General features: G+C 39.1%; 42 protein-coding genes, 1 tRNA gene and 1 riboswitch (2 of these 44 running past the window's edge). Of the genes, 16 read left to right on the plus strand and 27 right to left on the minus strand.

From position 1 onward, the window contains the following. The 4 genes from FDK13_RS15145 to FDK13_RS15160 all read right to left on the minus strand — a co-directional run. A protein-coding gene (locus FDK13_RS15145; RefSeq protein ID WP_137340842.1) for a hypothetical protein crosses the window boundary here: on the minus strand, positions 1 to 170 show its start. It extends 187 nt beyond the left edge of the window; the window shows 170 of its 357 coding nt (coding positions 1–170); it begins with the start codon at positions 168 to 170; its stop codon lies off the left edge, out of view. 90 nt (positions 171 to 260) lie between these two features. After that, positions 261 to 1,664 carry a GH1 family beta-glucosidase gene (locus FDK13_RS15150; RefSeq protein ID WP_374756100.1) on the minus strand — a complete coding sequence of 468 codons (1,404 nt, stop codon included), beginning with the start codon at positions 1,662 to 1,664 and terminating at the stop codon, positions 261 to 263. A 227-nt stretch (positions 1,665 to 1,891) separates the two neighbouring features. Continuing rightward, the gene (locus tag FDK13_RS15155) at positions 1,892 to 3,925 is read right to left on the minus strand and encodes a T9SS type A sorting domain-containing protein (protein ID WP_137340843.1); all 2,034 of its coding nucleotides are present in this window, start codon (positions 3,923 to 3,925) and stop codon (positions 1,892 to 1,894) included. A 1,173-nt stretch (positions 3,926 to 5,098) separates the two neighbouring features. Further along, the gene (locus FDK13_RS15160) at positions 5,099 to 5,668 is read right to left on the minus strand and encodes an RNA polymerase sigma factor (RefSeq protein ID WP_137340844.1); all 570 of its coding nucleotides are present in this window, start codon (positions 5,666 to 5,668) and stop codon (positions 5,099 to 5,101) included. A gap of 377 nt (positions 5,669 to 6,045) precedes the next feature. Here FDK13_RS15160 and FDK13_RS15165 point away from each other — a divergent pair, with 377 nt between their 5' ends. Continuing rightward, positions 6,046 to 6,975 (plus strand): serine hydrolase, encoded by a 930-nt coding sequence (locus FDK13_RS15165; RefSeq protein ID WP_137340845.1) that lies wholly within the window; start codon positions 6,046 to 6,048, stop codon positions 6,973 to 6,975. A gap of 56 nt (positions 6,976 to 7,031) precedes the next feature. Here FDK13_RS15165 and FDK13_RS15170 read toward each other — a convergent pair whose 3' ends face one another. Genes FDK13_RS15170 through FDK13_RS15190 form a run of 5 tightly spaced genes read right to left on the minus strand, consistent with a single transcriptional unit; the run spans position 7,032 to position 15,247 of the window. Next, positions 7,032 to 7,325 carry a hypothetical protein gene (locus tag FDK13_RS15170; protein ID WP_137340846.1) on the minus strand — a complete coding sequence of 98 codons (294 nt, stop codon included), beginning with the start codon at positions 7,323 to 7,325 and terminating at the stop codon, positions 7,032 to 7,034. A gap of 25 nt (positions 7,326 to 7,350) precedes the next feature. Next, positions 7,351 to 9,726 (minus strand): ABC transporter permease, encoded by a 2,376-nt coding sequence (locus tag FDK13_RS15175; protein ID WP_137340847.1) that lies wholly within the window; start codon positions 9,724 to 9,726, stop codon positions 7,351 to 7,353. A 15-nt stretch (positions 9,727 to 9,741) separates the two neighbouring features. Beyond that, entirely contained in the window at positions 9,742 to 12,210 is a 2,469-nt protein-coding gene (locus FDK13_RS15180; RefSeq protein ID WP_137340848.1) for an ABC transporter permease, read from the minus strand. A 60-nt stretch (positions 12,211 to 12,270) separates the two neighbouring features. After that, the gene (locus FDK13_RS15185) at positions 12,271 to 14,691 is read right to left on the minus strand and encodes an ABC transporter permease (protein WP_137340849.1); all 2,421 of its coding nucleotides are present in this window, start codon (positions 14,689 to 14,691) and stop codon (positions 12,271 to 12,273) included. Between the two features lie 7 nt (positions 14,692 to 14,698). After that, positions 14,699 to 15,247, minus strand: a complete 549-nt coding sequence (locus FDK13_RS15190) for a hypothetical protein (protein ID WP_137340850.1) — start codon at positions 15,245 to 15,247, stop codon at positions 14,699 to 14,701. Between the two features lie 354 nt (positions 15,248 to 15,601). Here FDK13_RS15190 and vapB point away from each other — a divergent pair, with 354 nt between their 5' ends. Both vapB and FDK13_RS15200 read left to right on the plus strand, forming a co-directional pair. Next, positions 15,602 to 15,808 (plus strand): type II toxin-antitoxin system VapB family antitoxin, encoded by a 207-nt coding sequence (gene vapB / locus FDK13_RS15195; protein WP_137340851.1) that lies wholly within the window; start codon positions 15,602 to 15,604, stop codon positions 15,806 to 15,808. Then, complete coding sequence (locus FDK13_RS15200) at positions 15,808 to 16,191, plus strand: type II toxin-antitoxin system VapC family toxin (protein ID WP_137340852.1); 384 nt, start codon at positions 15,808 to 15,810, stop codon at positions 16,189 to 16,191. The genes vapB and FDK13_RS15200 overlap by 1 nt, the downstream gene beginning before the upstream one ends. 3 nt (positions 16,192 to 16,194) lie before the next feature. Here FDK13_RS15200 and FDK13_RS15205 read toward each other — a convergent pair whose 3' ends face one another. The 6 genes from FDK13_RS15205 to FDK13_RS15230 all read right to left on the minus strand — a co-directional run bounded on the left by FDK13_RS15205 (position 16,195) and on the right by FDK13_RS15230 (position 28,445). Next, entirely contained in the window at positions 16,195 to 18,576 is a 2,382-nt protein-coding gene (locus FDK13_RS15205) for an ABC transporter permease (RefSeq protein WP_137340853.1), read from the minus strand. A gap of 70 nt (positions 18,577 to 18,646) precedes the next feature. Next, the gene (locus tag FDK13_RS15210) at positions 18,647 to 21,031 is read right to left on the minus strand and encodes an ABC transporter permease (protein ID WP_137340854.1); all 2,385 of its coding nucleotides are present in this window, start codon (positions 21,029 to 21,031) and stop codon (positions 18,647 to 18,649) included. A 179-nt stretch (positions 21,032 to 21,210) separates the two neighbouring features. Further along, positions 21,211 to 23,616 carry an ABC transporter permease gene (locus FDK13_RS15215; protein WP_137340855.1) on the minus strand — a complete coding sequence of 802 codons (2,406 nt, stop codon included), beginning with the start codon at positions 23,614 to 23,616 and terminating at the stop codon, positions 21,211 to 21,213. Positions 23,617 to 23,779: 163 nt separating this feature from the next. Next, on the minus strand, positions 23,780 to 26,140 hold the full coding sequence (locus FDK13_RS15220; protein ID WP_137340856.1) for an ABC transporter permease: 2,361 nt from the start codon (positions 26,138 to 26,140) through the stop codon (positions 23,780 to 23,782). Positions 26,141 to 26,328: 188 nt separating this feature from the next. Then, entirely contained in the window at positions 26,329 to 27,006 is a 678-nt protein-coding gene (locus FDK13_RS15225; RefSeq protein ID WP_137340857.1) for an ABC transporter ATP-binding protein, read from the minus strand. Between the two features lie 188 nt (positions 27,007 to 27,194). Further along, entirely contained in the window at positions 27,195 to 28,445 is a 1,251-nt protein-coding gene (locus FDK13_RS15230; protein ID WP_137340901.1) for an efflux RND transporter periplasmic adaptor subunit, read from the minus strand. Positions 28,446 to 28,893: 448 nt separating this feature from the next. On the opposite strand from FDK13_RS15230, the gene FDK13_RS15235 reads away from it, so the two are divergent. Together FDK13_RS15235 and FDK13_RS15240 are read left to right on the plus strand one after the other, a co-directional pair. Then, positions 28,894 to 30,258, plus strand: coding sequence for a sigma-54-dependent transcriptional regulator (locus FDK13_RS15235; RefSeq protein WP_137340858.1), 1,365 nt, complete (start codon positions 28,894 to 28,896; stop codon positions 30,256 to 30,258). Between the two features lie 239 nt (positions 30,259 to 30,497). Further along, the gene (locus FDK13_RS15240; RefSeq protein WP_137340859.1) at positions 30,498 to 32,450 is read left to right on the plus strand and encodes a glycoside hydrolase family 127 protein; all 1,953 of its coding nucleotides are present in this window, start codon (positions 30,498 to 30,500) and stop codon (positions 32,448 to 32,450) included. A gap of 270 nt (positions 32,451 to 32,720) precedes the next feature. Here the strand turns inward: FDK13_RS15240 and FDK13_RS15245 are convergent, their stop codons facing one another. From FDK13_RS15245 to thiM, 6 genes are all read right to left on the minus strand, one after another. After that, a complete protein-coding gene (locus FDK13_RS15245) occupies positions 32,721 to 33,626 on the minus strand; it encodes an LEA type 2 family protein (RefSeq protein ID WP_137340860.1) in 906 nt (301 codons plus the stop codon). Between the two features lie 479 nt (positions 33,627 to 34,105). Continuing rightward, a complete protein-coding gene (locus tag FDK13_RS15250; RefSeq protein WP_137340861.1) occupies positions 34,106 to 34,606 on the minus strand; it encodes a pyridoxamine 5'-phosphate oxidase family protein in 501 nt (166 codons plus the stop codon). A 125-nt stretch (positions 34,607 to 34,731) separates the two neighbouring features. Next, positions 34,732 to 35,382: a thiaminase II gene (tenA, locus tag FDK13_RS15255; protein ID WP_137340862.1), complete on the minus strand. Its 651-nt coding sequence runs from the start codon at positions 35,380 to 35,382 to the stop codon at positions 34,732 to 34,734. Positions 35,383 to 35,388: 6 nt separating this feature from the next. Further along, positions 35,389 to 36,219: a bifunctional hydroxymethylpyrimidine kinase/phosphomethylpyrimidine kinase gene (thiD, locus tag FDK13_RS15260; protein WP_137340863.1), complete on the minus strand. Its 831-nt coding sequence runs from the start codon at positions 36,217 to 36,219 to the stop codon at positions 35,389 to 35,391. Further along, complete coding sequence (thiE, locus tag FDK13_RS15265; protein WP_137340864.1) at positions 36,216 to 36,839, minus strand: thiamine phosphate synthase; 624 nt, start codon at positions 36,837 to 36,839, stop codon at positions 36,216 to 36,218. The genes thiD and thiE overlap by 4 nt, the downstream gene beginning before the upstream one ends. A gap of 1,191 nt (positions 36,840 to 38,030) precedes the next feature. Next, positions 38,031 to 38,825: a hydroxyethylthiazole kinase gene (thiM, locus tag FDK13_RS15270; RefSeq protein WP_137340865.1), complete on the minus strand. Its 795-nt coding sequence runs from the start codon at positions 38,823 to 38,825 to the stop codon at positions 38,031 to 38,033. Positions 38,826 to 38,905: 80 nt separating this feature from the next. Then, a riboswitch (TPP riboswitch) is annotated at positions 38,906 to 38,998 on the minus strand. A gap of 107 nt (positions 38,999 to 39,105) precedes the next feature. On the opposite strand from thiM, the gene hxpB reads away from it, so the two are divergent. Together hxpB and FDK13_RS15280 are read left to right on the plus strand one after the other, a co-directional pair. Then, complete coding sequence (hxpB, locus tag FDK13_RS15275; RefSeq protein WP_137340866.1) at positions 39,106 to 39,756, plus strand: hexitol phosphatase HxpB; 651 nt, start codon at positions 39,106 to 39,108, stop codon at positions 39,754 to 39,756. A 76-nt stretch (positions 39,757 to 39,832) separates the two neighbouring features. Continuing rightward, a complete protein-coding gene (locus FDK13_RS15280) occupies positions 39,833 to 41,173 on the plus strand; it encodes a sensor histidine kinase (protein ID WP_229216049.1) in 1,341 nt (446 codons plus the stop codon). Between the two features lie 215 nt (positions 41,174 to 41,388). Here the strand turns inward: FDK13_RS15280 and FDK13_RS15285 are convergent, their stop codons facing one another. Further along, on the minus strand, positions 41,389 to 42,594 hold the full coding sequence (locus tag FDK13_RS15285; protein WP_137340867.1) for a DUF1501 domain-containing protein: 1,206 nt from the start codon (positions 42,592 to 42,594) through the stop codon (positions 41,389 to 41,391). A gap of 22 nt (positions 42,595 to 42,616) precedes the next feature. After that, entirely contained in the window at positions 42,617 to 44,020 is a 1,404-nt protein-coding gene (locus FDK13_RS15290) for a DUF1800 domain-containing protein (RefSeq protein ID WP_137340868.1), read from the minus strand. Positions 44,021 to 44,232: 212 nt separating this feature from the next. Between FDK13_RS15290 and FDK13_RS15295 the strand changes: the two genes are divergently transcribed. Continuing rightward, positions 44,233 to 44,655, plus strand: coding sequence for a hypothetical protein (locus FDK13_RS15295; protein ID WP_137340869.1), 423 nt, complete (start codon positions 44,233 to 44,235; stop codon positions 44,653 to 44,655). A gap of 21 nt (positions 44,656 to 44,676) precedes the next feature. Beyond that, entirely contained in the window at positions 44,677 to 45,117 is a 441-nt protein-coding gene (locus FDK13_RS15300) for a hypothetical protein (RefSeq protein WP_137340870.1), read from the plus strand. A gap of 63 nt (positions 45,118 to 45,180) precedes the next feature. Here the strand turns inward: FDK13_RS15300 and FDK13_RS15305 are convergent, their stop codons facing one another. Beyond that, the gene (locus FDK13_RS15305) at positions 45,181 to 46,875 is read right to left on the minus strand and encodes an amino acid permease (protein ID WP_137340871.1); all 1,695 of its coding nucleotides are present in this window, start codon (positions 46,873 to 46,875) and stop codon (positions 45,181 to 45,183) included. A 249-nt stretch (positions 46,876 to 47,124) separates the two neighbouring features. Between FDK13_RS15305 and FDK13_RS15310 the strand changes: the two genes are divergently transcribed. From FDK13_RS15310 to FDK13_RS15320, 3 genes are all read left to right on the plus strand, one after another. After that, entirely contained in the window at positions 47,125 to 47,910 is a 786-nt protein-coding gene (locus FDK13_RS15310; RefSeq protein WP_137340872.1) for a PI-PLC domain-containing protein, read from the plus strand. A gap of 80 nt (positions 47,911 to 47,990) precedes the next feature. Beyond that, positions 47,991 to 49,295, plus strand: coding sequence for an ethanolamine permease (gene eat / locus FDK13_RS15315; protein WP_137340873.1), 1,305 nt, complete (start codon positions 47,991 to 47,993; stop codon positions 49,293 to 49,295). Positions 49,296 to 49,323: 28 nt separating this feature from the next. Beyond that, positions 49,324 to 49,396, plus strand: a tRNA-Lys gene (locus FDK13_RS15320). Positions 49,397 to 49,876: 480 nt separating this feature from the next. Here the strand turns inward: FDK13_RS15320 and FDK13_RS15325 are convergent. Beyond that, the gene (locus FDK13_RS15325; RefSeq protein WP_137340874.1) at positions 49,877 to 51,352 is read right to left on the minus strand and encodes a hypothetical protein; all 1,476 of its coding nucleotides are present in this window, start codon (positions 51,350 to 51,352) and stop codon (positions 49,877 to 49,879) included. Between the two features lie 492 nt (positions 51,353 to 51,844). Between FDK13_RS15325 and FDK13_RS15330 the strand changes: the two genes are divergently transcribed. Both FDK13_RS15330 and FDK13_RS15335 read left to right on the plus strand, forming a co-directional pair. Further along, on the plus strand, positions 51,845 to 53,116 hold the full coding sequence (locus FDK13_RS15330; protein ID WP_229216050.1) for a glycosyltransferase family protein: 1,272 nt from the start codon (positions 51,845 to 51,847) through the stop codon (positions 53,114 to 53,116). A 45-nt stretch (positions 53,117 to 53,161) separates the two neighbouring features. Continuing rightward, complete coding sequence (locus FDK13_RS15335; protein WP_229216051.1) at positions 53,162 to 55,231, plus strand: T9SS type A sorting domain-containing protein; 2,070 nt, start codon at positions 53,162 to 53,164, stop codon at positions 55,229 to 55,231. A gap of 21 nt (positions 55,232 to 55,252) precedes the next feature. On the opposite strand, the gene FDK13_RS15340 is transcribed toward FDK13_RS15335, so the two are convergent. Both FDK13_RS15340 and FDK13_RS36630 read right to left on the minus strand, forming a co-directional pair. Next, complete coding sequence (locus FDK13_RS15340; RefSeq protein WP_137340875.1) at positions 55,253 to 55,963, minus strand: glycosyltransferase family 2 protein; 711 nt, start codon at positions 55,961 to 55,963, stop codon at positions 55,253 to 55,255. Positions 55,964 to 56,188: 225 nt separating this feature from the next. Next, the gene (locus tag FDK13_RS36630; protein WP_220417370.1) at positions 56,189 to 56,425 is read right to left on the minus strand and encodes a PDDEXK nuclease domain-containing protein; all 237 of its coding nucleotides are present in this window, start codon (positions 56,423 to 56,425) and stop codon (positions 56,189 to 56,191) included. Between the two features lie 66 nt (positions 56,426 to 56,491). On the opposite strand from FDK13_RS36630, the gene FDK13_RS15350 reads away from it, so the two are divergent. Next, complete coding sequence (locus FDK13_RS15350) at positions 56,492 to 57,277, plus strand: universal stress protein (protein ID WP_137340876.1); 786 nt, start codon at positions 56,492 to 56,494, stop codon at positions 57,275 to 57,277. Positions 57,278 to 57,474: 197 nt separating this feature from the next. Further along, positions 57,475 to 57,671 carry the 5' end (the start) of a cation-translocating P-type ATPase gene (locus tag FDK13_RS15355; RefSeq protein WP_137340877.1) on the plus strand. Its footprint extends 2,464 nt past the window's final position, so only the first 197 of its 2,661 coding nucleotides appear in the window; its start codon is at positions 57,475 to 57,477; the stop codon falls past the right edge of the window.

A 57,671-nucleotide genomic window follows, 5' to 3' on the forward strand; every position in this document is an offset into this window, starting at 1 on the left:
TAAAGTAAAGAATCTCCGGAAGGCACCTGAAAATGCCAGGAGCAGCCATCGGCTGCAAGCATATTAACCCATTCAGCATCGCTTTCCACTATTTCGACATCGGATGGAAGCTTGTCGTCAGTACAGGCAATACAAGTTATTAAGGCAAGTAAAAAGAGTAAGATTTTCATGGCAGAAAGGTTTGGAATTTTGTTATAATAACAAGATTCCATTTGAATAAAAAAGGTTGGAACCGCCATAAAATATTGTTCAGGTTCAGCCTATTCCTTCAGAAATTTGGCAAACCATTTTCCGGAATCCTTAATAATCCGCTCCTGATTTTCATAATTGACATAAACCAGCCCAAACCTGGGTCCATATCCTTCTGCCCATTCAAAGTTATCCAGAAGTGACCAGGCCAGGTAACCACCTATTTTCACACCTTCGTTTTTCGCCTTCAATATATTGGCCAGGTACTCCTCAAAAAACTGAATCCGTTTATGATCCTGAACTTCTCCATTTTTCAAAACATCATCAAAAGCCGCCCCATTTTCAGAAATGATAATTTCCCTGATATTAGGATATTGGCTAAATTGTTTCAAAATTTCATACATTCCATCCGGTGCAACTTCCCAGCCCATGGCCGTCAACGGAACATTTCGTTTCCTGGCTGATACTTCTTCAAGCCACAAAACAGGGGCAAAATAGGAATGCTTCACAATCACCCGGAAATAATTCTGAAGTCCGATAAAATCGAAATCAAATGCCAGTTTCTCTTCATCACCTTCCAACATGAATTTCGAAATTCCTTTCAAAAACGGAAAAGCATCAACCGGATAACCCATACCCAAACAAGGTTCCATAAAAAGACGGTTCATAATCGCATCCGCTCTTCTGGCCGCGCGGATATCTCTCACACTTTGCGTAAAAGGCTGCACATGCGAACAGGAAAGTGCCGTACCAATGTAAGCGTCCGGTACCATATCACGAACAATCCGGCCACCTTCCGCCTGGCACAAAGCAAGATGATGTACAACCGGAAGAAAATTAAATAATCCTTTTTTTCCAGGTGCGTGCATACCTGTGGTGTAACCCAGGCCAGCAACGGCCATTGGCTCATTCAGAATGATCCAGTTACGCACTTTTCCGCCAAAAGCATCAGCACAAATCGAAACGTATTCAGAAAACCATTTTATAATTTCCCTGTTTTTCCATCCTCCACGATCTTCCAATGCCTGGGGCAGATCCCAATGATATAAGGTAATCCAGGGTTCAATATCCAGGGCAATACATTTGTCAATGATCCGATTGTAAAAATCGATTCCTTTTTCATTAATCTTTCCTGTACCATCCGGCAAAATCCTGGACCAGGAAAGTGAAAAGCGGAATTCCTTAAAACCAAGTTCAGCGACTAGCTCCAGATCTGCCTCATAATTATTATAGAAATCACAAGCAATTTCTGCGTGGTGACCATCCTTTATTTTACCTTTTTGGCGCGTAAAGGTATCCCAGATCGACGCTCCTCTTCCATGCTCAGCAACAGCTCCCTCGACCTGAAATGCTGCCGTAGCCGTCCCCCATTTGAAAGCAACTCCAAAATCTTTTTTGGAAAGAATACCTGTTTCCGGAATTTCCAGATTGGCAGCTTGTTCCGGCAATATATTATTTTGACTAAAATCCTTCAATGTTTTCTGCTGATTATGTTCTGAACGTTAAGTCAGTACTACAAAATTAAATGGAATAATTGCCAAAAAGGTAACAATATCGTAATCATATGAAAAACTTAATATTGGAAAGAAGAATACAGAACCCGGACTAATCTTTTACACGGGTTAATGAGCTTCCCTCAAACAAAAAATTCCTTCACCCGAATATGCGGATAAAGGAATTTGAAACTAATAACGCTTTTGTACTACCTGATTACCGTAATTTTTTGTTTGGCTATCAGGCCATTGCTTTGTTTAAAGGTTACGATATAACTTCCCGATGACAGATTACTGATGTCTACATCAACACCATCTTTCGGAATGAAATCTTTCACCTTTACACCTCTGATATCATAAATCTGGATGCTGGCAATTTTTTCATTACCATTTCTCAGCTTCATGAAATTCGAACTAGGGTTAGGGTAAAGTAATGCGGACTCATCTGTAACAAAATTTTCACTGACAATTCTGCTATAAGCAAACGTTTCATCTTTATCGATCATTCTCAAACGATACAAATTGTTTCCGTTAGCAGGGGTAGCATGTGTATAGCTGTAAGATTTCGTAACTGTACTTTCACCCTGTGCATCAACTGAGCCTAAAGCCGCCCACTCTTTACCATTAAGGCTATGTTGAACTTCAAAAGATTTGGAGTTGGTCTCAGCTGTCGTTTTCCATGAAAGTGAAGCACTTGTGCCTTCCTTTTTGACGCTAAAATCGGTAAGCGTTACAGGAAGCGGTGTATCCGTCTTTATCTGGAAGCAGCCAAGATCACAATAAACAATACCTGCACTCGATGAAATTTCAAGAACGACAGAAGTTGTATTAGCAGGAGCCTGTTTTGTTAGTGTATATTTTTTCAAACCAACTGTCGTCGACGTTACAGCTTTGTCAATCACCTGAGTCACGGTCGACGCTGTTATTTCATTTACTCCGTTGAAAAACTTAACCTTCAGAGTCTGTATAAAGTTAGTGTTAGAGCCATCATATCCGGCATATATAGTCCAGGTTACTGTATTTCCGGGCGCTATATTTTTTGTCTGTGAGATCACAACCTTATCAGATAATTTAGCCGACTTAATACCACATACTACATAGTCCGTTGAGGTAGCAAATGTACCGGCCCCAGTTTTTGTCCAGCTATTTGTTCCATCTTCAAAACTTGGATTAACAAGTTGATTACCCGTACAAGTTTCACAAACCGGTGGAGTAATTTTAAGACATGCGGCATCCACTTTGAAATAGTTTCCTGTTGCAGAACCCAACACTCGAATGTATGAAGTTCCCGCCGGTGCAGCAGCTGCTGTCAAAGTATATTTTGTCATGCCATTGGGCCCCGTTGCAGGAAGATCCTCAACCGCTTTGTTGAGCGCGACTTCTGCTGCAACTGCTCCGATTTGAACTTTTGCTGCATTCAGGTAAATAAGCTGGAATTTATGGCTCTGTTTTACATGGTATCCGCCCCAGATATTCAACACCGCAGTGCTTCCCGGAATTACATTTACATCCTGCCAGAAACTACCGCCAGAAGTCCCTAACAAACCATTTTTTGTTCCACAAACAGCATATGCGTCATCATCAGTAAAAATCTGGCCAGCATCATTCGAAGAGCTCCATCCTGTTGGAATTTGCTTTCCGCTTACCGTTGTAAAGGTTTCGAAACTTGGATTAACCAAAGTATTACCATCACAGTTACAATCAGCCGGAGGTGGCGTTACCTGCATACAAGCGCCGTCAATTTTAAAATAATCTCCTGTTCCGGAAGCTTCGGCACGGGCAAATGCTGTTCCTGCCGGCGCTGTTGCATTCAAAACATATTGTTTTAATATAGGACCAGTAGAAGGTGCTGTATCAACATCCCAATCTACGGCTACGGATGCCGAATTCGTTGAAATTAATGTATTGCCTGAAGTGTAGAAAGAAATTTTAAATGTCTGGCCATTTTTTACATGGTATCCGCCATATGCAGAGAAGCGAACAGAAGCTCCAGGAGCAACAGCATATTGTTGGTAAATACTACCAGCCCCGTTCAGAACAGTTGCATAGGTTCCACAAACTGCATATTGTGTATTTTTTGTTGAAAAACTACCTGATGTTGTCCAGCTTGTATTGCCATCTTCAAAACTTGCATTCGCCAGAACATTATCCGTACATCCGCAATCAGCAGTGGTAGTTCCGGTAGAAGATGTTTCTGAAAGATCAGGGGTAATTTTTGCGTGTAATTGCTGAATGATGTGCATAAGACTATTATGCACATCACCATAAAGGAGTAATTTTTTTTCATGAGGTTGTATAGTTATTAGCGATAATGATGAGAAATTTACAGGTTAAATAAAGTATTGATAGATAAGTTTTAACGACAAAAAAAATTCTATAAATCAGATGCTCTGATTAATTAGAAATCCAAAATAATATTAAACTTCCTAACGGATTAGCGGATGGTTTAACCAATAATCATTATTGCTTATGATATATCTGGTTAAACTTCTATGGTTATTAATGGAGGTATCGACAGCTGCAAATGTAAAAAAAATTCTATTTAAAAATCAAATCATTTTTATGATTAATTTTATATCACAAACAAATAATAACTATATCTACGACAATAATTAAACTAATTCTACATATAAAAAATAACTAAATCTACCGCTACAAATTACCAAAAACAGTAAAAATCAGCACTTTACAAGATCAACCATCACCGTTGGCCAAGAAAAATAATAGTTTTAGGCACTGAATATAAAATATAACTTTTTCAAGTTTATAACAATTCATCAATATGAGAATACAACCTGTTTTTTCTATGCAGTGATTAAACTTTACTATGCGACGATCCAGGTTTTAATTAACTTTTCCGATCATTTTTATAAATATCTAAACCCTTATCAGTCAAGTCACTTGATTGCTAAACAAAAGCAGATTTGCGCCCGGCTTTTAAAATCAGGTTACAAAGCATATCATGCTCAGAGAGTTATAAGCAGCACAAAAGGAATATCGAACGCTATTAATTATACGTTATCAAACTTACTCTACAATGCGCTACAATTTTATTCTAAATGAAGAATTAAAAGAAAAATATGAAGGATAAAGCATGTATATTACTTAGACTTCAAACCTCAATTTCAGGATCGGGTTTACTTCCTTAATTTAATTCCTTCAAGAAAACTATTATTTAAAACAGAATTGCCTTGAACAATTGAGGCAACAAAACATTTTGCGTGGCGTGTAGTACTTTTTGGATTTATACTCCTGGAAAATCTGGAAGATGTAGTATTAGTTATTTCACTGTAAAATAGTATGTTAAGAAAATTTAATTTTCGCTTTTTAGAAAAATTGTTGGCTTTAAACTAAAATCCATAAAAAAACCAGCGTCTCAGAAAGAGAAACTGGATCAAAACCTCCATTCCTATAATTTATGCAGCTCTCAAAGTAAAACTATGTACATCAAAAATCTCTCTTAATTCATTAAGTGCTTTACGAATTCTTGATTTTACAGTCCCTAAGGGCAAGCTTAACTTTTCAGATACTTCTTCATGCGTATATCCCTGAAAATAAACAAGATCAATCAACACACTCTTTTCTGGTAATAGGCTTGCTACAATGGCACGTATATCAATAGTAGCTGGGATAGGATTAAAAACGACATTATTCCCCAAATCGGATTCAATAACTGTATCCCAGCTTACCGATTTCTCATTTTTAACATCAAGTCTTAAACGATCTATGGCCGTATTTCTCGCAACATTTAGAATCCATGTAAAAAGCGTCCCTTTTTCAACATTATAACTTCCAATATTTTTCCAGATTTTCAAAAAAGAATCCTGCATTACATCCGCCGCTTTATCTTCATCCTTAACTATTTTCATGATAATACCATACAATGCCGAAGCGTAATGGTCGTAAAGATATTCGAAGGCCTCCCTGCTATTACATTTTAAAGAAGATATCAATTCTTGTTCGGTGTATGCAGATTTACTTATCATCTTTTCAGTTATTGATGTAGTTGTTTCGGGTAAGTCTGACAACTTTGTTAGTCTTTCATAAACAGCCCATACAAATTATGTTCCATCTGTTATGTTTCTAAAAGTGTGTATGCTTTCCCTCTATTTTGTGGATTTCGCTTTGGCATTAATTCTGTTTTTAAATAAATATTCCTCAGATTACAGAAAAACTGAGGAAAATTTAAATTACACAAATGGAAACCATTCCACACTTTTTTTAAAATATTTGTATTATCATTTTGCAAACAAACACCAAAACCCTTCCAAACAATTCATTATAAGGTATTTACTTACCGAATATATATATTTAACATACAGATCTGTTTTTGACGAATTTCCCTACACTTCCTTTTTACCATATGAAACATCTTTATTTTATTGCAGTGCTGTCGCTCCTTAATTTTACTGTTTTTTCACAAAATTCAAGCACAATTCATTCGATATCTGATAAAAAACTGACTGGAAAACTTGAAAAAGCACTGGCAGGCTTTAAAGGAAATGCAGGTATTTATGTGCGAAATTTAAAATCGGATAAGTTTGCTTCTATCAATGCGGATACTATTTTCCCAACTGCGAGTATGGTCAAAATACCCATTATGATTGGGGTTTTTGACAAAATCAACAAGGGCCAAATTCAATTTGACCAGCTTCTCACCTACCGTGATTCGTTGAAATATGACGACGGAATTACAGGCTCATTGCGTGACAGCACAAAAATCCCTTTGCCAAAAGTGATTCATTTGATGATATCATTAAGTGATAATACAGGCAGTTTATGGCTTCAGGCTCTGGCTGGTGGCGGTTCAACGATAAATCAATGGCTGGAAATCAATGGCTTTATTAATACCCGTGTCAATTCCAGAACTCCGGGACGAAAACAAAATCAGGCGATGTATGGCTGGGGACAAACATCACCGCGAGAAATGGCTGAATTGATGGCCATGCTGCGACTGGGAAAAGTGATCAGTCCCGATGCGAGTGAAAGAATGTATCGCTATTTGGGTATGCAGTTCTGGGATGGCGAAGCTTTATCCCAAATTCCGCCCTTCATTAAAACAGGTGCAAAAAGCGGTGCCGTAAATCAGGCCAAATCAGAAGTTGTAATGGTTCATGCTCCTCATGGTGATTATGTTTTTTGTATTACAACCAAAAATCAGCAAGACGAGCGCTGGCAAAGAGATAATGAAGGATACAAACTGATTCGCACAGTTTCTGAAATAATCTGGAACCATTTTGAGCCCAAAAGTAACTGGAAACCCGTTTCAGGATATGAAAAATGGTGGTTTTAAAATGAAAAATTCTTACCTGTTACCAGGTAAGAATTTGACAAATTCATTATAAAAGTTCAAGCCGTGGCTCTACTTTTCTGCAATAACCATCTGCTTTCTTTTTTTACAAAAGTGATCGGGACGTACTCGTCGTTGGGAGCGCCAATGTAATAAACCGCCCATTCAGGATCCTGATGCGATAACATTTCACTGATACAATCTGCCCGATGTCCGGTTGGATTTGAACAATTGTCCCAGTAAAAAAGCTCAACTCGATAATGGAGCTGTTCTTTCAGCCCATTGACAGTTACTTCAATTTCGATTTCATGCCTTCCTGGAATTGTTGGAATCGGTATCGCTATATGGCTCATATGATTGATGTTTAGATGTGTCTTTTTAGTCGGTTTTAAGGGATTTTACCGGATTCATGAGGGCGGCTTTGATACTTTGGTAGCTTACGGTAGCGAAAGTTATAATCACCGCCAGAATTCCGGATAAGCCAAAAACCCACCATGTTATCTCAATTCTCTCCGTAAAATCCTGTAACCACTGATTCATCAAATACCAGGCAACCGGCGTTGCCAGTAGAATAGAAATAAATACCAGCTTGATAAAATCCTTCGAAAGAAGCGCTACCACACTTGCAATACTGGCGCCCAGAACTTTTCGAATACCAATTTCCTTAGTTCTGGTTTCCGCAGTAAACGTTACCAGACCGAACAGACCCATGCAGGCAATAAAAATCGCAAAAGCGGTAAAAACCGTAAACATTTTTGACATCCTGATTTCTGTTTTAAATGTATCATTGAAAGCGTCATCAAGAAAATAATACCCGAAGGGTTTATCTGCAGAATATTTTTTATAAATTTTTTCTATGGATTTGATCTTTTCAACGATATTGGATTTGGGATCCATTTTGGCGAACAGAATGCCGGAGCTTTGTTCGTCAGCCAATCTGTTGGTAGTGTCCGAAATTATAAAAAGCCCCATTGGAAGTTTCTCGTTTTTGGTTGAGGCAAAACGAAAATTTTTCAAAATACCAACAACAGTTCTGTTAAATACTTGTTGCCCGAGCGGATTTCCTTTCAAACCTAATTCTGTTATTGCCGTTTCGTTCAGCAACATGCCATGCCCGTTTCTCCATGAACTGCCTTCCGGTTTTACTTTCCAGGCCAATCCCAACGTATTGATGTAATCAGCATCAACTTCGGCATATGATATACTTACATCTTTCTGTGTTGATTTATTCTGAGAAAAAAACATGTTGTAACCTTTGTATAATCCGGTACTTGAAAAAGCAACCTTTTCAACACCAGCCAGTTCTGCTATTTCATTTTTAAATGAGAAGTAATTTTTGCCGATAGAGCCACTTATCGGAATGTTCAGCATCTGATCTTTATTCAGCCCCAGTTTTACATTTTGCATAAAACTTAATTGTTGCCGGACAATAAAACTGCAAACAATCAAAGCGATGGAAACTGTAAATTGGAAAACCATGAAAATCTTTCTTAAAACGGTTCCTTTTTGCTGGCTTCCCAGTCTTCCTTTTAGTACCTCAATTGGAGAGAAACCGGATAAGATCAGTGCCGGATAACTACCGGCAACGAAGGCACTAAAAAGCAAAATCCCAATTAAAACACCTAGAAAAGTGGGGGACAAAAGAAACGAGGCGTCAATTTTCAGATCTAATAAATTATAAAAAGGCTGACGCAGAAGCTCAACAAATGCAAAGGATAAGGCAAATGCAATACAACAAACCAAGACTGACTCAGTATAAAATTGCTTGATCAATCCACTTCTCCCTGCTCCTGCCACTTTCCGAACGCCTACCTCTTTGGCTCTTTGCGTAGATCTGGCAGTGGTAAGGCTCATGTAATTGAACAATGCCAGAAAAAGTATGAGTGAAGCAATGCCTGCAAAAATTTTGATCAGTTTAGTGTTGCCGCCTGAGTCCGTAGAGTTATTACCAAGATGGATAGTAGTAAAACCTTCAAGTGAATAACTTGCTTTCTTATCAAAATCATCCGTTTCAATTCCTGCTGTGAGAATCTTTTTTTCGACTTTTCTTACAGAATTTTCAGAGTCCAGCAACAGATAAGTATTGAAAGCACCGGCGTGTTCCCACATGTTTTTATCTTGTTCACTTAATTGCGGGATTGTAATGACGGAGGCAACAAAATCAAAATTTAAGGTAGAATTTGAAGGCGGGTTTTCCGCAACTGCGATTATTTCAAACAAATGTTTCCCCTCATACAAAAGTGTCTTCCCAACAGGATCTTTTTCTCCAAAATATTTCTTTGCTGTCCTTTCCGAAATAACCATTTTATAGGGTTTATTCAGCATGTCCGCCACACTACCTTCTTTTATTTTAAAGGAAAATACCTTAAAAAATGAAGGATCCGCAAATATGAAATTGGGCTCGCTGAACAAGGCTGAGAAATTCTCAGGGTTTTTGATCACCACAGCTTGATAAGATTCCTGAACACGCACAAAATCCTGAATTTCAGGCATTGATTCTTTTAACTTGGGACCCAATTTAGCATTGAAATTTTTAAACTGCATCTCACGCCCATCCATCTTAATAGCAGCCAGTATGCTGTAAATCCTATCCCCGTTTTTATGAAACTTGTCATAACTATACTCGTGCATCACAAACATGAGTATCAGCATGGATACCGCCATACCCATCGCGAGGCCGACGATATTGATGAAGGAATAATCCTTGTGCTTCCAAATATTCCTGGCGGCGATTTTGAGGTAGTTTCTGAACATTAGAAGTTAGGTTTACTATTCTGAACGGAGTGATTTTACAGGATTGGCCAGGGCTGCTTTGATACTTTGAAAACTGATTGTGACCAAAGAAATGACGATTGCTATAACCGCAGCAAGGGCAAATATCTGCCAGGAGACATCGACACGATAAGCATAATTTTGCAGCCATTTATCGACTGCATACCACGCGAGTGGGGTTGATAAAATGATGGCTATCAAGACAAGTTTGAGAAAATCTCTTGATAATAAACCAACAAGTCCGAAAACGGAAGCGCCCAGCACTTTCCTGATTCCGATCTCTTTGGTACGCTGTTCGGCTGTAAATGCGGCTAAGGCAAATAATCCCAAACAGCCAATAAACAAAGCTAAACCAGTAAAAACGCCTAAAACGGTACTTGTTTTTCCTTCTGAAATGTAAAGCCTGGCGAAAGAAGAATCCAGAAAATCATGCTCCACGGGTACATCAGGAACAGTTGTTTTCCAAAGTGCCTCTACTTTTTGAATGACCGATTTTTCAGTACCAGGCAATAATCTTACCGCCACATTGGAGTCCCACGTTTGATAACTTTTAGACGATTCGTTAAAGATTGCAATCGGTTCAATAGCCAGCTTGACGGATCCGTTATAAAAATTTTTCATCACGCCAACAACCTGAAAACGTTGGTTTCGGTTACCCGGATAACGCATCCATTTCCCAACACCATTTTCCCAGCCCATGGCTTTCACCGCCGCTTCATTCAGAATCACACTGGTTGAATCACTTCCTGTATTGGATAGAAAATTACGTCCGGCAATGATTTCTATACCTAATGTCGGGACAAAATTAACGTCCGTCATAAAAGAACTGAGAAGCAGACTTTTGACAACAGCATGTTTTTGATCACCTTGCTCCGGCTCATAATAATCTCCAAAACTTCCCTGAGAAGGCAAATAGGTAGAGTATGTTGTATTGACAACACCCGGGATCTGCGACAGTTGCTGACGAAAAGTTTCTTTGGCAGAAATGTTTCCCAAATGCCGTGCGTTTTCGATGATCAAAACATTTTCACGTTGTAAACCGGGAGAAATTTTTGTCGCGAAATGTAATTGCTCATAAACCACAAAAGCGCCTAACATCAGCACAATGGATACCGAAAATTGAAATACGACCAAACCATTTCGCAAAAAAACATGACCGCCAGAAGCTGCAATGCCTGACATTTTCGAAATATCAACCGTTTTGGATTTTGAAAAATAGAAAGCAGGATATAAACCGCACACCAGACCTGTTAAAAGTGGCAACAGCACTACAAAAGGTAAGATTTTGAAAGAATAAAGATCTGTCACCTCCAACCTCAATCCCGTAAGTTTATTGAAAAAAGGCAGCGTTATAGAAGTTAAAACAGCAGCCAGAATCATCGCAATCAAACTGAATAATAAAGATTCTGTCAGAAATTGTCCAACCAGAACATTTTTATTTGATCCCAACGCACGGCGAATTCCTACTTCCCTGGTACGCTTGATGGACCTTGCGGTGGATAGATTCATGAAATTTACACAGGCAAGCAAAAGGATCAAACCGCCGACGATGGCAAAAATATTGACCTGCTGTTTGTCTCCCAGCGTTGTCAACCGGGAATAAAAACCTGCCGCATTTAAGTGCAAAGATTTCAGTGTAATTAACTTAACATCAAGTTTGTCGCCATTTTGAAGTTGTTTCAAAAAATCCTGTCCGACCCGTTCGTATGCTGCCGGAGCATATCTTTTGACCATATCCGGAAATTTCGCTTCCAGGCTTGCCAAGGTTTCTTGCGTCGGTTTTTCATGAAATTTTGCCCAGGTATCAACTTGCAGCCAGATCCAGCTCCATGCAAAATTTTCAATAACGCGAAAATCTGCCATGGGCAACAAAAAATCAAACTGAACTGAGGATGTCGAAGGCAGGTTTTTCACAATGCCGGAAATCGTGTAAACGTGTCCATTTACTTCAAGAGCTTGACCAATTGCCGATTTTGTACCAAAATATTTTTCCGCAGTTTGCTCTGTTAAAACCATACTACCAGATTTATCAAGTGCCGACAAACTGCCTTCCTTCATCGGAAAAGCAAATAATTTCAAAAATGAAGTATCCACGGCCATCGCTGCGGTTTCATTATATTGCAGTGGCTCGTCTCCGGAAACACTGCGACGAACGATAGCACTTCCCAGATTAAACGTCCGGGCTGTCATTTCAATTTCCGGATAATCGGCTGCTAATCTTGGGCCAAGCGGTGGAGGCGTATTGGTCGTTTTGCCCTCTTCTCCGCCCATTTTAAAATCCAGCGTTACAGAAAATATACGGTCAGCATCCGGCAGAAATTCATCAAAACTTTTTTCGTAATAAACATAAATCCCGATAAGCCAGCACGCCGCAAGTCCGACGCCCAGGCCGGCAACATTCACAAGTGAAAAAAAAGTCTGCCGGTGAAAATTCCGGAATGCTACTTTAATATGATTGCTTATCATCGTTTTATCTTTAAGAAGTTAGGCAAAGAATCGCAAGAAAATAATCTAAAAACAATGGTTTTACTCCGATTTTAAAGATTTCACCGGATTCATCAACGCTGCTTTTATCGATTGAAAACTAACCGTAGCCAATGCTATGACGATCGCAGAAATCCCTACGGCGACAAAAATCCAGGCACTGATTTCAATCCGGTAAGAATAATTATCCAGCCATTTCTGCATGAAAAACCAGGCAAGCGGAGTAGCTATGATAATGGATAAAATGACCATTTTAACAAAATCCTCCGAAAGTGTATAAACAATACTTGAAATACTGGCTCCCAATACTTTACGAACACCAATTTCCTTAGTACGCTGCTCGATCACCATAAGCGCAACAGCAAATAATCCCAGACATGATAATAAAATGGCGACACCGGATGCCAGGCTGAAAATCTGTGAAAGACGTTCCTCTTCCTTATACCATGAATCCGTATTTTCATCCATGTAGGAACCAATGAAATCGGCCTGCGGAGCTACTTCTTTCCAAACCAGTTTCAGCTTATCCATAGCACCTGCCAAACTTCGGGGTGTCACACGTACAAAAATATAGTTAATTGACTCAGAATGAGAAAGGTGTAAAGTAATCGGTTTTTGATCCGCTTTCAATGAGTATAAATGAAAATCAGGAACAAGGCCAATAATCTGATATTTGACACCTGCGGTATCCGTTTGAAAATATTTCCCGACCGGATCCTTTTCTCCAATCATTTTGGCCATCTGTTCCGTTATAATAACCCGATCCAGAGAATCTGTCGGGTAAGCCCGATCAAATTCGCGGCCGTCCAGTAATTTTATACCCAGGGTTTTTGCGTATTCGTAGTCCACTGAAACCCAGTCCGACGATATTTCTTTTTCCTTATAAGTGAAACCAATAACACTGCGGGATGTACTGTGATCTTTTCCTACCCCAAGATTTACAGCGCTTCCGGAAATACCCAGAATAGTTGGATCATTGTCCAGTTCATTATGCATTCTGCGCAAAACCTGCTGTCCATTCGCTTTATTCCCAACCGGAATACTGATCACCTGATCCTTATTGAAACCAAGTGGCTGCGTCCGAAGAAAAACAACCTGCTGAATGGCAATGATAGTACAGCAAATTAACAAACTTGATAAAGTAAATTGGGTTACAATCAAAGAATTACGGAGAATTCCGGGACGTTTTAAAGTGATTTTTCCCTTTAAAACTTCAACTGCATTAAATTTTGACATTTGCCATGCCGGATAACCACCCGCAATCAAAGTCACAAGTAAAAACAGGCCAAAAATAATAGCCAGAGTATCCGGCTGAAAAACATACGCCAGTGTTAATTTCCCCTTGAAAGTAGCATTGAATTGTGGTAATAAAGCATAAGCCAACAGAAGTCCGGCAAGAAAACCAACAAAACAAATCATGGATGTTTCGCCCCAGATCTGTACAAAAAGCTGGTTTTTAAGTGCTCCAAGTGATTTACGAACACCAACTTCACGAGCCCGCGTGAACGAGCGGGCAACACTTAGATTAATAAAATTGATACAGGCGATCAGCAGAATAAAACAGGCAATACCCATCAACGCATAAATCAATGTTACCGAAGATGCACCTCCGGAAATGTCTTTATCAAAATGTATGTTAGCCAGTTTTTGCAATCTTACAGCAAAAATATCTCCGCGCTCATCCGGTTTTGCTCCACGTTTTATTAAACCCGTAATGTTATCTGCAAAATATTTTTTTGAAAAAGATTTCATTCTTTTTTCAAAAGAAGCCTGGTCTGCATTCGGAGTCAGCTTTAAATAAACGTTGTGAGACATAGCATCCCAGTGATCCTTTTCCCGTTGATAACCTTCATGGTTCTCTATACGGATAAATGCATCGTATTGAATCGTTGAATTATCCGGAAAATCGCCCAGTACCCCTGTTACAATATATTGTTTTTGATTCCCGCCATCAGATCCAAGTTGTATTTGTTTACCAACAGGATCTTCACTTCCAAAAACGGCTTTTGCCATATTCTGGCTGATCACAATATTGCTCAGGTCATTCAGCGCAGTTTCTGCACTGCCTTTCAACATGGGAAAAGAAAATATTTTCAGGAAATCAGGGTCTGTGAGCATTACCTGTTTGTCAAAATACTTGCCTTTGTATTCCACCAGACTACTTCCGTTCATCAACCTCGCAGCTGCTTCAACTTCCGGATATTCTGCTTTCAAGGCTGGCGTCAGCGGCATGGGCATTGAGCTTCCTTTTTCTTCCTTCTCAGGATTATTGGAAAACAAATAGGCCTGAAATATCCGGTCACCATCCTTATGAAACAGGTCAAAGGACAACTGAAAATAAGCCGTCAGAAAAAGGAAAATGCTGATACAAAAAGCTACTGAAAGCCCCACAATGTTTATCGAAGCATAACCTTTACTTTTCCAGAGATTTCTGAATGCAATTTTGAAGTAATTACGTATCATCTATTGGTTATTTATCAGTTGAAAACCCTATTTCCTGTTCCGTTTCTGCTATAATCCGTTGACGCTCTCTTTCCGATTTCCCGTTTGCGTTCAAAGTTCTCTCGTATTCAAAATCTTCGCCCTTTTTGACAAACTGGTAGTGCATATACATTTGCCCTTCTGCATTATATTTTATCTGTTTTGAAAAAGGCTGCTTTTTATCACAGATCTCAATTTGTGTATTTTCAGTTCTTTCCGTTACTCTGTTTTCATGTTTTTTGGAAATTTCCGGCTCGGGTTCTTCGTCAAACAAAGGTGCTATCGGAGATTTTGGAGCGGGAGGAAAAGAAAGATCCAGCGAATCCAACACTTTTTCCTTCAATGCAATTCGCTCAGATTTATCAAAAAAAGACAGATCAAAAGTATGATCATATGTTATCGTTTGTCCGTCAATCGTTCCACTAATATGGATCGACATAGACTTGCCATCATCTTCGATACTTTTACTCACAGAACGCGATTGTCCGAAGGCTATCGAATTAACGGTTGTTAGTAGAATGATAAAATACTTTTTCATAGCTAAATGGGTTGCTTTTTTTGATTTTCCGGGTTAAATAATCCGGTTATTATAATGATTTCGGACTACCTGTTATACCGAAGTGAAATTATTATACCAAGCAGCAAGACACTCATTCAACTAATTCATTATAAGTATTTTATATCAAAAATTAAATAAAAAAAGTGTCCGATTATGGACACTTTCGTTCAGTATTGGACTTTGAAAAATCTTGCCGTGATTCCCAAAAAAAGAGTATCTTAATGTAATTAACATCTAATAAATTTCCAGAGTCTTTATTAACAATAACTTCAATATAGTTATCTTTAAACAAGCAGTTGTTTTTATATTTGTATAACAGACAAAAAAGTAAAAATGAGTACTTTATCAATTCATACGAAACTAGAAACTTTAACCCCTGACTTGAAAGAAGAGGTTAATGATTTTATTGATTTTCTAATCGAGAAATCAAGTAAAGAGAAAAAAAAGAAAATTATTCCTGAGTTTGGAAGTGCAAAAGGCAAAATTAAAATGTCTCCGGATTTCGACGCACCTCTTGATGACTTTAAGGATTATATGTAATGAATTATTTACTGGATACACACACATTTCTATGGTTTATTAATGGCGACAATGAACTTCCTCAGAGTTCAAGAGTGATCATTGAAGATCCCGATAACGTTAAATACATAAGTATAGCGACCTTCTGGGAAATTGCTATTAAAATAAATATCAACAAACTGAAAATAGAAATGCCATTTCGGGAACTGGAATGGCACGTAAGTAAAAATGACTTCCGGCTATTACCTATTACTTTTCTGCATACAAGTCAATTAATAAATTTACCTCTTTTTCACAGAGATCCCTTTGACAGAATTATTATTGCTCAGGCAATTTGTGATAGCCTAACTGTAATTAGCAGGGATAACAATTTTAAGCATTATGAATTACCGACAATCTGGTAGATTCTACTCCGATTTCACCGGATTCATCATAGCAGCTTTGATACTTTGAAAGCTTATTGTAAACACAGCAATTAACACAGTCAATAATCCTATCATCGGGAAAATCCACCAGTGAATTTCTATCCGGTAAGCAAAACCTTCCAGCCATTTGTTCATGACATAATACGCTATCGGTGATGCAATGAGGACTGAGATCAATACCAGAATAACGAAATCTGTCGAGAGCAGTTTCACAATACCGGAAATGGAGGCGCCAAGCACTTTTCTAATTCCGATTTCCTTGATCCTGCGTTCAGCGGTAAACGTTGCAAGTCCAAATAAACCGAGACAGGATATCAAAACGGCAATGATTGTAAATGTATTGAAAAGGGTTGCACTACGCTGCTCATTTTTATAAAGACGGTCAAATGTTTCATCCAGGAATTTATAATCCAGCGGATAATTCGGTACCATTTCAGCCCGGATTTTCTCCACCGATTTAATAGCCAGCGCTGCATTCCCCTTGGTGTATTTCACATAAATACCTCTGCTCCATTCTGAATCAGTGAATAAAACAAGCGGTTCAATTTTCTCCCGCAAACTTTTATAATGAAAATCCTTAACCACACCGATAACTGTCCCCTTTTTGCCTTGAAAATGAAAACGCTGTCCGATAACCGGTTTCGGTATATTTAGTTTTCTGACCGCCGCTTCATTCAAAATCACATTATTTTTATCTGCTATACTATTTTCAGCAAACCATCGACCATCCGACATTTTTAGGCCGAACATAGATTGAAAATTAGATTCTACATTGATCTGCCCAACGGTTGGCTGAAAATCCGCTGGCCGGCCATCCCAATCCAGACTACCGCTATGGCTGCTGCTGATATCAACAATATTAGCGCTCGAAATGGTTACATCTTCAATTCCTGGCTGATTTAAAAGCTGGGCTTTCATCATCTTTGCTTCCACTTTTGGAACCATATTCCATGGAAGCATAAAAGTAAATGTCCTGCCTCGATCATAACCCAGCTTTTTGTCCCGGATGAATTTCATTTGCTGAAAAACAACAAGCGTAGAAATCAAGAAAACAACCGAAACTGTGAATTGCACAATCACCAACCCTTTTCTGAAATTTCCATTATTAGATCCAAAAACATTATTTCCTCTTAATGTCTCAAAAGGTTTGAAGGAAGATAAAAGCAGTGATGGATAAATGCCGGTTAGCAAAATGGCAAAAAATGTTGTTCCAAATAATACATACCACAACGATGAATTAGTCAGCGACAAAACAAATATTTTTCCTGTCAAATCATTAAAAGAAGGCATCAATGCAAAAATTAATATCAATGCCAGACCTAAACTTAAAAGGCAGGTTAATATGGATTCGGTCATAAACTGGCCGAATAAATGTGAATGTGTCGCTCCTAAAAGTTTTTTCATCCCCACTTCTTTAGCTCTCATACTGGCTCTGGCCGTTGTCAGATTTACATAATTGATACAGGCCACAAATAAAATCAACATTGCCAATCCGAAGAAAATGTAAACCGTTTTGTGATCGCCCGTATTTTGTCCGGCTCCCTGCACTGCATTATTAAAATGGAGATCTGCCAATGCTTCCGATTCCAGCACAATGTCTTTTGAAGGATTTCCTTTATCATCCTTTTTTGCATTGGAAATAATGGCAGTTAGCTTTTTATCCAGTTTTTTCAAATCTGCATCAGGCCTTACCACAATGAAAGTTTCATAATTGAAATTCCCCCAGTTATTGTCATTTTTTAAATTACCCGGATTTGACAGATAGGCACTTAGCGGAAGAATATAATCATATTGAAAACTCGAATTAGCCGGATTGTTAGCAAAAACAGCCGAGATTTTATAATCCAAAGAATCAATCCGAACGATTTTCCCGGCAACATCAGTTTTCCCAAACAATTGTTCAGCCCTGGATTCTGTCATCGCTATATTCCTGATTCCTGATTTGAAATCATTAATGGATCCATCCAAAAAATTGTAATCAAAAACTTCAAACCAGTTAGAATCTACATAAGCCACATGATCGGCCAAAATCATTTTATCAGCAACCTTTATCGGCAAATTTGAAGAGGCAATTTTCCGCGTTGCCTTGGTAATTTCCGGAAGCAATTTTATTTCATTGGCAAGCAAAAGCGGCGTGCTTGACCAATGCCAGATTTCCTGTTTGCTAACCTGATAATGCGTCAGAATCCTTTTAATCTGCTCCGACTTTTTATGGAAAGTGTCAAAACTTGACTCATTTTTCACCCACAATAAAATGAAAACCGCAGCCACCATCCCACCCGACAACCCGATAATATTAAGCGAAGTGAAAAGTCTGGAACCGAACAGATTCCTGAGTGCAATTTTGATATGGTTTTTTAACATAACATTAGTAAAGCTTTCATTTGTAATTTACTACTTCAACTATTTATTTAATCCAAAAGCAGGTTATTTCTCACTCACTTTTTAAACTCTTAACAGGATCCATCATAGCCGTTTTCAAACTTTGAATACCAACGGTTAATATGGCAACTGAAATTGCAAGCAGAGCAGAAAGCGCAAAATACCATCCGGAAATTTCAATTCTGTAAGGAAAATCCTCTAACCAGATATTCGCAGCATAATAAGATATCGGCAGCGCAGCAACGATGGCGATTAAAACAAGTTTGACAAAATCGGTTGACAATAAAGTAGCGATACTGGCAACAGAAGCGCCTAAAACTTTTCTGATCCCGATTTCTTTCACTCTTGTTTCTGCATTAAAAGTGGCTAAACCAAACAAACCAATGCACGAAACAAAAATGGATAAAATGGCAGCCAGCGTAATCATTTGTTTCCATTTCGCCTCGGTTTCATATCTTTTCAAATTACTGGCATCCTCAAATTTGTATTCAAAAGGCATGAAGGGTACATGTGCGTGAAAAATCTTTTCAACCGTTTTAATCGTTTCTGGAATATCGGTTGAATTAAGTTTAAGGTAAATTGTCCCCAATCCATAATTCGGATCCTGTGTCAATAAAAGTGGTTTAATCTTTTCTTTCAAAGAAGCAAAATGATAATCCTTAATGACGCCGATGACTTTATATTTCTGATTTTTCCATTCAAAATTAATTTCTTTTCCAACCGGATCCTGCCAGCCTGCTTCTTTCACAAATGCTTCATTCACCATCACGGATTCCATAGGATCGGATGTAAAACTTTGAGAGAAATTCCGGCCCTTCACCACTGGAATCTGCAAGGCGTTCAGGAAATTATCATCTACACCAATGTAGCCAAAATCAATACTTCCCTTTTCAATTTTCGCGCCGGTCCCGTTGTAATTTCCGTTGAAAGCGGCCACAGTTTTGATACCGGTTGTATTTTCCAGTTCCTGTTTTATAGCCGCAAGCGATTCCTTTCTACCACCACCACGTCCAATACTGAAACTCATCAGGTTATTATCATTATAACCTAAATCTTTATTGGTCAGATATTTAAATTGAGAATAAATGACAATAGTACCAATAACAAGGCAAACCGACAAAGCAAACTGAAACACGACCAAACCTTTGGTAAGATAATTCCGCTGTGTCAGTTTTGTTCGGTTGTATAATGTTTGCGCCGGACTGAATCCTGACAAAACCATCGCAGGATAAAATCCTGCAACCAGACCCGTGATCAGAAAAAGTATAAAATAACCTGTAACAAGTTTGAAATCGAGCAGATAGGAAAGCGCAAGTTGCTTGTTTGCCAAGTCATTAAAAACAGGCAAAACCAATTGTGTCAAAACGAAGGCAAAACTGAACGCGATGAAAGACAAAAGAAAGGATTCTCCTAAAAACTGGTACATGAGCTGCTTCCGCTGACTTCCGACTACTTTCCGAATTCCAATTTCTTTTGCTCTTTTGAGCGATCTCGCAACTGTAAGATTTATAAAATTTATGCAGGCGATCAGCAAAATAAAAATCGCAATTCCGGAAAGAATGTAGGTATAAATCGGGCTGCTTCCTTTCCCCAGTCCATTTCTTATTTCCGCGGATTCGCTGTCAAGATGAATATTAAGAAATGGTTGAAGATCGAAGTGAATTTTCTGTTTAAAATCCTTGATCTTGCTGATTTCGACAGCGGATTTTGTTTTAAAAACCTGATCAAGTTTTGGAACAACAGTCAGATAATTGGCCTTTTCATGCAGCAAAACAAAGGTATTCATGTAAAACCCTAACCATTCCTTATCCGTCCAGCCGCGGGCTTCCTCAAATTTAAAAGAAATAACAGATTCAAACTGGATTGAAGAATTCTGAGGACATTTTTTGGCTACACCGGTGACGTTAAACGTTTCAAACTTATCATCGATTTTAAGAGCCATGGTTTTGCCAACAGCATCTTTTGTATCGAAATACTTCTCAGCAACGTCCTCGGAAATCACAATGGAATTGATATCAGACAAAACTGTTTTCGGATTGCCATACAATAATGGCATTGAAAAAACGGTGAAGAAATTATCATCCGCAAAAAGAATATTTTCATTAAGCAGTTCTGCACCTTTTTTTACGACAAAAGAACTGCTCTGCGCTCTTACGATTTCCTTGATCTCGGGAATTTCCTGTTTGAAAGACGGACCGTGAATGGCGTTGGTACTGCCTATCACATGCGTATCTTTCTCATCCGTCATCGCTACCTGTATCCGGTAAAGCTGATCTTTATTTTCTTCAAAACGATCAAAACTTACCTCGTCTTTGGTATAAAGTACAATCAACATGCAGCAGGTCAGCCCCAAAGACAACCCGGCAATATTGATCACCGAAAAAACTTTATTTCTGGTAAGATTCCGAAAAGCGATTTTGAGATAATTGGTTAGCATAGCCGTTGGCTTTTAGCGGTTAGTGATTAGCTTTTAGCCGTGGCTTCGAGCTTCCTTTGAGTTTTAGAATTACTTGCAAGTTTCAATTAATCAGCACAAAACATTTCAATAATCTTAAAAACCTTGTTTTCACAATTTGGTGAACAAACTTTAAACTCCCGGACCCAAAGCTAAACGAGCTATTCGCTCCTCAGCGATTTAACCGGATTTTTCAACGCCGCTTTTATTGATTGAAAACTGACCGTCAGCAATGCTATTCCGACCGCCAGAATTCCAGCCAAACCGAAAACCCAGACAGGAATATCAATCCGGTAAGCATAATCTTCCAACCATTTATTCATGGCAAACCAGGCAAGCGGCGCGGCGATTATAAAGGCGACAAGTACGAGTTTTACAAAATCCCTGGAAAGCAGATTCACAATTTCGGCTACGCTGGCACCCAATACTTTCCGCACACCAATTTCCTTGACACGCTGTTCAACCGAAAATGAAGCCAGGCCGAATAATCCGAGACAGGAGATCAAAATGGCGAGGCCTGCTAAAATGCCAACAATTTCACTCACCGTATTATCCGCCTGGTATAATTCTGCAAAATGATCATCCAGAAACTGATATTCAAAATCTTCTTCCGGTGCAATATTTTTCCAGGTTGAACGGATTTCTCCGATAACATCTTCGGCTCTGGCCGTCTTAATCCGAACGGACATTTCGTTATACCCCCAATCCTTCTGATCAAAAATGCATAATGTTTCAATTTTATGATGCAGGGAATTAAAGTTAAAATCTTTGGAAACACCGACAATCACGCCCGCCGAATCCATTCCTCCAAATCCAAAATTCTTACCTATCAAATAATCCAGTGACTTGCCAGGCGTGTCTTTTAGTAATTCCTTTGCCAAAGTTTCATTCACGATATAGGCTTTCCCGTTATCAGCATTGCCGTCTTTAAAATTCCGGCCAGCCACAAGTTTGATTTTGTATAAGGTCAAGTAATCCGGATCCACCACAATCTGAGAAGATGCCATTTCGCGGACCGGACCGGGTCCATGATATCTTACTCCTGTCTGGTGCATGTTATTCCCCAGTTTCTGCCCGGAACCTGTAACCGATACAACTTGCGCCTTGGATAATAATTCTTCTTTGATCGCCTCGTAATTTTTACCGGATTGGACTCCCAAAGGAATGGTAATGACCTGTTCGCGATCAAATCCAATATTCGCTTTTTGCATATAATTCAATTGGCGAACCGTCAGAACCGTTGCGATCATCAGGAAAATAGCACCTGAGAACTGGCCTACCACCAAAGCATTTCGGAAGGATAATTTCTTATTACCACCTCTCATGACGCCTTTTAAAACCGTAGCTGCACTAAAAGAAGAAAGATAAGCGGCAGGATAAAGTCCTGAAATAATCCCAACCAAAACAGTTCCGACGATTAAACCGACGAGAAGCAAAGGGTTTTTGAAAATCGAAAATTCAAGTTGACGCTGACTTAGATCGTTGACATATGGAAGGAGCAGTAATACGAAAAGAACTGCGAGAATAAGTGAAAAGAAACACAGCATCACCGATTCCCCAAGAAATTGAGCGCCCAACTGAATCCGTCCCGATCCGCTCGCTTTCCGGATACCAATTTCTTTGGCACGTCCGGCTGAACGCGCAGTGGAAAGGTTCATGAAATTGATGCAGGCAATCAGGAGTACGATCAGTGCTACAATCGTAAAAACACGTGTATAGGTTTGGTCAAATTTCTGGTAATTCTGATAGTCGTGGGTGATGTTCGTAGAGTTCGCGTGAACGTCTTTTAAGGACTGCAAAAACAATTGGTAATAGCCAGCGCCATCTCCTTTCATATGACGTTTCAAATACGCCGGAAATTGTTTTTCCAGAGAAGCGATGTTGGCATCTTTGGATAATTCCAGATACGTTACTAACCAGTTTCCTCCCCAGTTGTTGATAAAATCCGGTTTTATCATGGTATTAAATGAAAACAAACCTTCAAATTGAAGATGTGAATTTTTCGGCGTGTTTTTCAGAATTCCGGTGACGTTGAAACGCGTGGTATCGCTTCCATAAACTGTAATAATTTTCCCGATCGGATCCGCTTTTCCAAAGATCTTGGATGCACTTTCTTCCGTCAAGACAACGCTGTTGGGCTTTTGCAATACCTGATTTCTGTCGCCTTCCAATAATTCGTAATCAAATATCTTCAAAAACGTAGAATCAACAAATATTGCTTCGTCCAGTGTAAACTTCTTGTCATCAAAGCGCAGTTTTACTTTATCCATATTTCTGACCCTTGTAAAGTTCAGGATTTCCGGATACTCTGCCGTTAATGTTGGCCCCATTGGAAACATCGATAACGCCACATTTTGTGAAGCAACCATCCCAGGGAATTTCTGGACTTCGTCCAGCCGGTACACATTCTTTTTATGAATGTCGTCAAAGCTTTTTTCGTAAAAAACAAAAAGCATGATCACGATACAAGCCGTCATCCCGGTAGCCAGACCAAGAATGTTAAGCAGAGAATATCCCTTATGCTTCCAAAGGTTTCTCCATGCGATTTTGAGGTAGTTCTTTATCATCTTTGAGGTTTTGGCTTTTAGCGGTTAGGTATTAGCTTTTTCCGATATTTCAAGCTTATGGGATGTTGATACTTATATTTTGAAAGATAAGACTCGCTTACAATTTTTCTGTAATCCTGATTCTAAAAGCTAACTGCTAATAGCTAACTGTTAACCGCTAATTCTATTCGCTTTTTAAACATTCCAGAGGATTCACATTTGCAGCTTTTACCGCCTGCATTCCAACGGTCAGCCAGGCTATTGCTAACGCGGCGACACCTGCGCCGAGGAAATACCAGACTTGCAGGTCTATGTGTAATGCAAAACTTTGCAGCCAGTAGCCGGTGATCAGGTAACTGACGGGCAATGCAATAACAATGGCTGCAATAACCAGTTTTGTAAAATCACTGGAAAGCAGATAAACTATGTTGAAAACACTCGATCCAAGCACTTTACGTATCCCAATTTCTTTCAATCTTCTTTCGGCGGTAAACGCAGCCAGGCCGAATAATCCCAAACAGGAAATCAGAATGGCCAAACCGGCAAAATATTTGGAAAGTGCTGCCACCCTTAGCTCGGCTGCATACTGAGCCTGATATTCCTGATCCAGGAATTTATAGTTCAACGAAAAACCGGGATTGTGTCTCTTGTAAAGCTCCTCCATGGAGGTAATGACAGGTTTTTCTTTACCAGCCGCGATTTTGGCCATAATCAGGTAAGTATTACCTTTCGCCAACCGGAAAAACAGAGGTTTTACATTTTCATGAAGCGATTCAAAATGGAAGTCTTTGGCAATGCCTACAATCTGCATATCGTTGCCCCAAAGTTTGACGGTTTTTCCCACTGGATCCTTCATTCCCATAAATTTTACCGCCGCCTCATTAAAAATAATCTTGGAGCTGTCGGCACTGAAATCTCTGGAAAACAAACGGCCTTCCTTCATTTGGATGCCGAGTGTTTGCATCATTTCATAATTCACGCCGACATTTTCAAACTCTGTCTTGTTGTCTTCTGCTTTACCTTCCCACCATATCCCGGAAGTTCCGGAATTGTGACCGGTCATATCGTGGCCAATGCTGGATGCATTTACAACTCCGGGTGTATTTTTCAATTCAGAAAGAAAGGTTTCCATCTTTGAGTCATCCGATAATTTCCCTTCTCTCATAAAATAGACAATGTTGTCTTTATTGTAGCCAAGGTTTTCAGACTGAACAAATTCAACCTGTTTGTAAACCACAATAACTGAAACGATCAGGATGACAGATATCGTAAACTGAAAAACAACCAAACCTTTCCTAGCCCAGACTTCACCTGTGGAAATATTGAGTTTTCCTTTTAAAACGGAAATCGGATTAAAACCGGACAGATACAGCGCAGGATAACTCCCGGATATTAAACCCGTAAAAACAACGACTCCCAGAAGGGTAAAAATCAATTTAGGATCGTAATGAAATGTCAGATTTTTATTGGTAATTTCATTAAACTGAGGTAAAAACAATAAGACCAATAAAACGGAAAGAAAAAGCGAGAGGAAAGTCATCAGCATGGATTCGCCCAAATATTGATAAATCAAGGTTTCCCGGTATGCACCGATCGCCTTTTTTATACCCACCTCCTTAATTCTGCCGGAAGCTTTGGCAGTGGACAAATTCATAAAATTGATACAGGCGATTATCAAGATAAAAACGGCAATGATTGAAAATAACCTTACATATTCTATTCTGCCGCCAGCAGTTAATCCATTTTCGTATTTTCCATGCAAATAGCCACTTGAATATGGACGAAGAAATAATGTCCGGTGCGTTACTTCACCATTACTTTTGGCCTTGACCAGATTAGCAATTTTCTTATTAAATTGACTGACATCTGTTCCGCTTTTCAGCAACACAAATGTATCAGGACCGGTATTTCCCCAATTGGCGCTACTTTTATACTGATCTTTTATAATTTCAAAAGAAATGACAAAATCAAATTGCTCTGAGGAATTTGATGGAGTTCCTTTATAAATTCCGGATACTACAAATTGTTTTTCGTGCTGGAATTCGATGGATTTTCCGATAACATTTTGCGTGGTATGAAAAAGGTTCTGAGCCAGTTTTTCAGAAATGACAATAGAATTTTTGTCATTCAAAACCTGGCTTGCATTGCCTTGTTCCAACCCATAGGAAAACATGTTAAAGATGTCCTTTCCCGCATACCTGCCCTTACTTCTAAGATCGGTATTGCCAACCGAAAGTGTGCCTTCAAATAACCGGGATCCCATGGTATATTCAACTTCCGGCATCTCACTTTTCAGCGTTTCGGCCAATGGAATGGATGTAGATGTGGCGGTCCAGATACCCTGAGCCTGCACCCGGTTTTCCATTACCTGAAAAAGCTGGCTGTCTTTTTCGTGAAATTTGTCGACACTTAATTCATCATTAACCCAAAGGTATATCAACAATGAACAGGCCAATCCCGCGGAAAGTCCTGTCAAATTGATAAAAAAAGTACTTTTAAACCGCTTGAAGTTGCGATAGATGACAAGGAGATTGTGTCTGAACATTGTTCAAGATTTTTTAAGAGGTGACTTTGACTAATGCCTGAATATTATAAATCATGGCAATATCATGTCCGGCTAATAGATTTAATATGTGTTTAGTATTTCAAAACAGGATTTTGAAATACTAAACACATCATCGTAAGAAAACTTTTGCACGGAATATATCCGAACTCTCGGTACTATATGTATTTCTAAACGTGAATCTTTTCTGTAACCACCTTACCATCAAACAAATTGATGATTCTATGGGCAAAACCTGCGTCATACGGCGAGTGAGTAACCATGATGATTGTCGTTCCGGCACCATTCAACTGACTTAACAAAGCCATCACCTCTTCTCCGTTTTTGGAGTCAAGGTTACCCGTCGGCTCATCCGCAAGAATCGTTTTTGGTGTTGCCACTACCGCACGTGCAATCGCAGTACGCTGCTGCTGTCCTCCGGAAAGCTGTTGCGGAAAGTGATTGCGGCGGTGCATCATGTTCATGCGGGTAAGCGCTGCTTCCACTTTTTCTTTGCGTTCTGCTGGCGGAGTTTTCAGGTATAACAATGGAAGTTCGACGTTTTCATAAACGGTAAGTTCGTCGATCAGGTTAAAGCTTTGGAAAACGAACCCGATATTTCCTTTACGGATCTGAGCACGTTGACGTTCAGACATTTTACCAACTTCGGTACCATAAAACTCATACGAGCCAGCACTCGGATTGTCCAGCAAGCCAAGGATATTCAAAAGGGTGGATTTCCCGCACCCGGATGGTCCCATGATAGCGACAAATTCCCCGTCTTTGATTTCCAGATCAATCCCGTTCAGGGCGGTGGTTTCTACTTCCTCAGTAGAAAAAATTTTCTGCAAGTTGTCAATTTTGATCATATTTCGTTAGCTGTTGGCGGTTAGCGTTTGGCTTTTAGCTTGGTTATGGGTATTTCTTACGTGTTGGCTTGTTACTATTATTTCGTTACTATAGTTGTTCCTTTGTTCTAATTCAATCAGAATTTCCGTTGGCCAGAAAAGTTCAATTATCCACACTAACAGCTAATCTCTAAAAGCCAACAGCTAGCCTAGAATTCCAGTACTTCGTTGTCTCCAAAGTTCTCATACGAACTTGTGATCACTTTTTCACCTGGCTGCAATCCTTCAAGTACTTCGAAATATTCAGGGTTTTTACGTCCCAGTGTGATTTTGCGTTTTGCTGCACGTTTGCCGTCAGCACCTAAAACATACACCCAGTTTCCACCAGTTTCAGAGAAGAATCCGCCAACAGGCAATAATGTTGCTTTTGATGGTTGTCCAAGCTGTAATCTGATCGGGGCAGATTGCCCGCGTTTGATCAGCTCAGGTGCACCGCCTTTGGGAAATTCCATGTCCACTTCAAAACGTCCGCTTAAAACCTCAGGATAAATTTTGATAATTTTCAAAGTATATGCTTTGCCGTTAAAATCCATACTACCCGTCAGGCCGGCAAAAATTCTAGAAATATAATGTTCATCAACACTTACACGCATTTTGAAACCATTCAAATCATCAATTTGCCCGATATTCTGGCCCTGATTAATATTTGACCCAACTTCAACATTCATAGAAGAAAGCATACCTGAAACCGGGGCCTTTACAACCAGGTTATCAAGCGTTTGCCTCCACAAGTCAACGTTTTTCTTGGTATTGGCAAGTGTTCCTTCCAATTGAGAAATCTGCATTTTGGAGTTTTCTTCCTGGTATTTCTGTGATTCAATTTCAATATCACGCTGTTTGGTCAAACGGTCGAATTCACGTTTGGTTTTAAGGAAATCAGCATCAGGAATTACTTTATCCTTATATAGTTTAATGTTACGATCATGCGCATCTTTGGCCTGATCAATTTGAAAATCCAGTTCACTCAGACTTTTCTGCAAAGCAAAACGCTCCACACGCAGACGCTGACGGGTATTTTGAAGATCATTTACCAAACGACTGGCTTCCGTTTCTGATTGAAGGAAACTTAATTTCAGACTCTGGTTTTCAAGTTTCAAAAGTACATCACCCTGTTTTACCATGTTACCGCCTTCGATCAGTTTCTGTGTTACATAACCCCCTTCGATCGCATCCAGCTGAATTGTTTTTAAAGGCTGAACAACCCCGGTAACAACAATAAATTCATCAAAAACACCTGTTTTTACGGTTGAAATAGTAAGTTTATCCTGCTGAACATTCAGCTTGCTTCTCTTATCGGCGAAGAAAAACTGGTAAACCAAAAAGCTAACCAAAAGGACACTTCCGGCAATAATCCCTATTCTCCGGCTGTTCCAAAATTTCTTTGGTTTCACTTTATCCATTGTTGATCCTCCCGCAAAATTAGATCCGTTGCTCCCCGAAACTGGTGTTTTAACTTCCATTATATAGTCAGGCTTATAAATATCGTTTAAAAATCTTGTTTCTTCTTATATCCAATCCTTGTGCCAGGAAAACCAAGCCAACATAACTAATTGAAAATCAATAAAATTACTCATTTTAACATTATCAAACATGTTCAATATCGGACACTTTTGTTCGGCTTCGGACAAGCCAAAATGATGTCGTGGACACATATTTCTGTACGCTAACCTCTTATCAAAACCCGGGATTACAGGAATACTTTTTATAAAACAGCATGGAAGATTGTGTTAAGTATCTTATTAGCTTAAAAATTACGCAAAAATTAACCAATATTGCCTTTTGATTTAATGATCAATTCAATATTTGACTGCAAAACAAAGAATTTAATATTAGCCAAAGCCAAAAAACATGCTCCTTTCCGAAGCCAAAATTCTTATAATCGATGACGATGTTGATGTTTTAAGTGCAGCAAAATTGTTGCTCAAACGCCACGCGAAACTTGTCGACATTGAAAAAAATCCTCAAAAACTACCTTTTTTGGTAACCAACAGCAGTTACGATCTGATCTTGCTCGACATGAATTTCACACGTGATGTGAACAGCGGCAGAGAAGGATTTCACTGGCTTGACAGGATTCTTGATATCAATCCAAACATAAAAGTGATCATGATCACAGCTTACGGAGATATTGAAATGGCGATTCGCGCCATAAAATCCGGCGCTACTGATTTTGTTTTAAAACCTTGGGAAAATGACAAACTCATTGCAACCATCGAGGATGTATTAAATGAGAAAAAAGGTGATAAACTGGCAGCAGGAACTGAGGAAAAAGGTGATGGTAAAAAGGAAAAATCATCGTCTGATGCCATAATCGGGCAAAGTGCCGGGATGCAGCACGTTTTGAAAACGTCGGAAAGAGTGGCAGCGACGGATGCTAATGTTTTGATTTTGGGAGAAAATGGTACCGGAAAAACACAATTGGCAAAACATTTACACCAGCATTCCCAGCGGTCTGACAAGCCGTTTGTGGTTGTAGATTTGGGTGCGTTAAGTGACTCACTCTTTGAAAGCGAACTTTTCGGTCACGTTAAAGGTGCCTTTACAGATGCCAAAGATGACCGCGCCGGACGATTTGAAGAGGCAAAAGGAGGAACCATCTTTCTGGACGAAATCGGCAACCTGACACTTTCCTTACAAGCAAAATTGCTGACCGTTTTACAGGAACGCAAGGTTACCAGAGTTGGCTCCAATAAGTCAATTCCATTGGACGTTCGCTTGATTTGCGCGACTAATATGAATATTGAAAGTATGGTCGCTGATAAAACTTTCCGGCAGGATCTTTTCTACCGTATTAATACCATTGAGCTGGATCTTCCTCCGCTTCGTGAACGCCCGGAAGATATTGCGCCGCTTGCTGAATTTTATCTGAAACAATTTCGCAAAAAATATAATCGCCCGGTTACCGATATCAGCAGCGCATTGATAAAAAAAATGCAGCAATATAACTGGCCGGGAAATATCCGGGAATTGCAGCATGCCATCGAGAGGGCAGTGATCCTGTCCCAGGAAAAAACATTGCAGCCCGATGACCTTTTCCTTAAAACATCCGGTGGACAACCAACAACGGCTACCGGTTTCGATTTGGAGGACATGGAGAAAAACATGATCGTGCAGGCGATGAAACGTTTCAACGGAAATATTACAGACGCTGCCAGAGAACTGGGATTGAGCCGGGCGGCTTTGTACCGGAGAATGGAGAAGTATGGACTTTAATTTTTTTAGTTGAAAGTTGAGAATGGAAAGCGGCCGCCGCTCGATTGAGAGTTGAGCCCTCTCGGTTTCTTTCGAGTGACGACGATTGCTTATACAGGGTTGGGCATTCAATTTTCGGCTGAGTCTTTTATAATTATTAACCTGCTAAAAGCCGACTGCCGAAAGCTGATTGCCCTTTGGCATATTTTTTACGCTTTTTATCGTTATGTTAAACAACTTCTCATTTCAACTCATAACTAATGATAAAGTATTGCAAACTGATTCTTCTTCTATTTTTAACTCAAATAAGTTTTGCACAAAATAATCCGATCACATCAGTTCCGCTTAAAGATGTAAAACTGCATCAGGGATTTTGGCATGAAAAATTGGAAACAGGCCGGACGGTTATGATTCCTCATGTTTTTCAGGAATGTGAAGAAACAGGCCGTATTGACAACTTCGCTGTCGCGGGAGGATTAAAAAAGGGCGTTTTCCATGGTACCAGATTTGACGATTCAGATGTTTTTAAAGTAGTTGAAGGCGCTGCTTATTCTCTCCAAAATCATTATGACCCCAAACTGGATCACTATCTTGATAGTCTGATCGTACTTTTTGCGGCAGCTCAGGAACCTGACGGATATTTGTATACCATCCGTACAATCAACAAAGACACCACCGGATCTTATGACTGGATTGCGGGACCTACCCGTTATTCTTTTGAAAATGGCAGCCATGAACTCTACATTGTGGGGCATCTTTATGAAGCCGCTGTTGCCCATTACCAGGCAACTGGCAAAAAGACTTTATTGGACATCGCTACTAAAAATGCGGATCATCTTGTAAGAACCATTGGCCCTAAACCAGGACAAATGATTGTGGTTCCGGGGCATGAAGAAATTGAAATTGCATTGGTAAAATTTTACCGGACTACCAATAAAAAGGAATATCTGGATCTTGCCCATTTCTTTGTTGACATGCGCGGCCGCTCTGACAAACGTCCGCTTTTCCTTGACGAGCACAGACTTGGCCCTTCGTATTTTCAGGATCAAAAACCGGTTGTAAAACAAACGGAAGCGGTTGGACATGCCGTTCGAGCGCAATATCTGTACGCGGCAATCGCGGATATGCTTACGATCGAAGATGATCCTCAATACAGCCAGGCTATTCACAAACTTTGGGATGATGCCACTACCAAAAAACAATATATAACCGGAGGCGTTGGTGCCCGTGCGGACGGCGAAGCTTTTGATGCAGCTTATGTTCTTCCCAATGATAATGCCTATGCTGAAACCTGCTCAGCCGTAGCAAATCTGATCTGGAACCACAAAATGTTTTTGTACACCGGTGAATCCAAATATATGGATGTATTTGAAAGAACATTATACAACGGATTTCTGGGAGGAATGTCGGTTTCGGGAAATGAATTTTTCTATGTAAATCCAATGGCATCCAACGGTATAAACGATTTCGGGCATGGCTTCGGCGCTACCCGGCATGAGTGGTTTGCCTGTGCTTGCTGCCCGACAAATGTTACAAGGTTTTTACCATCACTGCCGGGTTATGTTTATGCAACGAAAGCTAATGAGTTGTTAGTTAATCTTTTTATGGACAGCGAATCTGAGTTGAAAGTCAACAACAATGCGGTAAAAATTAATCAGAAAACGAATTACCCATGGGATGGGAATATTAAAATTACCGTTTCACCGGCAAAATCAGCCAGCTTTCCGCTTTCGATAAGAATTCCGGGATGGGCTAACGGACAGGCAATTCCAGGAGATTTATATACTTATCAGGACAAGCAGGTAAAACCCATCACACTGACAATCAATGGAAAAACTACACCTGCAACGATTGAAAATGGTTATATCAAATTAAATCGTCAGTGGAAATCCGGTGATGTAGTAACTCTCGCACTCGATATGCCTGTAAGAAAAGTTATTGCAAATGAAAATATAAAAACCGATAAAGGGAAAGTCGCAATTGAACGCGGTCCGGTTCTATATTGTGCAGAAGGAAAAGATAACAACGGAAAAGCACTTTCCATGACCATCGCCCCAAATCAGCTATTTACATCCGAATATCAAAAAGATTTTCTGGGCGGACTTACTGTTTTGAAATCCAATGACGCAAAATCAGCAGTGCTCATTCCTTATTATGCCTGGGCGAATCGGGGCGCTAATGAGATGACGATTTGGTTTGACGAGGGCAAATGATAGAATTTTGAATGAGTGAATGATAGAATAGGTTGATCATAAGAATGCCGCGGCTTTAATTGGATCGCGGCATTTTTTACTTGATATTCTTTTGAAGATCTTTTAATTCCCCTTCCATGATCAAACTCATGTCGCTGTTTTTCATCATATCGTTGTCAGAAACCAGCTTGCATTTGAAATACATTTTGAAATGATAGAATTTTGAATGAGTGAATGATAGAATGGGTTGATCATAAGAATGCCGCGGCTTTAATTGGATCGCGGCATTTTTTACTTGATATTCTTTTGAAGATCTTTTAATTCCCCTTCCATGATCAAACTCATGTCGCTGTTTTTCATCATATCGTTGTCAGAAACCAGCTTGCATTTGAAATACATTTTGAAGGGTAAACTTTTGCCTTTGAAAATTAATACGCCCGTGGTTTTCAGCGCTTTTCCCATACCTACTTCCACTGGAATTTCAAATACCTGGCTGCTTTTTGCTTTTACCTTTGTAACACCTTTTACTGATCCTTTTGCCAATCCTTTTTGTTTACCCAAATCAAAAACATAAGACGGATTTCGGAATTCAACCGAAAATGCGTTCGGATTAATAAGTTTCAACTTAATGGATATTTCGGAATTACTTAATCGAAATTTTTCTATATCAAAATCCTGCATTTCTACTTTTGGCAAGCGGATTAACGGAAGTCTTTTATCCTGATCAATATGTAAAGTATCTTTTCCTAAAAATGGTTTTTTAAGATTTAACGCCGCTTCGAAGCTATAGTCGGCGCTGTCTTCACCGGCCGACGCACTTTTTTTGCTTACTGTTACCAATTTCTTTACATCGATTTTGGTAGGCAACATAACCATTGTCGTATCCCGCGACTTCAATTTTAATGAATCTGCATATTCACTTTCAATGATTTTAACACCGTTCATTTTCACAAGATATCTGAAATTCTTTATATCCACCCCAACAGGCAACGGGTTATCAACCAGCAATTTGAGAGACATATCCATGGTACTGTCTGTGATGTGGGTTATTTTACTGATACTCATTTCAATCCTGGGTTTAAGACCGGACACAGGATTGGCGTTTCTTGATTCATAGAGATAGAAAGCCACCCCGACAGCGACAAGCAAAAACAAGATTACGATAAAGAAAGCCGATATTTTTGAGCGGTCTGTCATGAGTCCAGCATTATTTTGGTTATGAAATATGTATTCCCCCAAAAATCATTCTTCAATTTATTTCTGTACTATTTTTAGTTTTAATGTAATTCGTTGATGATTTTTTACGCCTATTAAAATCCCATTTGAAAAATTATTGTGGATATATCTCTTCATTCGGGTATTCAAAAGTTATGTAGAAATACCTGTATCGTTTGGTATGAACATTTAGCAAAGGCCATAGAATTGAAAATCAGCAATTCATAAGCTACCAGGAATAGTATTTCCCTATCTTTCATAATAAAGCGTTGGATTAATATTTAATTCCCTTATTTACAGCGTTTTTTTTGCAAACTCATCATGTGCCCGAATATTTTCGTTATGCTTGATCAAGATAAATTTTACGGGTTATTTAATAAAAAGATCGCCTGCAGAAGTCTGTTAGAATTAACAAACTTTCGACAGACGATCTGATTTTTATAATAAAAACCAGGCTGTTATTAAGCCAGATTTAACTTTCCATGATCTCCCGGATCACTTTCATGGCCGGTAACCGCCGCTTTCACCATTGAAAAGAAAACGACCATTTTCGAAGAAGGACTATCCCAGTAAGCTGCCTCATCCGTGGTCACTTTCAGCACAACCAAATTTGGATCATCTTTTCCTTCCGGAAACCACGCGTTGGACAATGGACTCCATAATTCTTCTTTTTTCTGTTCATCTTCAACAATCGTTGCGTAACCTGTTACACTCAAATACGTATTATCGCCCGGATGAGAATAAATCAAAGTTACATCTTCCCCACTCCCTGTTTCCTGCCCAATTCCGGTTTGTTTGCTGGTAAAAAACCAGGCATTACCTTCTTTATCCACTTCCAGTGTAGTCATTGGCCGCGACTCAATTTTTCCGTTTTTATAGGTTGTGTACATACAAAAACGAATATCTTCAACAAGTGATTTCAACTTTTTTATTGCTTCGGAACTTTGAAGATTCTTTTCCATAACGATTTAATTTTAAGTCTGTGATGAATATTAATTACAGACCCAATTAAAATAACCGTTCCAAAAGCAACGAGAAACCTACCTTGAAATTAATTCCCGGCAATTCAGAAAACACATTTAGTCATTCAAACCTTCCAGTTTTCGAGCTGATACGCACTATCCCAAAAAACATATTCCAGTTTGGAGGCATTGAGATAAGCTTCGGTCATTTTCCCCCTTACAGTTTCCGAAGCCTGATCAGCCAGATTGTTACAAATGGACAACGCTTTTTCAACGGAAGCGGCAAATTCTTCCCCTGCGTACGCGTCAATCCAGTTTTGATAAGGATTAGGAGAAGCCTGATTTGCATAAATGTAATCGCCAATTTTCTTGTAAATCCAGAAACATGGAAGCAAAGCCGCTACCGAAACTTCGTACGATTCATAAGCGGCGGTCGACAATAAATAATTCGTATAGGCAAAACATCCCGGCGCTTTTCCTCCGTCAAAATCAATGACATATTCTTTGAAATAACTTTCGTGTAAAATCCGCTCAACGATAATCGCATTTTGGGCAAATTGCAGAAAATCGAGTAATTCCTGACTTGTTCCGGCCTTGGTTCCCGCCGTTGCAAGCGCCTTCGCAAACTCTGCCAGATATAAGGAATCCTGATAAATATAGAACTTGAATTTTTCAACCGGCAAGGTTCCGGCCATCATTTCCTGATTAAATGGATGTTCCTGAATTTTGTTGTAAACCGGTAATGCTTCATTCCAGAGATGATCTGTAAATTTCATAGGATGTTAATTATCGTAATTTCTGATTTGCATTGCCTGTGGAGAAAACGAATGATTAAGCGGGCCGGAACCTTTTCCGGTTATAATATCTTTCCCCGCTTCAATAGCCCCGGCTATATAAATTTTAGCCAACCGGATTGATTCCGGCAGCGAATTCCCAAGCGCAACATAGGCAGCAATAGCAGAAGAAAGTGTGCAGCCTGTTCCATGGACGTTTTTACTTTCAATATAATCGCTTTCAAAAATCTGTGGTTTTTCACCTTTTTGGACAAAAACATCGAATAATTTGGGGGCGATCAGATGTCCGCCTTTAAGCAAAACAGCCTGACAACCTTTGTCAATCATCTCCTCAGCCGCCCCGATCATTTCATCAGAATTTTCTATTTCTCTGCCAACCAGAATTCTGGCTTCATCCAGATTTGGTGTTATTAAAGCAGCACGTGGAAATAATTCTTTCCACAAAACATCAATGGTTTCATCCTGAATCAGTTTAGCACCGCTTGTGGAAACCATAACCGGGTCAAAAATGACAAATCCAGGTTGAAAACGATCCAGAATTTCTGCGATAATTACAGCTGTCTCGACTGTATTAATCATGCCTATTTTGACTGAATCGATGATTATATCTTCAAAAACTGCTTCCAATTGTAATTTCAAAAACGCGCCTGGTACGGGATGAATGGCTCGAACACCTGTTGTATTTTGCGCTGTTAAAGCAGTAATAGCAGAAGCACCATATGCGCCGAGTGCGGCAATTGTTTTAAGATCGGCCTGAATTCCTGCCCCTCCCCCGCTATCGGATCCTGCAATGGTGAGTACTGTGGAATAGCGTTTCATATTTTTTCAATTTTGTTGATCAGAAATTTTAAATATCTAGCAGCTTCAAAAGGAGAAATGGCGCTACAAATGGCCGAAATGATCGCAATTCCTTCCGCTCCGTTAGAAATGGCTTCCGCTGTATTTGTTTCGTTTAATCCGCCTATTACTACAAGCGGATGTTTGCTGTTTGCTTTAACCCATTTTAGGCCATCCATTCCCCAGGGTCTTAAAGTATCTGTTTTTGAAGGAGTTGAAAATAATGGACTCACGGCAAGGTAAGTTAAATCCCAATTTTCCGCTTCTAACACATCTTCTTTTGTCTCGGCGGATAGACCGATTATTTTTTCTGGCGGCAATAGGTCTTTAAGCATTTCATATGGCATATCACTTTGTCCAACGTGCACACCATCGGCGTCGCTGGCAAGTGCAATATCAACACGATCATTTATAATAAGTGGGACATTGTAGGGAAGAAGTATATCTTTCATCTTTTTTGCCCGGTCTATAAAAGCGCGGGTTCCTAAGGATTTTTCCCGAAGTTGAACCATCGTCACGCCGCCTTTTACTGCTTCTTCCACAACCCAGAACAGATCTCTGCCGAGACAGGCATTTTCATCGGTTACGAGGTATAGTTGCATAATTTTTATTTTTGTAATTAAGGATTTAGGAAAGTTGGTAGCTATAATTATGCCACCCCTTCGGGGTTTTGGCCGGATATTACGTTTCTCCGCTATAATAATGTCATCCCTTCGGGATTGTGTAATTCGAAAGCCAAAATTGATAAAATCAAACATTGAGTTTGAGATTTTATCAAATCCCGAAGGGATAACATTATTATAGAAAACATATTACCAACAACCATTTCTAACCCCAACGGGGTGACATAATTGATAAAGCGTTCTCTGCTATATCTAAACCTGAAACATTCAACCAATTCAAATCCCGAAGGGATAACATTATTATAGAAAACATATTACCAACAACCATTTCTAACCCCAACGGGGTGACATAATTGATAAAGCATTCTCTGCTATATCTTAACCTGAAACATGCAACCAATTCAAATCCCGAAGGGATGACATTATTATAGAAAACATATTACCAACAACCATTTCTAACCCCAACGGAGTGACATAATTGATAAAGCATTCTCTGCTATATCTTAACCTGAAACATGCAACCAATTCAAATCCCGAAGGGATGACATTATTATAGAAAACATATTACCAACAACCATTTCTAACCCCAACGGAGTGACATAATTGATAAAGCATTCTCTGCTATATCTAAACCTGAAACATTCAACCAATTCAAATCCCGAAGGGATGACATTATTATAGAAAACATATTACCAACAACCTTGTTATAACCCCAACGAGGCGACATAATTGATAAAGCATTCTCTGCTATATCTTAACCTGAAACATTCAACCAATTCAAATCCCGAAGGGATGACATTATTATAGAAAACATATTACCAACAACCATTTCTAACCCCAACGGAGCGACATAATTGATAAAGCATTCTCTGCTATATCTAAACCTGAAACATTTAACCAATTCAAATCCCGAAGGGATGACATTATTATAGAAAACATATTACCAACAACCATTTCTAACCCCAACGGAGCGACATAATTGATAAAGCATTCTCTGCTATATCTAAACCTGAAACATTTAACCAATTCAAATCCCGAAGGGATGACATTATTATAGAAAGGATATTACGAACTACGTTCTATAACCCCAACGGGGTGACATAATTGCGTCCAACCAATTTTCTACTATTAATTTGATAACCAAATTTTTATATTGATTTCCACCAACTACTACAACCTAACAACCGCCAATTCCGCCAACTCTTCCGGCGACAATTCCGATAATAAATCTAAAAATGCAATCTGAAATGATCCTGGCGACTTGGCTTTTTCAAACGCCTTTTCACCACAAACACCCATCATTACAGCGGCAGAAACAGCCGCTTCAAAGCCATCCGACTGAATTGCGAGAAATGCACCGGCAATGGCCGACGCCGAACAACCCATTCCCGTAACTTTGGTCATAAGCGAAACACCATTGTCAACATAAGCCACTTTTTCACCGCTGACAATGACATCCGTAGCGCCACTGACACTAACCACACAGCCATATTTCTGACTTAATAATTTCGCAGCTTGCAGACTATCCGTAGAATTTGCAGTGCTGTCTACCCCTTTTGTCTGAATATTATTTCCTGCCAATGCAAGGATTTCAGAGGCATTCCCACGGATTAAAGTTGGAGACGCTGTATTTAGTAATTCAGTAAGTGTGACATTCCGATAAGCAGTAGCACCTGCGCCAACCGGATCCAGAATAATTGGTTTACCAAATTTCACAGCCGCCGACATCGCCCTCTTCATACCTTCCACCCAGGCAGGCGAAAGTGTTCCGATGTTGATTACCAAAGCTCCTGCAATGGCTACCATATCTTCAACCTCTTCCACAGCATGTGCCATAACGGGTGATGCGCCAATTGCTAAGAGCGCGTTGGCGGTATAATTCATTACGACAAAATTTGTAATGTTATGAACAAGAGGCGATTTTGCTCTTAACTCTGTCAGATTTTCAGCAAGATTAAATTTCATTTTTACCGGGTTTTGAAAGAAAACAAAACGAATCGGCCCTGGACAGCAGTACCCGGAATTGAGATAACAAAAGTTAAAACTTCTGTTTAAACGCTTTTTCCTACGACAGTACAAACTGTTTCAGGTTCAAAGGGTATTTCTCAGTCCAATTTCGGACACCCCTAAAGCCATTCTTATCTGCGAATGTAGTAGTTTTGGTCATTATTAAAAACAGAAAGTATTTTTAACACTGGTTTTTCTTAACCTTGCTATCTCACATCTAAACTCTATTTTTTTACAAATGATTAAAGCGGCAATATTTGACATGGACGGATTGCTTATCGATTCAGAACCGATCTGGACGGAAGCAGCCACGGAAGTGATGCAAAAAGTAAACTTCAAACTAACCCACGACCTGAAACTTCAGACAACCGGCTTGTCTATAAAATTATTTCTTGAATTCTGCTACCGCATACAGCCCTGGAACACACCCAACCGCGCAGAGCTCGAACACGAGATTTTAACGATTGCACACAAAAATATTATTGCCAACGCCAAGCCTATGCCTGGTGCGATTGATCTGATCAAAAACCTTCATGCTGAAAAAATAAAACTGGCTGTTGCTTCTGCTTCTCATATGGAACTCATTGAAGCGGTACTCCGGAGACTTGAAATCATTGATTATTTTGATACCTGGCATTCCGGGGAACTCGAAGAACATACCAAACCACATCCGGCTGTATACATTTCGACAGCTGCAAAACTGGGCGTTCCGGTTCATGAGTGCATTGCTTTTGAAGATTCTTTCACCGGTCTTCGTTCCGCCTATGCCGCCAAAATGATAACAATCTGTGTTCCAACAGCAGAAGTATACAACGATCCGAAATTTGATCTTGCCCATTACAAATTGCACTCACTGGAAGAATTTGACATTCTGGCCGTAGGAGTTTAAGAATAAATGCGATATTAGCCCGGAAGAAAATTTTTCTTCTTATAGAATTCCTTAGCCATAGAAAAATCAGATTAGCATGACCGGTCTTCGCCATTTCAGTATTATGATTGCTGTCCGGATAACGGTCATCATTCTTACAGTTATCCTTTTGTTCCGGTTGGTTGAATTTCATACCAATGAAGGTCTGATTTATATTCTGGGCTCTATTATTGTTTTTGTCCAGGCTTCTTTACTCTATAATTATGTGACGAAGGTCAACAGAAAGCTGATTTATTTCCTGGAATCAGTTCGCTATTCTGACTTTACGATCAATTTCCGGGCGGACAATACCATGGGTACTACGTTCCGCGAACTGAACCAGCAATTCAATGAAGTGTTGGAGGCATTTCGTCAGGCAAGGGCTGAGAAAGAGGCAAGTTTGCAATATCTGAATACCATTGTTCAGCATATCGGAACAGGCTTAATAACTTTTGACGGCACCGGACAGGTTAATATTATTAACAGTGCAGCTTTGCGGATGCTGGGAATTTACCGGCTTCAGCAGCTTAGCGAACTTGAAGACAAACATCCGAGATTGTACGAGTTACTGGCCAATCTGAATTCCGGTGTCAGGGAATTGTACCGCACGCCGGCAGATCAACCGCTTGCCTTACAGGGAGCTTCTATTCAAATGCATGGAAAATGGGTCCGGATCGTGGTTTTACAAAATATTCAGACGGAACTTCAACAGCAGGAAGTGGAATCATGGCAAAACCTTACCCGTGTTTTACGGCATGAAATCATGAATTCGATGACACCAATTGTTTCACTGGTTGGGACGATGCGGCTGATTGTAAATGAAGATATTGAACCAAGCACATCCAATCAGGAGGCTGTAAGTGATTTGAAAGAAGCTTTACAGACGTTGGAAAAACGAAGCAAAGGTATGATGCAGTTTGTAAATGCATACCGCGATTTCACTACGCTGCCAAAACCAAATTTTGCCACGTTAGCCGTACAGGAATTGCTCCATGATGTCATGCAGTTATTGCAGACAGACCTCACTGCCGCGGGTGTTTTATGGCAAATCAACATTAAACCGGAAACACTTTCGCTCAAAGCAGACAGCGCACAGATTCAACAGGTTTTGATCAATCTGATCAAGAATGCTTCTGAATCTTTCACATCACAAAACAGTAGAACGATTTCTATTAATGCATATATTACTGATGGCGTAACCATTATAGAAGTTGAAGACAACGGAGATGGCATTGAACCTGAGGCACTTGACAATATTTTTATTCCATTTTACACAACAAAAAAAACGGGGTCCGGTATTGGCCTAAGCCTTTCCCGCCAGATCTTGCAGCAGCATGGCGGACAATTAAATGTGCGGTCTGAGGTTGGGAAAGGTACTGTTTTTTCGCTGGTAATATAGTTTTTTAGGTTACACGGAGGTTCACAGAGGTAAAAAAAGGGACACAGAGGTTTTGTTTTAGCAATAATTTTTAGCCCTTAACTTTTTTTCTCTCCAACTGATTTTTATTACCCGTCCGACGGTAGAAAAAACCGTCGGACGGGTGGCTCATGAAATAAACTTGGGAACAGTCCACCCATAAAACTCTGTGCCCCCTCTTTTTAACTCCGTGTAACCTAAACAAGTCCTCGCAAGCCGGAAAAACCTTTTCCAAGCACAGCCTGATCATCCGCATTTAACCAATCCTTCAAAAGAGAAGAATATAAATCCCTGAAATCGAGCGAGTAACGCAGATCACCGCCATCCAGATCTGTCAGATTCGGGGCTTCATTATAAACTATGGAACTGCGAGGCGGGCCGCCGATTAGAAACACATTATTAGCAGTTCCATGATCTGTTCCGTTGCTTCCATTTTGTTTTACCCTCCTGCCAAATTCACTGAAAGTCATGATCATTGTCCGATCCAGTTGTCCTTGTTTTTTCAGATCGTCAACAAAAACACTTACAGCATCGGCATATTGTTTTAATAATTTATCTTGTTGATTTCTTTGTCCCACGTGCGTATCAAACCCCGAAAGCGAAACATAATAAACCTGAGTATCCACACCGGAAACGATTAATTCTGTTATGGTTTTCAAACTTTTGCCAAGTTCAGTATCAGGATAATCGCTGTAACTTCCTTTGACCTGACCTTTTTGATATAGATAATCTGCACTGGATTCTGTATCCGCCAGCGTTTTGTACAAATAACTTACCTGATCATGATCATCGTCAGAATGATGGATTGTTTTGGCAAGATTTCCGGCCATGCCATTTTTCGTTTGACGATATAATTTTTGCGGATCCAGCATCGCCAGTCCGTTTGCCTTGTTGCCTTTCATAGCCAGACTAAGCGTATCGTCAATTTCCAGCATATGATGCGGTTTTATTTCACAGCCTGCACAAGTAGAATCCAGGTAACGGCCAAGCCAGCCTGTATTTAAATATTGATCCGCATTACTTGCCGTTTGCCAGATATCCATCGACCGAAAATGGGAGCGATCAGGCTTTGGGTAACCTACATTATTCAAAATCCTGACACGACCGTCATCATAAAGTCTGCGGAGAGGCTCTAATGCCGGATTTAAACCTATCTCATCGTTTAACGTTAATATTTTTTCTTTTTCAATCGCCAGAACAGGACGCTCACGGTAATAAATATCATTACGATATGGAATCACCGTATTCAATCCGTCATTACCACCAGACAACTGGATCACAACCAGAATCTTCCCATTCGGATCGGCTGAAATTCCGGTTTCATGTGCTTTCAAAAAATGCGGGATCATCATTGTTCCGGCTGTGGCCAAAACCGAAGTTCTTATAAAATCACGTCTTTTCATTTTGGATTTAATTTTATGAAAATTAACTGATTTGATATTCTGGCAGGCCCATAATGGCCAATGTCAGTTTTCGGATGTATTGTGTGCGATCCGGAATAATAGTTTCTTTACCGGTAATTAAAGCCATAACCATTGGGTCCGGTTTTACGGCCAATAATTCTTCACACAAAAAATCTGGTAATTTCTGATTATCAATTTTTTCAAACCGTTTCGCCCATTGATCCCAATCCACATTGATTTTGGAATTTTCATCTTTCTTTTTTATCGTTTGATCATTGACATCACCGCTTTCTTTTGCCTTTATTTTTTGCGTCGTTACACCAGCCATTAAATTCGGCAGCTGCATCCGGAATAATAAGCTGGAACTGTCAATCCAGTTACGTCCTCCCGGCCAGCCTGCAACATTTGGAGGATAAAAGAGAATTTGACCTAAAACCTTTTGTATGTATAACACAGGTTCCTTATTGACAAAATCTGCATTCAAAGTGCGCTGAATACCAATCACCAATTCAACAGGCGATTTTATCAACATGTTTTTCAGAGAATCTTCGTAAAACCATTTGGCAGAAAAAATACTATGCATTAGCTGACTAATGTCATAATCGGATTTGTAAAAATCCTCAGCAAGCTCAGCAATTCGTTTTTCGTCAGGAATTTCACTCACGAAATACCGGTAAATCTTGGCAGTTATAAATCTTGCAGTCTGTTTTTGTTCCAAAAGGATTTTGATAATATCATCGCCCTGGAAATTACCGTTTTTGCCAAGAAAATTCTTTGTATCGCTGTCATGGGCTTTTTCCCTGAATTCAAATTTCCCTTTGGCATTGAATCCCCAACCGGTAAATGCCCTCGCTCCTTCTTTTACATCTTTTTCAGTATAATTTCCTCGCCCAAGTGTAAACAATTCCATGACTTCCCGCGCGAAATTTTCATTCGGTTTGTTCTTCCTGTTTTGCTGATTATTGAGAAATTGGAGCATAGCAGGCTCCTTTGAAACCGCCGTTAACATTTCACCAAAATTGCCAAGCGCATTTTTTCTTATCGTGTTGAGATAACTTTGCACAAAAGCCGCATCCTGTACCCGACAAGCAAAGTGGCCGTGCCAGAAAAGCGACATACGCTCACGAAGTGTCGTTTCACCTTTTGCCATTTTGGACATCCAGGCCAGATTGAGTTCCCGGATTTCTTCCCGGTTTTTCTTCATCTTTTCTTTTTTCATGGCATCCGCATCGGGCATCATAGTTCCTTCGCTCATAAGTGGCGGCTCTGTTTCTTTTCTTACCGTTTCAATCGGTGTAAAATTTCCACTTTCATGAAAAAGTTGGTTTAGCGCTTTTTTGATAGAAATATCTCTATCCGGCAAACCTCCAAAACCTGCTCTTCGATACAAATGCAGTACGTCATTACTTATATTTAAATCTTTCATAAGAACGTATTTTATTATTGGACTAACCAATTCGCCGAAGGTTTAACTGATTTTAGGTTTACCTTTAAATAATTAACAATCAAATCAATAAGAAATAGCCACGCTTCGTTTAGAGAATATTATTATATCTTATTAATAAATATTTATATTGATAAGAAGACAGGATTACAACTATTTTTGATATTTATCTGTCCTGATGAAAACGAAGAGATATGAGAAAAATATACTATATTTTTTTGGCAGGAATTCTGCTTGGCGCCTGTCAGAAATCGTCTGTTGATAAAAAAGAAGAAGGACTTATTCGTTACAAGGAAACGGTGCCAATCAATGATGTGCCATCCGCGTCACTTACTTTTTTTGAGGTAACAGATACCCGCTGCCCGGGAATTAATTGTCTTGTTGCGGGTTTCGTTTTTATAGATATATCGCTCGACGGCGCTACTATGGATGGAAAAATCACAAATCACATAAAAATCTGTGCCGGGTGCGAAGTAGGAATGCCAGACACCCTGGATTACAAATTTGCAGGTCAGGAATATCGTTTTATTTTGAAATCTGTATTACCGCTTGTGAGGCCTCAGGGAGAGATTAAGAAAACAGATTATGCGATTTCTCTGGACATTAAGAAGAAGTAAAACGAAATTTCAACAAATGATATGATACAATATTCAATTTACTTTCTGGTTTTGCTTATAGGATTTTCGTCTTGCAAAACGGAAAAAGTTACCTTGCAGGAAGGCACTGTATTATTAAATTATCAGAAACCGCTAACCATTGATGAATCAACAAAAACCGCGGCTACCTTTACAGAAGTTGCAGATTCACGTTGTCCGGAAAATGTCAATTGTATATGGAGCGGCTCTGTAACGGTTGACCTGTTACTGGATATCCAAAGCCAGAAAACGCAAAAGGAGCTTAAACTTTGTCTGTATTGCATGGCTGCAAAAGATGGGAGCAAAATTCTCCCAAGTTCAGATGTCGATCTTGGTGGCGAAAAGTACCGGATTGAACTACAATCCGTAACGCCATCCCCTAATACGGAAATTCAAAAGAAAAAAGAAGACTACGTTATTTCAATAAAAATTGATAAAATATAAAACAAAAAATGGAATACCGGACTGAGCAATCAACTCCGATATTCCATTCTATCATTCTCTCATTCAAGCATTTCCTGCCAGCTTGCTCTTCTTATACCCGTAACTAAAATAAATCACGAGTCCGATCGCGAGCCAGATTACGAAAATCAGCCAGTTGGATGCGCCAAGTTCCGTCATGAGGTAAAGATTGGTAAGAATTCCTGCTACCGGAAGTACTGAAAAATTCAGTTTGAAACTTAATATTGAAAGTATAATCCAGGTAATCCAGAAAATTACAGTCAGGAATTTATGCTCAAAAATTTCGGCTACCGTTAATCCTTTCCATTCAGCAATAATATTTTCTCCATAAAAAGCGAGTCCTGCTACGGCTGCCAGCAAACCAAATCCTACCAAAAACTTGCCATTTAAATAAGGAACTCTAAATTTCGACTGTTTTGAAATCCCCGAATGATCCAGATAAAGCACGCCGCTGCAAACCAGAATAAAAGCGAAAAATGTACCAACACTGGTTAAGTCCACAAAGAAATCCATCTTAAAAAATAACGCGGGAATACCTACGACCAATCCCGTTACAATGGTAGCAAAAGATGGCGTGTGAAATTTAGGGTGAATTTTAGAGAATTTTTTCCATAATAAACCGTCACGGCTCATCGTCATCCAGATTCTCGGCTGTCCAAGTTGATATACCAAAAGTGCACTTGTAATAGCAATAACGGAACTGACAGAAATTAGTCCTGCCATGAAATCCAGACCAATACTTTGGAATACAAAAGCGAGTGGATCGCTGACATTTAATTCCTTATAGTTGACCATACCCGTCAGCACCAGCGTGATCAAAACGTACAAAACCGTACAGATCATCAAACAGTAAATCATGGCTTTCGGCATATCACGCTGCGGATCCTTACATTCTTCTGCGGTTGTAGAAATAGAATCAAAACCAATAAATGCAAAAAACACAGCGGCTACACCACTCAAAACTCCTTTAACCCCGTTAGGCGCAAACGGTGTCCAGTTCTCCGGTTTCACATAAAAAGCTCCGGCAAAAATCACCAGCAATACCACACCGATTTTAAGAACGACCATAATATTACTGGCCGTCCGTGATTCCTTTATTCCAATATAAACCAGACTGGTTACCAGAGCCGTAATAAGTCCGGCAGGCAGATCCAGAATGATATGAAAATCTCCGATTGTGGGTGCTGTTTGATAAGCAAGTGCACCAAGTTTTTCAGCTGCCGACAAAGATCCCATTCCACTGCTTTGCAATTTATGAAATGCGTCAGCAGCCGATCCGGGATCTATTGTGAGATAACCCGGAATAACGATCCCGAAACCTTCGAGCATACTTACAAAATATTTTGACCACGAAATGGCCACCACCATGTTGGAAACTGCATATTCCAAAATTAACGCCCAGCCGATAATCCAGGCGAAAAGCTCACCAAAAGCGACATAGGCGTAAGTATAGGCACTTCCTGAAACCGGAACGGTACTCGCAAATTGTGCATACGACAAGGCTGTAAAAACACAGGCGATGGCTGTAAAAACAAATAAAAGAGATACTGCCGGGCCGCCGTTGTAACTAGCCAGACCGATGGTACTGAAAATCCCGGCACCAACAATGGCGGCAATACCCAATGATACCAAATCCCTGACGCCGAGTATTTTGGTTAACCCACCATTTTCATTCGCATGAGCATCTTTTAAAATCTGTTCAACTGTTTTTTTACGAAATAGTGAAGTATTTTTTTCCATCCGGGTTTGTGAGATTAACCATTTATTTGATACACAAAAGCGAAAATAAGGATATTCCTATATCATCATGTTATAAGGTCAAAATTTGTTGAATTAATCATCCTAATTCCACGGATAATTCTTTGTTTTCAATTTCCTGACAAATTCAATTTTATACAACACTGATAAAACCTTCTGACTATTCGGTAAATGGTAATTTAACTTTATATTTACGATTACTTCTTCCTACGCCCCGTTTAAGCAATTGCTATGAAATGTGCCCTGAGTTCAACACTTATTTTTTCAATCTTTTTACAAAGTGCGTGGGCACAAAACCTGTTGTCATATACCACGGCGCAGGCACATTCGCACAATGACAACCGCCAGCTTAGACCTTTCAATGAAGCCAGCGCACAGCAGTTTGGTTCTGTTGAAACGGATTTGCTGCTAAAAAACGGAATACTTTATTCTGTGAATCATATCGAAGACACCACGCCGGAAAGAACTTTCGAAAATCTTTATCTCGGGCCGATGCTGGCGCAGCTGGAAAAAAACAGCGGACAGATTTATTCCCAAAAAGATATTTCATTTCAGTTTCTGATTGACATAAAAACCAAAGCAGTTGAAACCCTGGATATGCTGGTAAAAGAATTGGAAAAGCATCCGGAAATTATTTCCCCTTCCAGCAATATCAAAATCGTGGTAAGCGGAAATATTCCGGTGCCCGAATTATTCTTCCAGTATCCTGCTTATATTTCTTTTGACGGAAATCCCGACATCGCTTATACGCCTAAACAACTTGAGCGCATCGCTTTAATAAGTCAGCCATTTTCAAAATATACAAGTTGGAACGGCGAAGGCCCTTTGCCAAAAAATGATAAAAAACTGATCGCCAAAGTCGTTCAGAAAACCCATGGGCTGAATAAAAAAATCCGTTTCTGGGATACGCCGGACAATATCAATACCTGGAAAACCATGATGAGCCTTCAGGTTGATTTTCTGGATACAGGAAAAGTGATACAAATGGGCGATTATTTGAGAACTGCGCCCCGTTGATAAAAATAAAATCCTAAAATAATAGGCCGATTAAAGAATCTGTCAGTAATAACAAATACTTAACTTAACCCACTCCTTGCATGTCCACAGATCAGGTTGTTGCACTTAAAAAAGTATTAAAACCCATACATCTTTGGGCAATTGCAGTAGGTCTGGTTATTTCCGGGGAATATTTTGGATGGAATTATGGCTGGGGAGTTTCGGGAACAATCGGCTTTTTAATAGCCACCCTGCTGGTTACGATCATGTACGTAACTTTTATTTTCAGCTTTACAGAACTTACCACATCGATCCCGCAAGCAGGTGGCCCCTTTTCCTATGCACATCGTGCCTTTGGCTGGTGGGGAGGACTGATAGCCGGCTATGCCACATTAATTGAATTTCTTATTACGCCGCCTGCGATTGCCTTTGCGTTGGGAAGTTACACGCATTTTCTATATCCGAATATTACAGTTCTTGAAACCGCTTTTGCCTGTTATGTTATTTTCATAGCCATTAATATGTTCGGGATTAAAGAATCAGCACTTTTTTCGCTCGTCGTTACCTTATTGGCCGTTGGCGAATTGCTTTTGTACGTGGGAATTGTGGCACCACATTTTTCCTATGAAACATTTGTTACCGATCCTATGCCATTTGGCTGGCAAGGAGTATTTGCCGCTCTTCCTTTTGCAATCTGGTTTTATCTGGCCATAGAAGGCGTTGCGATGGTGGCCGAAGAAGTTGAAGATCCTAAAAGAACCATTTCACTAGGTTACATTTATGGCATACTTACCCTGGTAATTCTGGCACTCGCTGTGATGATTTTTACTGGCGGGGTGGCCAATTGGAAATTGTTAAGCACCATAGATTATCCGCTTCCGGCGGCATTGGGAATTGTATTGGGAAGAGACAACAGCTGGACACAATTATTTGCCAGTTTAGGCTTATTCGGATTAATCGCATCTTTTCACGGAACAATTATCGGATATTCCAGACAGATTTTCGCTCTGGCGAGAAGTGGTTACCTGCCTTCTTTTTTAGGCCGGGTGAATTCCAAATTCCAAACACCACATTGGGCACTTCTCACTGGAGGAATAATCGGATGCGTTGCTTTGAGTTTGGGGACAACGGATCAGGTTATTATCATTGCTGCACTTGGGGCCGTGGTTATGTACATCATTAGTATGGCTGCTTTATTTGCATTGCGTAAAAAAGAACCAAATCTGGAACGCCCGTTTGTTGTTCCTGCTTACCCTTACTTTCCAGCTTTGGCTCTCATTTTATCAGCGATTTGCCTGCTCTCAATTGTTTATTATAACCTGGTTCTTAGTCTGTGGTTCTTCGGTGGACTGTTTATTGTAGCAGGAATATTTATTGCTTCGGGAAAACATAAGAGTTTGAATTGATTTATATGTAACTTGGAAAAAATAGCCCGACTCCGTAGCTCAGCTGGTAGAGCAACAGACTCTTAATCTGTGGGTCCTGAGTTCGAACCTCAGCGGGGTCACCCAACGGATTAAATCAGAAAATGGCTGATTTAATCCGCTTTCGCTACCGCGCAACTCATTGATAATCAAATAAATAATAGATACACCTTCATTGATTCCAGGAGTTCGATGTTTATCTCCGTCAAAAACTAGATTTTCGGGAAAGATCGAACTCACAACTTGCCTTTTTCTTTCTAAATCCGCGTTTTCATAGAGTAAATGTACATTTTCAAGATTTGACAGACATTTGACAAGTAAGTCTGTTACCTCTTTATTCGTTACAGACAACGCTTCAATAGATATCCGAGCTGTAGCCATCCAGCGTCCTTCTTTTTTTGCACGACACGTTCTGTGAAAAGTAGTTAACGCCCATCTATCGTTTTTCACTTCCAGTGCTGCCAAAAGAATGCCAACATCATTGTTATCGGGGACAGATAATTCAATGGCTTGGCGTTCTGCTCCATATTTATTTGTGAGAAAAGGTTCGTGAGCTGGCTAAATCAAGGCCTCCTTGCGATGTATTTTTCATAAAATGAATCTGCTTCCCCCAGGTACTGATTTGCTTCTTGCTGCGACCATTTACCACATAGGGCTTCATAGACATTGGGATAAAAGTCATATGGCACTGGTTTAAAAGAAACCTGCGCAAGTTTAGCAGTAACCAGATTTACTGAAACTGCCCTATAAATCCTGGTTATTCCCAAAAACTGACTAGAAATTAGAAATAATATAAAAGCGACACCAGTAATTGAGTTCCTAACTAAACCAAGAATTCGCCTCCAGGAATATTGACAAATAGGATATAATAGATAAAGGCCAACGATTAATAGTAATGGCATCATTCCACGGAATAGAAAATCGTTTACTTTACCTAGTCGATATAATGGAAGAACTAGAATCAAAATCACTACTACGACAAATGAAGATGAATTTATAAGTGGAAAATCATGCGTCCTCAAATAATGAAATGATAGTAAAAAAGCCAATACATTTATTCCAATATTTACCGAATACTCAGACAAGGTGTTATTAAAATCAGCTTTAAACTGCCATAAAAATCCAGAGACAGGCGTATCATTGTGCGACAAGAAGAAAATAAGTATCGGTAAACAAGTCAAAAAGGGTACAAAAACCCGGCAGATTATATTACGCCATTGTAAATTAAAGTTTGAAATTAAAATTTGCCTTATCCCGAGTATTCCAATCAATATTCCACTTGTAAATGCCGGAAAAACTGCCCACCAAAAACTGAGAGAAATTGGTAATACAATCAAGAAAAAATCAATCTTTTTAATGAAAATATAAGTAAACATTCCCCCAATAATCAGGGTGGGGATAACTTGGTTCGGAACCCAAAAAAGATTCTCTAAAATTGACCAATTTTCTATTCCGAAATCATTCTGTTCATATAATTTTATAGAAAAAGCTCGCAGGACAGTACCAAGAACATGGGAAAAATCCCCAAAGCAAAGAGCCAGGATCACAAAGGAAGCTCTTTTATTTAGCACTACATAAATCCACATTATACCAATGGCAAGCCCTAAGGAAGTCCAGATAAAAATAATTGATTCACTAAAAACACCTGTAATTTTAAATAATATTGCCGGAACCGTATAGTAGCCAAAATAATAAGAAACTACTGCTCCATGTTTAGGAACTCTAACAGGCCAATTATGTGAGGCTAAATCATAAAATTTGGCGTTATGCCCCCAATAATCCAAAGTCTGATAACAAAAGCCGGTCACTCCTGAGAATAAAGTCAGTAATCCTGACAGTAGAACAACAATAAGAATATCTTTATTAGTGATTTTGGAACTGTCATTAAAGTCTATGCTTTTTAGTTCAATATAAAATAAAAAAAGCAAGAGTGCTATTCCGATGATCGCGATTGAAGTATTGGTCCAATTGTAAAAAAATAAAATATTAGGTAGCATTAAATAAAATATGCTCCCTGTTCTTAGGCCTTTAATACTCATTATTTAACGGATAACATTAAAGCAGGTTTCCCTGCAATGGAGGGTTTTGGAAGTAATTCAATTATTTACTCACGTAATTCTTCTATATCTGCCGTTCCGATAATCAGTAAATAGATGCAAAAAAAATGGAAACCATTTTTTTCAAATTGGTTCCGGGTTACTATCCACGAAGCATAAGGATCTATCGCATTTTTTCTATTTTATGACTACACGATTGAAAGATGAAAATGAATTTATAGAAATCCTTTCATTTATATAGGTTGACCAAATAACACCAAGTCATGCACTTGCTATTGACAAACGTACAACAGTTAGTTCAAAAACTGCTTGTCAAAAGTTGCCGCTAAATAAATTCTGACTCAATCTAATATCAAAACTATAATTTTATGTAACTTTTGTTATACATTTCATGATTAAAAAAATGAAGTGGTAAGCCTCAATTAAAAATTATCAGTTTTAATCAATCTCAAACCCTGGTAGAAAAATCTTTTTATGAGTGATTCTATGCCAATGCAATATACAATGCTTAGAAAATCCTCTTCAACATTACTGATATTAGTATTGTTCAGTTTTATTTTCATTCTTAAAAATCATCTGAAAGGAGATTTATATCAAGATGAAAATCACTATTTACCAACCGCTGTTCAATTCAGCAGCCAACCTATTCCATCGCTTCATCTCCTTGAAACCTATGAGCAGTTAAATACTCCGATCCCCTTTATTTTAGGCGGCTGGACGATAAAAGTGTTTGGGGAAAACATTCAAAACCTCAGACTACTTACTTTCTGTCTTAGCTTTATTTTGATATTGATATTTATTTGGACAAGTCCTGACACCACCCCCGTAAGATTTTGGCTAAGCCTATGCGGACTATTGATATTCCCAAATTATTACCTTATCAGTGTATTCTATTACACCGATATTTTTGCTATGTTATTTGTACTTCTGGGGCTTGTTTACTATTTGCGTGGCTCGCATTTGTTTGGAGCCATCTTTTTTATCGCAGCAATTTGCTCTCGTCAGTATATGCTTGCATTTCCGGCTGCTATCGTAGCAGATGGCCTTACAAACAGCCTTAGAAAATCTGCCTCAATTTCCGGTTTCATTAAAAATATTTCATCAAACAAAACCTGGGTATATTATACCATTGCAGTTCTTAGTATTGTTCCATGGATAATTTTGTGGAAAGGGTTCGCACCTAAGGCGTTAATGATAGCTCAACATTACGCACAGAACCAATTAACTGATTACAACCCAGGTTACGTCTTATATGCTGCCGCTATTATTGCATGCTATTATGTGATCCCCGAAGCCATTGCAACAAGAAAAATTCACTACTATATCGCTTATCCAAAATTGCATCCAAATTACTTTTTCACGATGGTATTTGGTATTTCTTTACTCGTATATCTATGTCCGGCGCAACAGGCCTATAATGAATACTTTACCTGGCCCTATCTGGGTTATGTTGATCAATTAATGATCAACATTGGACTAGACGGTGCTCCCAAACAAATTATCTTTGGATTATTGATGCTCATCACTTGCATGCGATTTATTTCTCCCCATATTAATTTGGTAAGCTGGCTTTTCATAATTAATACGTTACTGCTTGGAAAAGCTCAACTTTCATGGGACAAGTACTCTTTACCGCTGATTATGACTTTATGGTTTCTATTGATGTTCGACAAATACTGGTTTTTTTACGTACAAAAACCTGTTGAAGGTAAACACATAGACAAAGGGACATTACATTATTCGTAAGTCACATCACTAAATGAAAATTAGTACGAATTGAACACCTCCTTTATGAAATATATGAAATTGGTCCAAGGAATAACTTTAGATAATACTATACTTTATCTCCTAATACTTTTGCTTGGCTCTTCGGGCGAGGCCTTATCTCAACGATATTTCTCGGTAGTTTTCGATCAACTGCCAAAAGATATGCAATTATATGCTCGTGATAATAATAACATGGCAGAAGTACCCATTTCTGGTGTAATCGAATTGCCCGGATGGAATTACTTTTCAGTAGTTACTTATCGAAATAAGGTAAAAGTAGGCTACACACGATCTGTGTTAAATTATCAGGGCGGGTCAGTAGGTCATTTTAGCACTTCTTCAAGAATAAAGGCTGAGATTGCAGATTATGACTTTGAGGTCTATGCTTCAAAGAGTGAAGGTGATTCGATTCTTGTGGTAAGAAAATCCGAAATTGTCGCAGGAGATTTCTTTCTCATAAGTGGACAGTCCAATGCTGCTGCTACTATATTTGGAGACTGGTCAAGTAAGTACTGCAGAACCTTAGGGCGTTATCCTGACGAGAGCTCTGCAATTGGGAGGGGGGATACGCTATGGATACCCTCTGCCTGGTCATGGACATATGTAGGGGCTTGGGGCCTGGAAATACAACGATCCATTCTTGAAAATGAAGGAATTCCAACATGCGTCATCAACGGTTCCTTACCAGGAGCAAAGCTGAGCGATTTTTTGGTCAGGGACGATAACAACCCTGCTTCTCTCACCCTTTATGGCCTTCTTTTACATAAAGTAAGAGTCGCCAAACCGAAAAGAATCAGAGCTTTCTTTTGGGCGCATGGAGAACAGGAAGTATTTGAAAATATAGACGGTTATGCAGAAGAATATGAACAACTTTTTAAGTTTTGGCAGAAAGATTACCCTATGGTAGAAAAATTTGTCGTGGTCCAGTCTAACATTATAGTGTTAGACAATGGTGTTCCAAATCCAGTGAATGGATCTGTACGTGACTTTCTTAGACGAACAAAGTATCTTTTTCCAAAAACAGATCATTTTGCAGCTGTAGCTGTACCCGGTTACGATGGCGTACATTACGACCGCCCTGGTTATGAGGAGCTTGGCCGCCGTTTATTTCGTTTTTTACGACCTGAACTTTATAATTCATCAGATATTGACAATGTTCAATGTCCAGATATTAAACGGGCTTTTTATTCAAATGCTGAAAAAACTGAAATTACATTAACCTTTGATGAAGGACAAATCTTGACCTGGCCAATGGATACAACCATTACCGGCCAAGATGGAAACCCGTTAATTATGAGTTTAAAAAACTTTTTTTACCTGGACAGCGACGAGACAAATCTTAAAGTTACATCGGGAAGAGTAGATAAGAACAGGGTTATACTCAGTCTGAAAGAACCGGTAAATGCATGGAGGATGAGTTACCTCCCGTCTTTTATTCCCAAAAACCTGCCTCTAATCGTTCCATTCTCCTACAAAATTGGTAGATTTAATGGCCCCTATTTAATAAACAAGAGAGGGCTTGGTGCATTTTCATTTCACAATGTCACAATAAATGAAGGTTTAATCCCGATCACTCTTCAGACCATAAAAACAGATTTTAATACTGTCAATTTATCATGGAAGAAAAATGAACTTGCAGCCGGATATATTCTCGAAAAAAAATTAAAGGGTACTGCTGATTTTCTCACCATAAAATATTTTGATCCTTCCCAATTAAGTTATGAAGATAAAGATGTAAGCAATACCTCAGCTTACATTTATAGAATAAAAGCGTTCAATAGCATCTCTGAAACTGCTTACGCAATTTCAGAGATTGACCTTTCTCCAATCTTAGCAGTTGAACCGGGAATAAAAAATAGATTCTTGAAAACATATCCCAACCCGGTTACCGACTTTTTGAAAATTGACTTTTCCGAGAATTTCACGGGCACTCTTCAAGTATTTAATATCCGAGGTCAGGAGTACTACTTGTCAGAAATAAAAGCTACAAAAAGTTTTGAGTTCAATACAAGTTTTTGGCCAAAAGGAAGCTATATAGTTAATCTAAAAAATGATTTAGGGATTGTCGTTTCCAAAACCATCGTTAAACAATAATTAAGTTAAAAAGCTCTTGAATTATTTGCCTATTCCATAGCGAAAAATACAGTAAATCGCCCTAAACCCGTCTTTCCAATTGATTTTCTTACCTTCTTCGTATGTTCTTCCATAATAAGATATTCCAACTTCATAAATTCGGATTTTAGGCACCTTTGAAATCTTAGCGGTTACCTCAGGTTCAAATCCGAATCTTTTTTCGGTAAGATGAAGACTTTTCAGGATGTCTGTCCTGAAAAGTTTATAGCACGTCTCCATGTCAGTTAAATTCAAATTTGAAAAGATATTACTTAAAGTCGTTAAAAATTTGTTTCCGATAGTATGCCAGAAGAACAATACCCTGTGAGCCTTTCCACCCATAAATCTTGAACCATATACGACATCTGCAAATCCCTTCACTACTGGTAATAATAAAATATTAAATTCGGCGGGGTCATATTCCAGATCAGCGTCCTGAACAATAATATAGTCTCCATTAGCCTTGCTAATTCCAGTATGAAGAGCTGCTCCTTTTCCACGATTAAAATCATGTCGATAATATGCGACGTTCAACTCCGGATTTTCACAAATAAAACTCTTGACAATTTCACCGGTACGATCTGCCGAACAGTCATCGACAACGATTATTTCCGGTTCAAATCCTCCGATTAGTTTAATAGATTTTAATTCATTCAATACTTTTTGGATTGTTTTTTCTTCATTATAACTAGGCACTAATATAGATAATATCATGAGGGGAGAAAAAAATTTAATTTGTAGTCTTAAATTCTACAATAAAGGAATTATTTGTCAGAACCCACTTAGAGTTTATTAAAAAAACTCTAAAGTTATTTTAAGGTTACTTAATTTCAAGTTAAAATAGAATTCTATCGACCATTGGACGGGAAAGCAGCATTCCAATAGTAGGCCTATCCTCACCAGTCTTGAGATGTGAATCAACTGGAGATAGATAGAAGTTTAACTTATCTTATATTGGGAAATAAACTTAGTATTCTTTAATTCAATTACAACAAAACATTTAAGCTTCACATGATAAAAAAGTAAATCAACATAGTAATCAGAATCTCCGACCGGTAATTTTAATTGTTCATATTGAAATATGATCAGCCCGGCAAGCCAAAAAATATTGTAAAACCTGTGTTTTATGCAAGAAACATCGGTTTTTATGTAAAGGATGAATGAACTAATAATCAAACCTTTGCCTTTTCCATAACTTCCACTTGGCTATAAAAAGCCATTTTATCATCAAAATGATTTAAAATGAAGCGAATTCTTGTGCCATACGACTTCTCACCAGCAAGTGAAAAGGCCATTAAATTTGCTATGGAGCTGAGTGATCAAGTCGATGAATTGCTTTTATTAAATGTGATCAATGAAAATAACACTTCCGAAAAGCTTGCTCAGGAACTTCAAGCGATAGAACTAAAATTCCAAAATATGATGACCGCTTATCCTAAAACAGGAGTTGCTTTACATCACAAGGTATTGTCAGGAAAATTTTTACCATCCATCCTAAAAGTTATTGACGACGAAAAAATTGATTTGGTGGTCATGGGAACACATGGCTCCCGTGGGTGGGATGGATTTTTCATGGGTTCCAATATTGAAAAGGTCGTACGAACTTCACCTGTTCCGGTGTTTGCCGTGAGAGGTGAAGCGAATCTCAAATCAATTCATGATATCGTATTTCCATGCAACCTGAAACTTGATCAGCCTGAAATTTTATTAAAAGTGAAAGAACTCCAAAAGCTGTTTCACGCGCGACTTCATTTACTTCATATTAACACAGGAAAATCGCTTAATGAAAAAATGATTCTCAAACTTGAAGATTACGCCATAGGCTATCAGCTTTCAAACTATAAAGTTACAGTAGTAAATGGAGCCAACATAAAAGATGAAATTCTTCAATTTTCCAGAGAGATCAATGCAGATATGATCGCCATGATAACGCATGGAAAACGTGAGCTGCGCCATTTGTTTACTGAAAGTATTACCGCAGATATTGTGAATCATGCCAATATTTTGGTGTGGACCTGCACTAGTTAGAAATTTCCAACATCCATTAAAAATGATTTATGATTCAACCAAATATTATTATTTCAATCAAGGACATCATCCTATGGCCAAACAAGTAAAACTTACAAGCAAAATTCGGGAGGTCAACAGAGAGAAGATATCTATTTTCAGATAAGCCATAATCTAAATAAAAAGACACAAAAAAGTCCTATATTTAAAATAACATCATGTCAGAAACACCCCGCCAAAATACGACTGAGCAGCCTGGCAAACTTGGCATTACAGATTTAAAGACCGGATTATCCAATCAGGAAGCTGACTCACGAATTCAGCAATTTGGCCTGAACGAGTTAGAACAGGTAAAGCCTGAAAGCATCTGGTCTATTCTTTTGCGGCAGGTTAACAGTGTTATCGTTTGGATCCT

The sequence above is a fragment of the Dyadobacter frigoris genome, assembly GCF_005280585.1.
Lineage (GTDB): Bacteria > Bacteroidota > Bacteroidia > Cytophagales > Spirosomataceae > Dyadobacter > Dyadobacter frigoris.

Excerpts from the sequence above, each read along its gene's own strand:
- FDK13_RS15160 (WP_137340844.1), bottom strand. The coding sequence starts at position 5,668 with ATGATAAGTAAATCTGCATACACCGAACAAGAATTGATATCTTCTTTA.
- FDK13_RS15190 (WP_137340850.1), bottom strand. The coding sequence starts at position 15,247 with ATGAAAAAGTATTTTATCATTCTACTAACAACCGTTAATTCGATAGCC.
- FDK13_RS15325 (WP_137340874.1), bottom strand. The coding sequence starts at position 51,352 with ATGAGTATTAAAGGCCTAAGAACAGGGAGCATATTTTATTTAATGCTA.
- tenA (WP_137340862.1), bottom strand. The coding sequence starts at position 35,382 with ATGAAATTTACAGATCATCTCTGGAATGAAGCATTACCGGTTTACAAC.
- FDK13_RS15225 (WP_137340857.1), bottom strand. The coding sequence starts at position 27,006 with ATGATCAAAATTGACAACTTGCAGAAAATTTTTTCTACTGAGGAAGTA.
- FDK13_RS15305 (WP_137340871.1), bottom strand. The coding sequence starts at position 46,875 with ATGGAAAAAAATACTTCACTATTTCGTAAAAAAACAGTTGAACAGATT.
- vapB (WP_137340851.1), top strand. The coding sequence starts at position 15,602 with ATGAGTACTTTATCAATTCATACGAAACTAGAAACTTTAACCCCTGAC.
- FDK13_RS15205 (WP_137340853.1), bottom strand. The coding sequence starts at position 18,576 with ATGTTAAAAAACCATATCAAAATTGCACTCAGGAATCTGTTCGGTTCC.
- FDK13_RS15220 (WP_137340856.1), bottom strand. The coding sequence starts at position 26,140 with ATGTTCAGACACAATCTCCTTGTCATCTATCGCAACTTCAAGCGGTTT.
- FDK13_RS15340 (WP_137340875.1), bottom strand. The coding sequence starts at position 55,963 with ATGATATTATCTATATTAGTGCCTAGTTATAATGAAGAAAAAACAATC.
- FDK13_RS15175 (WP_137340847.1), bottom strand. The coding sequence starts at position 9,726 with ATGTTCAGAAACTACCTCAAAATCGCCGCCAGGAATATTTGGAAGCAC.
- FDK13_RS15295 (WP_137340869.1), top strand. The coding sequence starts at position 44,233 with ATGAGAAAAATATACTATATTTTTTTGGCAGGAATTCTGCTTGGCGCC.
- thiD (WP_137340863.1), bottom strand. The coding sequence starts at position 36,219 with ATGAAACGCTATTCCACAGTACTCACCATTGCAGGATCCGATAGCGGG.
- FDK13_RS15240 (WP_137340859.1), top strand. The coding sequence starts at position 30,498 with ATGATAAAGTATTGCAAACTGATTCTTCTTCTATTTTTAACTCAAATA.
- FDK13_RS15215 (WP_137340855.1), bottom strand. The coding sequence starts at position 23,616 with ATGATAAAGAACTACCTCAAAATCGCATGGAGAAACCTTTGGAAGCAT.
- FDK13_RS15245 (WP_137340860.1), bottom strand. The coding sequence starts at position 33,626 with ATGACAGACCGCTCAAAAATATCGGCTTTCTTTATCGTAATCTTGTTT.
- FDK13_RS15350 (WP_137340876.1), top strand. The coding sequence starts at position 56,492 with ATGAAGCGAATTCTTGTGCCATACGACTTCTCACCAGCAAGTGAAAAG.
- eat (WP_137340873.1), top strand. The coding sequence starts at position 47,991 with ATGTCCACAGATCAGGTTGTTGCACTTAAAAAAGTATTAAAACCCATA.
- FDK13_RS15210 (WP_137340854.1), bottom strand. The coding sequence starts at position 21,031 with ATGCTAACCAATTATCTCAAAATCGCTTTTCGGAATCTTACCAGAAAT.
- FDK13_RS15235 (WP_137340858.1), top strand. The coding sequence starts at position 28,894 with ATGCTCCTTTCCGAAGCCAAAATTCTTATAATCGATGACGATGTTGAT.
- FDK13_RS15335 (WP_229216051.1), top strand. The coding sequence starts at position 53,162 with ATGAAATATATGAAATTGGTCCAAGGAATAACTTTAGATAATACTATA.
- FDK13_RS15280 (WP_229216049.1), top strand. The coding sequence starts at position 39,833 with ATGACCGGTCTTCGCCATTTCAGTATTATGATTGCTGTCCGGATAACG.
- FDK13_RS15285 (WP_137340867.1), bottom strand. The coding sequence starts at position 42,594 with ATGAAAAGACGTGATTTTATAAGAACTTCGGTTTTGGCCACAGCCGGA.
- hxpB (WP_137340866.1), top strand. The coding sequence starts at position 39,106 with ATGATTAAAGCGGCAATATTTGACATGGACGGATTGCTTATCGATTCA.
- FDK13_RS15230 (WP_137340901.1), bottom strand. The coding sequence starts at position 28,445 with ATGGATAAAGTGAAACCAAAGAAATTTTGGAACAGCCGGAGAATAGGG.
- FDK13_RS15310 (WP_137340872.1), top strand. The coding sequence starts at position 47,125 with ATGAAATGTGCCCTGAGTTCAACACTTATTTTTTCAATCTTTTTACAA.
- FDK13_RS15155 (WP_137340843.1), bottom strand. The coding sequence starts at position 3,925 with ATGCACATCATTCAGCAATTACACGCAAAAATTACCCCTGATCTTTCA.
- thiM (WP_137340865.1), bottom strand. The coding sequence starts at position 38,825 with ATGAAATTTAATCTTGCTGAAAATCTGACAGAGTTAAGAGCAAAATCG.
- FDK13_RS15170 (WP_137340846.1), bottom strand. The coding sequence starts at position 7,325 with ATGAGCCATATAGCGATACCGATTCCAACAATTCCAGGAAGGCATGAA.
- FDK13_RS15300 (WP_137340870.1), top strand. The coding sequence starts at position 44,677 with ATGATACAATATTCAATTTACTTTCTGGTTTTGCTTATAGGATTTTCG.
- FDK13_RS15180 (WP_137340848.1), bottom strand. The coding sequence starts at position 12,210 with ATGATAAGCAATCATATTAAAGTAGCATTCCGGAATTTTCACCGGCAG.
- FDK13_RS15200 (WP_137340852.1), top strand. The coding sequence starts at position 15,808 with ATGAATTATTTACTGGATACACACACATTTCTATGGTTTATTAATGGC.
- FDK13_RS15185 (WP_137340849.1), bottom strand. The coding sequence starts at position 14,691 with ATGATACGTAATTACTTCAAAATTGCATTCAGAAATCTCTGGAAAAGT.
- FDK13_RS15250 (WP_137340861.1), bottom strand. The coding sequence starts at position 34,606 with ATGGAAAAGAATCTTCAAAGTTCCGAAGCAATAAAAAAGTTGAAATCA.
- FDK13_RS15330 (WP_229216050.1), top strand. The coding sequence starts at position 51,845 with ATGAGTGATTCTATGCCAATGCAATATACAATGCTTAGAAAATCCTCT.
- FDK13_RS15165 (WP_137340845.1), top strand. The coding sequence starts at position 6,046 with ATGAAACATCTTTATTTTATTGCAGTGCTGTCGCTCCTTAATTTTACT.
- thiE (WP_137340864.1), bottom strand. The coding sequence starts at position 36,839 with ATGCAACTATACCTCGTAACCGATGAAAATGCCTGTCTCGGCAGAGAT.
- FDK13_RS15290 (WP_137340868.1), bottom strand. The coding sequence starts at position 44,020 with ATGAAAGATTTAAATATAAGTAATGACGTACTGCATTTGTATCGAAGA.